This window comes from Halomonas sp. PR-M31 (assembly GCF_001039575.1).
Classification (GTDB): Bacteria; Pseudomonadota; Gammaproteobacteria; order Pseudomonadales; family Halomonadaceae; genus Modicisalibacter.
Genome location: NZ_JIBT01000053.1, coordinates 1 through 42,619, shown reverse-complemented (window position 1 = coordinate 42,619; position 42,619 = coordinate 1). Strand labels below are relative to the sequence as shown.

Genomic DNA, 42,619 nt, shown 5'->3' with positions numbered 1-42,619 from the left:
CGCTCACTCCTTTACCCAGCGGGAAGCAAGGCTCGCCCTGGCCAGCGGCGAGATGATCACCGTTGACTTCACGGCAACCTCCCTGACCGACAACGAGCTGCTGATCGAAATCGAACCTCGAGACCGGCTGTTGAGGATTTCCCGAGAAGAGACGCTGATTGCCCGGCAAAAAACCATCAAAGTGCTCTCCCGGGGGCTGGCCCACGAGATCAAGAATCCGCTGGGAGGCATCCGCGGCGCGGCACAGCTACTAGAACGCGACCTGCCGGACCCGGCCCTCGTTGAATACACCCAGGTGATCATTGAAGAGGTGGATCGGCTGCGGGATCTGGTCGATCGCATGCTGGGCCCTCACTATCCTTGTCGCTATGAGCCCGTGAATATCCACAGGGTGGTGGAGCGGGTGCGCACTCTGCTTCTGGTGGAACACCCGGGTATCGACTACCTGCGGGACTACGATCCTAGCCTGCCGGAACTGGTCGGTGACGAAGACCAGTTGATCCAGGCGCTGCTCAACGTGGCAGGCAACGCCGTACAGGCCATGGAGGCGAGCCCCAGCGAAACGTCGCGGCTGACGCTGCGTACTCGCGCAAAACGCCAGTTCACATTGGGCACCGAATGTCATCGGCTGGTCTGTGAAATTGCCGTGATCGATAACGGCCCGGGCGTTCCGGAACGCCTGCGGGATACGCTCTTTTATCCCATGATTTCGGGGCGTGCCGAGGGCAGCGGTCTGGGGTTGGCCATCGCTCAATCGATATTGCATAAGCATCACGGTTTGATCGAAAGCGAGTCCCGACCCGGGCATACCGAATTTCGCCTGCTTATCCCTCTGGAAGCAACCGCCAACTCACTCGTGGAGGCTCTATGACCGAGATGGCTCGTGTCGTCATCGTCGATGATGATCGCAGCATTCGCTGGGTGCTCGAACGTGCGCTCGCGCAGCCGGACATCAAGATTCAAAGTTTCGAGCGGGCGGACCATGCCCTCGAAACACTGCTAAGTGACCCGCCAGAGGTGCTGCTGACTGATATCCGCATGCCCGGGCTTGATGGCCTGGATCTACTGGCGCAGGTTCGTAACGCCCATCCAGATCTGCCGGTGATCGTCATGACGGCGCACTCGGATCTGGACAGCGCAGTGGCGTCCTATCAGGGCGGCGCCTTCGAGTATTTGCCCAAGCCCTTCGATGTTGACGAAGCCCTGGCGCTGGTGAGACGAGCAATCGCTCATGCTCGCGAACGCCGCACGCCGGCCAGCATTCCTGTCCGACTGGCGACGGAGATCATCGGCGAGGCGCCGGCCATGCAGGAGGTGTTTCGCGCCATTGGTCGCTTGGCGCAATCCCATATCACCGTGCTCATCAACGGGGAATCCGGCACCGGCAAGGAGCGGGTGGCCCAAGCCTTGCACCAGCACAGCCCGCGCAAGGCTCAGCCCTTCGTTGCCTTGAACATGGCCGCGATTCCCAAGGAGCTGATGGAGTCCGAGCTGTTCGGTCATGAAAAGGGCGCCTTCACCGGCGCCAGCACTCAGCGTCAGGGGCGCTTCGAGCAGGCGGATGGCGGCACGTTGTTTCTCGATGAGATCGGCGACATGCCGCCGGATACCCAGACTCGCTTGCTCCGGGTGCTGGCAGACGGTGAGTTCTATCGTGTCGGCGGCCATCGTCCCGCCAAGGTCGATGTGCGTATCATCGCGGCCACCCATCAGCATCTTGAACGGCTGGTCGCGGAAGGACGCTTTCGTGAAGACCTGTTTCATCGACTCAACGTGATTCGCATTCGACTGCCGCGTCTGGCGGAGCGTAGCGAAGACATTCCCCGTCTGGCTCAGCACTTTCTCGCCGAAGCCGCCCGAGAACTTTCAACGCAGACCAAGCTGTTGACCCCGGCTACCGAGCAGCATCTGACCCGCTTGCCTTGGCCTGGGAACGTGCGTCAGCTGGAGAATACCTGCCGCTGGCTGACGGTCATGGCGTCCGGGCGTGAAATTTTGATCGACGACTTGCCGGCGGAGCTTCGGGATGTCGAGAGTGCGGAGCACGAAATCGAGGACTGGCGCAGGGCTTTTCGCGTCTGGGCCGATCGCACCTTGAGCGCGGGGCACACGCATTTGTTTGGTCAGGCGGTATCGGAGTTCGAGCGTATTCTCATCGAATCCGCGCTCAAACATACCGGGGGGCGCAAGGGGGAAGCGGCGGAGCTGCTGGGCTGGGGGCGTAATACCCTAACCCGCAAGCTGAAAAACACGGTTTTCGAGTAAGGGGCTTGAAATTTTATCGTCAACATCCATCTTTGCCTGTAGCAAGCCATGGAATGCAATCGGCTTTGCTGAAAGGTACATCATCACTGACTTTTGTAAGGAGGTGTTTGGTCATGTTCGGAGATCTTTGGCGTTCCAACGGCTCCAGATCTGCGGATTTTGATTGGTTCCGGCAGGTCATGGACGAATTCTTTCCCCAGGCTACCTCGGATATCCGTTCGGTGCCCCGCGGCACCTTTCCCATGATCAATATGGGCCGTACGGAAGATGCCGTTCTGGTATACGTATTTGCACCGGGCTTGACGTCTGATGAGCTCGACGTGAGCGTGCAGGACAACGTGCTGACCTTGCATGGCCGTCGCTCATCCGTTGCGGATGAGGGCGAGCGCCAGCAGCGTGCCTACTATCGCCAGGAGCGTTTCAGCGGTGAATTCTCGCGCTCCGTCACGTTGCCCGATGGTGTCGACACCGAACGGGCCGAGGCAAAAGCTGCCAACGGATTGGTGGAAATTCATCTGCCCAAGCGCGAGGAAATGAAGCCTCGCCGCGTCGAAATAAAGACGGCTTGAGACCAAGGGAGGTGTGAGCCATGAATGATGTCACCAAACGTGAAACCAACCGCGATGTCACGACACAACAGGAACAGCGCCGTACGCTGTTGCCGGCAGTCGATATCTACGAGCAGGATGATGCTCTTCATGTGATTGCCGATATGCCGGGGGTCACCCAGGAGTCGCTGCATATCGAGGTGGATCACAACGTGCTGAGCATTGAAGGCGATATCAAGATCGATATGCCAAGCGGTGTTTCTGCTTCCTACGCGGAGATACGCGGCGATCAGTACGCGCGTCGCTTCACGCTGAGTCATGAGATCGATACCGAGTCGATCCAAGCTGAAGTTCGCGATGGGGTCTTGCGCCTGGTATTGCCCAAGCGCGAGACGCATCGTCGTCGGCGTATCGATGTCAAGGCGGCCTGATTTCGTCAGCGTAGGTAATGTGCCAAGCGCCTTTCTTTTTGGAAGGCGCTTTTTTGATCCATCAGGCTTAAAATGATCGTGTTTTTTGTGCAGCGCACCTAAGCTGGAAAAATGCGCCACTTAACGGCAAGATGATCGGCGTATTTTTTGAGTGTGCCTGCGGGACGCAAAGGCCGCCGCCATCTAAAGAGGAACTAGTCACAATGACCGATATTACCCAACTGTTGGGCGACGAAGCCGACAGCCTGCTCAATCATACCTGCAGCGGATTCAAGAAAGAGGATCTGTACCTGCCCGGCCCTGATTTCGTCGATCGGGTGATGATGGACAGCGACCGCAATCCTCTTGTGATGCGCAACATGCAGATGCTGTTCAACAGCGGCCGTTTGGCGGGCACCGGATACTTGAGCATGTTGCCGGTGGATCAGGGGATCGAACATTCTGCTGGCGCTTCTTTCGCCCCCAACCCTATGTACTTCGACCCCAAGAACATCGTCGAACTGGCCATCGAAGGGGGCTGCAACTGTGTCGCCTCGACCCTTGGCGTGCTCTCCTCCGTGGCGCGGCGCTATGCCCATAAGATCCCGATGATGCTCAAGCTCAATCACAACGAGACCTTGACCTACCCGGCGATCTACGACCAGACCCTGTTCGCCCAGGTCGAGCAGGCCCATAACATGGGTTGCATCGCGGTCGGCGCAACCATCTATTACGGCTCCCCGGAAAGCCGTCGTCAGATTATGGAAATCAGCGAAGCCTTCGAGCGCGCTCACGAGCTGGGCATGGTGACGGTGCTGTGGTCCTATCTGCGTAATCCCGACTTCAAGAAGGATGGCACCGACTACCACGTCTCTTCTGACCTCACCAGTCAGGCGGTTCACCTGGCGGCAACCATCAAGGCGGACATCGTTAAGCAGAAGCTGCCGGAGAACAACGGCGGGTACAAGGCGGTCGGTTTCGGTCATACCCATGACAAGGTCTATGATGAGCTGACCTCGGACAACCCCATCGATCTGGCTCGCTACCAGGTGGCCAACTGCTTCATGGGTCGTGCTGGATTGATCAACTCCGGTGGTGGCTCCAAGGGGCATTCCGACATGGGTGAGGCGGTGCGTACCGCGGTCATCAACAAGCGTGCCGGCGGTATGGGCTTGATTTCCGGGCGCAAGGCGTTCCAGAAGCCGATGAAGGAAGGCGCGGCGCTGCTTAATGCGATTCAGGATGTGTATCTGTCCAAAGATGTCACTATTGCTTAAGAACGGCTGATTTGCCGCATTACTGACGACATAAATCAGATCTTTCTTGCAGTATCGTGAATGGTCTAGCGAAAAAAGGGCCCGGTCACAATGACCGGGCCCTTCGCTTTGGTGCTTTCCGACAGCGTCGTTAAGCAGTTGTCGTTTCTTCCAGCAGTTGCTCGACCTGCTCCACGACGTTGTCCACGGTGAAGCCGTAGTACTTGAACAGCGCGTCTGCCGGGGCGGATTCGCCGAAGCTGTGCATGGCGATGATGCGGCCCTGAAGTCCGACGTATTTGTACCAGTAGGCGTAGTGGCTGGCTTCGATGGCCACACGCTTGGTCATGGTGGACGGCAGGACAGACTCACGATAGCTGACAGGCTGGGCATCAAAAATGTCCGTGGAAGGCAGCGACACGACGCGCACCGCCTTGCCCTTGGCTTCCAAGGCGTCGGCTGCTTCCATGGCCAGACCCACTTCGGAGCCGGTCGCGATCAGAATGGCCTCGAAAGGCTCATCGCTGTCCTTGAGCACGTAGCCGCCGCGACGAATCTCCGCCAGCTGCTGCTTGTCACGCTGCTGATGGGGCAGGTTCTGCCGGGACAGTACCAGGGCCGTCGGCGCGCCTTGGCGCTTGAGAGCGATGCGCCAGGCCACGGCGGTTTCGACCGCATCCGCCGGTCGCCAGGTCGAAAGGTTGGGCGTCGAGCGCAGGGCTCCCATCTGCTCGATGGGCTGATGGGTCGGGCCATCCTCGCCCAGACCAATGGAGTCGTGGGTGAACACGTAGATGGTCTGCAGGTTCATCAGCGCCGCCAGACGCACGGCGTTGTGCATGTACTCCATGAAGGTCAGGAAGGTGGCGCCGTAGGGAATGAAGCCACCGTGGGCGGCAATACCGTTCATGATCGCCCCCATGCCGAACTCCCGCACGCCGTAATGCAGATAGTTGCCGCCATGGTGGTCGCGGTTGATGGCCTTGGAATCCTTCCAGAAAGTCAGGTTGGATGGCGCCAGGTCGGCGCTGCCGCCGAACAGTTCCGGCAGCTGTGGGCCGAGTTCGTTGAGGCAGGCCAGTGACGCCTTGCGGCTGGCGATGCTTTCATCGCGTTCCTGGGTTTGCTCGATCAGCTTTTCGGTATTCAGTGTCATGGGCAGTTCGCCCTTGAGTCGTCGCTTGAACTCCTTGGCAAGCTCCGGGTGCGCCTCGGCGTAGCGTTCAAAGCGTACGTTCCACTCGTCTTCGACCTGCTGGCCTCGCTCGCTGGCGTCCCAGCCCTTGTAGAGCTCTTCCGGCACATGAAACGGTGCATGTGACCAGCCCAGCTGCTCCCGGGCGGCAGCAACTTCGTCTTCACCCAGCGGGGATCCGTGAGTGGCTTCGGTGCCTTGCTTGTTAGGCGCGCCAAACCCGATGATGGTCTTGCACATGATCAAGCTGGGGCGATCGTCATTTTGGCGAGCCAGTTCGACGGCAGCCTTGATTTCCTCGGGCTTGTGGCCATCGACGTTGGGCACTACGTGCCAGCCGTAGGCTTCGAAGCGCTTGGCGGTATCGTCGGTGAACCAGCCCACGGTTTCGCCGTCAATGGAAATACCGTTGTCATCATAAAAGACGGTCAGCTTGCCCAGACCCTGGGTGCCGGCCAGAGAGCAGACCTCGTGGGAAATACCTTCCATCAGGCAGCCATCTCCTACGAAGGCGTAGGTATGGTGATCGACGATGGCATGTCCCGGTTTATTGAACTGAGCGGCCAGGGTGCGTTCTGCAATGGCCATGCCGACGGCGTTGGCCAGACCCTGACCCAACGGGCCGGTGGTAGTCTCGACCCCGGGGGTATAACCCAGCTCAGGATGCCCTGGCGTCTTTGAGTGCAGCTGACGAAAGTTCTGTAGGTCCTCGAGGGTCAGCTCATAGCCGGTCAGGTGCAACAGCGAATAAAGAAGCATTGAGCCATGGCCATTGGACAGTACGAAACGGTCACGATCCGCCCAGTGCGGATTGGCCGGATTGTGCTTCAAATAGTCGTTCCACAGCACTTCGGCAATATCGGCCATGCCCATGGGGGCGCCGGGATGACCGGACTTGGCCCTCTGTACGGCATCCATGGACAGTGCACGAATGGCATTCGCCAACTCGAAACGGGACGGCATCGTAAAGCTCCTCGCCTAGGGCAAATGAACAGAGATAGTAGTACAGCGTAGTGAAATGACCACCACTATCCGTTCTATGATGTGATGCCGGCCAAGAGCCGGCATGAAAATCGGGGGATTATTGTCGCCGAGTTGTGGATATCCATCAAATACCGGTCACGAATTTCAATCGAGAAGAGGACCGCGGCAACCCTATTGAGGCATCGATGGCAGCCTGCTAGGCAGTCGCTGGGGGAGCGTGTAGACTTTTTGCCTTCAGGCCCCGGGTCTTGTATGAAAAGGCCCTGCAAGAAAGGTCTTGTCTGAAACTGTCTGCGCTTGCGGCTGGATTTTCACCGTCCGGTATTGCGTGATCGTTTGACTGCATTTTTCGTCACCCACGAAGGGGTGCCAAGGAGGGCCGAATAGGCCATGAGCGAATATTCTCTGTTTACGTCTGAATCCGTATCCGAAGGTCATCCTGACAAGATTGCCGATCAGATATCCGACGCGGTACTCGATGCCATCATCGCCCGGGACAAACAGGCGCGAGTCGCCTGTGAAACCCTGGTCAAGACCGGAGTGGCAATCGTTGCCGGCGAAATCAGTACTTCGGCCTGGGTCGATCTGGAAGAGCTGGTGCGCGAGGTGATTCTGGAGATCGGCTACAACTCTTCCGATGTCGGTTTCGATGGCGAAACCTGCGGCGTGCTCAATCTGATCGGCAAGCAGAGCGTGGATATTGCCCAGGGGGTCGATCGCAGCAAGCCGGAAGACCAGGCGCCGGTGACCAGGGGCTGATGTTCGGCTATGCGACCAACGAGACCGACACCTACATGCCCGCGCCGATTCATTACGCCCACCGCCTGGTTGAGCGTCAGTCGGAGCTGCGCAAGAACGGCATGCTGCCCTGGCTGCGCCCAGACGCCAAGAGTCAGGTGAGCTTTCGCTATGGCGACGATGGCAAGCCCCAGGCGGTAGAGGCGGTGGTGCTTTCCACCCAGCACGATCCGGATATCGCTCAGGAAGATCTGCGCAAGATGGTCAAGCGCGAGATCATCGAGCAGGTACTGCCGGCAGAATGGTTGACCGACAAGACCCAGTACCACATCAACCCCACCGGCAAGTTCGTCATTGGCGGGCCTGTGGGCGACTGCGGCCTGACCGGACGCAAGATCATCGTCGATACCTATGGCGGCATGGCGCGCCACGGTGGCGGGGCGTTTTCCGGCAAGGATCCGTCCAAGGTGGATCGTAGTGCCGCCTATGCCGGACGCTACGTGGCCAAGAACCTGGTCGCCGCCGGGCTTGCGGACAAGTGCGAGATTCAAGTGTCCTATGCCATCGGCGTTGCCGAGCCTACCTCCGTGTCGATCAATACCTTTGGCACAGCGCGTATCAGCGACGACAGAATCGTCGAGCTGGTGCGGGAGCATTTCGATCTGCGGCCCTTTGCCATTTCGCGCATGCTCGATCTGCAACACCCCATGTATCGACTCACCGCTGCCTATGGCCACTTCGGCCGCGAGCCTTTCGAGCATAGTTACACCTGGAAGGATGTGCACGGCGAGAAGCATACCGAGACCTTTACCGCGTTCCCTTGGGAAAAACTCGACAAGGTGGAGGCGCTGCGCGCCGCTGCGGAACTTTGATGGTCAATACATTCGTCGTCGAGACACGCACTGCCAGGATGGCATCTGTCGTTCTTCGGCAACAGCGAATGGATAAAACTGGCAACGATCTGTGCCATTAAAGACATAAACGTGCACTTTAAGGTGTGATCCTGGACACTTTTGTAGATGTAGGTCCATAGTCACTGGCGCAAGAGTCCGTTCGAATGGATATGAGGATGTGAATCATGGAAAACCGCAAGATTACGTTGTTTGCCGCCCTGATACTTTCCGGCGCATTGCTCGCTGGCTGCGGTGATGACGAGTCCGACACTGAAACCACGACGGAATCCGCTACCAACCAGTCCGAACCCGCTCCAGACAGCACGACGGCTGAGGATGACGCCATGGATCAGGGTGCTACGGACACCATGGCCGAGGACGCTCAAGAGGAAAGCCGTGCTGCTTCACCCTCAGGCGCGGATGCGTCCGGCAACATGGGCTCCGACACTTCAGGCAGCATGTCCGATAGCGAAAGATCACCTGACGCGACCAATGGCAGTGCCAGCGGCACGCAGACACCGCAGAACGATCAGTCTCAGTCCGGGCAAAGCGCGAACTAACGATGTCGAACGAAGCAAGGCTTCAGCCTTGCGCAGAAATGCCGATAGTCAAGAAGGGATGGCGATCAATTGTCATCCCTTCTTTCTATGTGAGTGAAAGTTGAAAAAAGAAAATATAGTATAGTGAACTTGCCCGGCGCCAATGCTCTATTGGCGCCTCGTTGCTGCTGTTCGAGGGGCGCTGCAGTGTATGGCTATCCATGCGCGAGGCTCGGACAGGATGTCGCAAATGCAACGGCGCCCATTCCCCGGAATGGAGTAAGACAATGACAGCAATGGCCAAACCCGACGCTGCCACCCAGGATTACAAGGTTGCCGATATTGCCCTAGCGGATTGGGGCCGGCGCGAGATTCGCATCGCCGAAACTGAAATGCCGGCATTGATGAAGATTCGTGCCAAGTATCGCGACCAGCAGCCCCTTGCCGGTGCTCGGATCGCCGGCTGTATTCACATGACCATCCAGACCGCGGTTCTGATCGAGACCCTGATCGAGCTGGGCGCTTCCGTGCGTTGGTCTTCCTGCAACATCTTCTCGACCCAGGATCAGGCTGCCGCCGCCATTGCCGCTGCGGGTATCCCGGTATTTGCCTGGAAAGGCGAGACCGAAGAGGAGTTCTGGTGGTGCATCGAGCAGACCGTGAAAAGCGCGGACGGCTGGACGCCGAATATGGTGCTGGACGACGGCGGTGATCTGACCGGGCTCTTGCATGACAAGTACCCGGAGCTTTTGAATGACATCCACGGTATCTCCGAAGAGACGACTACCGGCGTGCATCGTCTGCAGGAAATGCTGCGGGACAGCACCCTCAAGGTGCCGGCGATCAACGTCAATGACGCGGTCACCAAGTCCAAGAATGACAACAAGTACGGCTGCCGCCACAGCCTGAACGATGCCATCAAGCGCGGCCTCGATCACCTGCTCTCTGGCAAGCAGGCTCTGGTAGTGGGCTATGGTGACGTGGGCAAGGGCTCTGCGGCCTCCTTGCGCCAGGAAGGCATGATCGTCAAAGTCACCGAGATCGATCCGATCTGCGCCATGCAGGCCTGCATGGACGGCTTTGAAGTGGTGTCGCCTTACCGCGATGGCGTCAATCAGGGCGGCGACAGCGTCGATAATGCCTTGCTGGGCAAGATTGATCTGGTAGTGACCTGCACCGGTAACGTCAATGCCTGCGATGCGCCCATGCTCAAGGCGCTCAAGAAGGGCGCAGTGGTGTGCAATATTGGCCACTTCGACAGCGAGATCGACACCGGCTATATGCGCAAGCAGTGGCACTGGGAAGAGGTCAAGCCCCAGGTCCACAAGATCTATCGTGACAGCACGCCCGATGACTTCGACCCGGAAAGCAGCGATTATTTGATTCTGCTCTCGGAAGGTCGTCTGGTGAACCTGGGTAATGCCACGGGTCACCCATCGCGGATCATGGATGGCTCCTTTGCCAATCAGGTGCTGGCACAGATTCATCTTTATGAAGGGCGCTATGCCGAGCTATCGGACGACGACAAGGCCAGTGGTTTGACCTTGACCGTGCTGCCTAAGCATCTCGATGAAGAAGTCGCCCGCTACATGGTCGAAGGCTTTGGGGGTGTGATCACCAAGCTCAGCGACGAGCAGGCCAAGTACACTGGCATGGCGGTTGAGGGGCCGTTCAAGCCCGATGAATATCGCTATTAAACGCTGAATACCAAGCAAGTGGATTGATTAACGCCGCCTTCGGGCGGCGTTTTTTGTATTATTCTAATACTCCTACTGGCGTGGCCGGTTCAGAAAAACGAAGTAAAGGAAGGCGCATGCTGGATCTCATTGCAATCATCGTCTCGCTCACGGCACTTCTTGCCTGGCTCAATCATCAGTTCATTCGATTGCCCACCACCATTGGGGTCATGGCCATTGCCCTTGCGCTCTCGGCGGGGATGCATGGCTTGTCTTGGCTAGGCTATAGCGCGCTTGAGGATTACGCCGAAAGTCTGCTGTCCCAGATCGATTTCAATAAGCTTCTGATGGACGGCATGCTGTCGTTTCTGCTGTTTGCTGGCGCTTTGCACGTGGATCTGGACCGGCTCAAGCGCTATCGCTGGTCGATTGGCTTTCTGGCCACTTTTGGCGTGGTGATCTCGACTCTTGCTATTGGCGCCACCGCTTACTATCTGCTTGGTCTGTTCGGCTTTGCGGTGCCCTTCATGTACTGCCTGGTGTTCGGAGCGCTGATCTCCCCGACCGATCCCATTGCGGTACTGGGCATTCTACGCCAAGCCAATGCCCCGGCGGATCTGGAACTGCGTATCGTCGGTGAATCGCTGTTCAACGACGGTGTGGCGGTGGTGGTTTTCACCTTGCTGCTGGGCGCCGCCACGGGCAGCGAGGCGCTGACCTTTACTCACGCTGGCAAGCTGTTTTTGCTCGAGGCGGGGGGCGGTATCGCCCTGGGACTGGTAGTGGGGGGCGTGGCCTACTGGCTGATGCGCAGTATCGATGAATATCGCATCGAGGTGCTCATTTCTCTGGCCGTGGTGCTAGGAGGCTATGCGCTGGCGTTGGAGCTGCATGCCTCCGGGCCGATTGCCATGGTGGTGGCGGGCTTGCTGGTGGGCAACAAGGCACGCAAGAGCGCCATGTCGGATACGACTCGGCAGCAGCTTGATGCCTTCTGGGAACTGGTCGATGAAATCCTCAATACTCTGCTGTTCGTACTCATTGGGCTTGAGGTGTTGCTGATTCCTTTCGAATCCGAGCTTTTATGGGTCAGCGGCGGATTGATTGCCATCTTGCTGGTGGTGCGCTTCTCGACCATCGGCGTGCCGATCATGCTGTTGCGACGATATCTAGGCTTTCGTAAAGGCGCGGCTAGAATCCTGACTTGGGGTGGCTTGCGTGGGGGCATATCCGTAGCCCTAGCCCTGGCCATCCCCAGTGGTGACGAGAGAGACATACTGCTTACCGTCACTTATGTAATCGTGCTGTTCTCGATTCTGGTGCAAGGACTGACGATCGGCCGGGTCGTCAGTTCGCTGTTGGACAAGCCAAACAAATGATAGCGCGATAGAAGCGGCGCCTTCAGCCTCTGCATAGCGTTGACTATGTGCGAGATGCTCAATTTGCCAAGCATCGAACATCCACCGTAATAGGAGATTCAGCTTATTTTCAGGCAGTAACGGCACACTGGCGATCATTTCATCGTCAGGAACCTGTGCCATGTCCTTTTCTTCGGCCGATGCGTCATTGTCTCGGCGTCAGTTGCTCAAGGTGGCGACCGCGCTTGGGCTATCTACCGCCGCGTTGGGGCTGCGCCCAGCCTGGGCCAGCCCCAACGGCATCAGTAACGTCTATCCGCATGGCGCCGTACAGGGCCGCGATATCGCTCTTGCGGTACGCCGTGAAACGCTGAATATCGCCGGTCGGAAAGCGCTTCCCATTACCCTCAATGGCACCAGCCCCGGCCCCTTGATTCGCCTGCGTGAAGGCGATGATGCTTCCCTCAAGGTCGCCAATCTTCTCGACGAGGATACCTCGATACATTGGCACGGCCTGATTTTGCCGCCGGAAATGGATGGCGTGCCGGGAATCAGTTTCGCCGGCATCGAGCCGGGGCAGACCTTCACCGCGCGCTTTCCCGTCACTCAGAACGGCACCTACTGGTACCACAGTCATTCGGGGTTGCAGGAGCAGCTCGGTCACGCCGGGCCGCTGATCATCGACGCTGCGGAGCCCGAGCCGTTCTCCTACGACCGCGAGCATGTGCTACTGCTGACCGACTGGACCTTCGAGGAGCCCGAATCGGTCTTTCGCCACTTGAAGGTAGCGGAGGGCTACTACAACTACCAAGAGCGCACGATCGCCGATTTCTTCAATGACGTGGCGAAAAACGGCCTTGCCGATACAGTGGCGCAGCGCTCGATGTGGGAACAGATGCGCATGAGTTCCCGGGATATCGCTGACGTCACCGGGAGCACCTATACCTATCTGTTGAACGGCCATGCCTCCATCGACAACTGGACGGCGCTATTCAAATCGGGTGAAAAGCTGCGGCTGCGGGTGATCAATGGCTCGGCGATGAGCTATTTCGATGTGCGCATTCCGGGACTCAAGATGACCGTGATCGCCGCCGACGGCCAGCCGGTGCAGCCGGTGCCGGTCGATGAGTTCCGTATTGCCGTGGCGGAAACCTATGACGTGCTCGTGGAGCCCGAGACGGATCGCGCCTATACGATCTTCGCGGAATCCATGGATCGTAGCGGCTATGTGCGGGGCACCCTCGCGCCACGCCTGGGCATGGTGGCGCCCATTCCCGAGCGGCGTCGGATCGCCGATCGTGGCATGGAAGCCATGGCCGGGCATGGCGGCATGGATCACTCGGCCATGGCAGGTATGAACGACTCCGGCATGTCAGGCATGGATCATTCGGGCATGCAGGGCATGGACCACTCGAACATGCAGGGTATGGATCATTCGGCCATGGCAGGTATGGACCACTCGAACATGCAGGGCGCCATGCCGGCAGGCGGTCTGTTGCCTGTTGGTGCGGCGCAGCCTGGCTCCCGCTATGACCAGCCGGGGATTGGGATCGATCCTGGTAAACGCCGCGTCCTGACCTACCGCGACTTGAAAGCCTACTCCCCCTGGCCGGATCGGCGACCGCCGGGACGCGAGCTGGAATTGCAGTTGACTGGCAACATGGAACGCTACATGTGGTCGTTTGATGGCAAGAAGTTCAGCGAGGTCGATGGTCCCATTCTCTTCGAGCACGGCGAGCGGCTGCGGTTGATCTTCTTCAATACCACCATGATGGAGCATCCCATTCACCTGCATGGCATGTGGATGGAACTCGAGAACGGGGCTGGTGAGCTGATCCCACGTAAGCACACCCTGAACGCCAAGCCGGGTGAGCGCGTCTCTGCCCTGGTCAGCGCCGATGCACCGGGAAGCTGGGCGTTTCACTGCCATCTTCTCTATCACATGGATGCCGGCATGTTCCGGGTCGTCAAGGTCGCTTGAGGAGTTTTAGTCGATGCGGTTTATTGCAAAAGAATTAGCCGGTGCAAGCGCACTGGCGATAATGCTGGCAGTACCGGCCCAGGCCGATGACTATGACGCGCCTCCCGGCTGGGGAGCGCCGATGACGGAGCACAATTTCGGTACCTTCCTCGTCGATCGTCTTGAATATGACTGGACCGATGAGAATGAAGAGGCGGTGGTCTGGGATTTCCAGGGCTGGTACGGCGGCGACATCCAGCGTGTCTATATCAAAGGCGAAGGCGCAAATGTCCAGGGCGACGGTGAAGATGCCGAGTTCGAGTCTCTCGATCTGCTCTATAGTCACCTGATTTCCGATTTCTGGGAGCTGCAGGGCGGCGTCGGTTATCAAGGCGGCATTGCCTCGAACGATCATTCAGAGCGTGGCTTCGCCGTGCTAAGCCTGTTCGGTCAGATGCCCTATCGCTTCGAGGTCGATACGTCGCTCAGAGTCAGCGACGAAGGCGATGTGTCCGCAGATTTCGAGGCCGAATATGAGCTACGCCTGACTCAGCGCACGTATCTGCAGCCGCGCACCGAAATCGCTGTCGCCGCCCAGGAAGTGCCCGAATTCGGCGTGGGCGAGGGGCTCAACTCGGCACGCTTCGGCCTGCGGCTACGCTACGAAATTTCCCGCAAATTCGCGCCCTATGTTGGCGGCTATTGGCAGAAGCAATACGGCGACACTGCCGACATATCTCGAGAATTAGGTAACGCACCGGAAGGAACCGGTGTGGTGGCCGGCCTGCGAATGTGGTTCTAAACAAACCTATGTAAACCACCATCCAACCCATGAGTCTTTTGAGGTAATACCATGCGTCAACTGTTGTTAGCGATCACACTGGGATTGACTGCCACCGCCGCCTTGGCCGGCGCTGGTCATGATGGAAGTGAACAGAACATATCAGAAGCAGAAATCGACCGTACCATTGAAGTGACGGCTGGGGATCTATGGTTCAAGCCGAATGACCTTGTCATTGCGCCGGGTGAAACAGTGAAGTTCGTCATCGAGAACCTTGGCCAAATTGAGCACGAATTCGTCATCGGGGCTGCCGATGCGCAGAAAGAGCATCGCGAAATGATGCTGGATATGGCATCCGGCGACGGTAGACATCACGACATGTCAGCAGGCCATCACAGCGCGGGGAACAACGTCATGCCAGCCGTCACGGTGGCCAGTGGTGAAACCAGAACGCTCGTCTGGACAGCGCCTGATACGGCAAATAATGACCTTATCTATGCCTGCAATATTGCCGGCCATTTCGAAGGCGGTATGCACGGCGAACTGAAGGTGAAGGATTGAAATGAGGCTGCTGCTCGTCGAGGACGATGATCTGCTGGCCGAGAGCCTATCGGAAGCATTGGAAGACGAAGGCTATCGGGTGGACGTTGCCGGCCTGGTGCATGAGGCGGATGCCTTGATGAATAGTGAGGACTATAGCCTTGCGATACTCGACCTTGGATTGCCGGATGGCTCGGGTCTCGAGCTGTTGAAACGGTGGCGGCGCAGTGGCCGCCATCTGCCGATCCTCGCCTTAACCGCCCGGGATAGCTGGGAAGACAAGGTAGAAGGCCTGCACGGTGGCGCGGATGACTATTTGACCAAGCCCTATTACGAGGCCGAACTGCTGGCCCGGCTGCATGCTTTGCTGCGCCGGGGTAGCCGCGCTGTGGAAACCACCTTGAGTGTCAATGGCGTCGTCCTGGATGAAGCGACCAAACGTGTGTGCGATGCCGATGGCACCTGGCATGCCCTGACCGCGACGGAATACTGCTTGTTGCGTTACCTGATGCGCCATCCGGATCGCGTACTCTCCAAGGGCCAATTGCTGGAACAGCTTTATACCCTGGAGCAGGATGCCGCCGCCCCTAATCTGGTCGAGGTATATGTGGGCCGGTTACGAAGACTGCTGGGTAAGAACCGTATCCAGACGCGGCGTGGGCAGGGCTATGTCTTTCCTTCCCTTTGATCGCCGTAGCCTGCGCTTTAATCTACTGATCCGATTGGGGTTGGTGGCATTGGTCATCGTGGGGGTTACCTGGTTTCTGCATGGCATTCTGTTGCGGGATTTGGCCTGGGAATTTCTGGGCGACCGGCTGCGTCAGGAAGCCCGCTTTACCCTCGCCAGGGTAGAGCGCCTGGAAGGGGCGCCTGGACAATGGCTGGAATCGGACTCGCCGACCAGAGAGGTCTTTCATCATCTTTATGTATTGCGCGTCGGTGACCGGACCTACTCGTCGCACCCGGACTGGCTCGCGCCTCTGGAGCCGTATCTGGACGATGAAGGCGCACGACTTTTCGAGGTGCAATGGCAGGGGCGCCAACTGCTCGTCTACCGAGACAGCTTCGAATTGAATGGCAAGCCTGGGGTGTTGTTGGTAGGGGAGGACTTCGCTCAGGTAGAGGAGGGCCTGGGGGCGCTGCACTGGTGGGTGGGGGGGATTGCGGGCCTCGTTCTGTACTGCTGATCCTCATGAATCTGTTGGCGGTCAACCGCAGTCTTCGTCCCTTGGCGCGGTTGCAGCACCAGCTCGCCGAGTTTCAGACAGGCCAGCGTGAGCGGCTCGACCTCGATTGTCCCTCTGAGCTGGACGGTCTACTCATACAGCTGAACCACTTCATGGATGAGTTACAGCGCCGTTTGCAACGCTCCCGCGAGGCGGTCGCCAATCTCTCGCATACGCTGCAAACCCCCTTGGCGGCGGTGACCCAGGTGCTACGTGGTCGGCGATCGATCGATGATCAACGTCGCCGGCGCATGCTCGAGCGCCTGGAAGGCATGCAGGCGCAGTTGACCTCCGAGTTGCGGCGGGCACGCTTTGCTGGCCCGGGCAGTGCCCTGCACAGCGTGGTCGCCCAGGAGGCGGGCACCTTGGTCGACATGATGCGAACGCTCTACCCCGACAAGCGCTTCGAGCTCCATGTTGAGCTGCCATCGAAGCACAGCGTCGCGGTGGAACGCCAGGATCTCAACGAGATGCTGGGCATCGTGCTGGATAACGCGGGCAAATGGGCGCGTAAATATGTGGTATGCCGCATACGTCAAGACCAGGGGCTGGTCTTCGAGATCGAGGACGATGGACCAGGCGTGCCCGTGCCGGCGTTATCCCAACTCGGTGAGCGGGGTAAACGCCTGGATGAAAGCACACCCGGGCACGGGCTGGGGCTGGCGATTCTGAAGCAGATCGTCGCGCAGTATCGTGGCACGGTGACGTTCTCTGCTTCGAATGAAGGAGGGTTATATGTGCGTATCGAACTGCCCTGTTAAGGAAAATTCAAAATAAGTGTGGCTCATCGACATTTCATATGGGTTTGGCCTGATCCAGCATGCCCACGACAGGAGGTATAGCGTGCGCCACTTGAGCCCCCGTTGGCGGCGAATCTTGCTCGGGATGGCGATACTGGCCATTTTCTTCGTCACGTTGTTCGTGCTGTGGCGTGCCGGTGTGCTGGATCTCTTGCGCGATAGCCAAGGCCTCGAACAGGCGGTGACACGACTCGGGCCCTATGGTCCGATGTTGATCATCGGGCTGATGACACTCGCCATCGTCATGAGCCCGATCCCCAGCGCACCGATCGCTCTTGCTGCCGGGGCGGCCTACGGGCATCTTTGGGGCACCCTCTACATAGCCATCGGCTCTGAAGCCGGTGCGCTGATCGCCTTCACCATCGCTCGTCTCATCGGCCACGATGCGCTAAAGACATGGTTGGGAACGCGATTGTCAACTGGCTTTCTGCATCGTTTCGTGACGTCGCAAAACGCCTTGATGATGGTCGTCTTTGCCACGCGCCTGATGCCCTTTCTTTCCTTCGATCTCGTTAGCTACGCCGTCGGTCTTACACCGCTCAAGGTCTGGCGTTTTGCCTTGGCGACTCTGCTCGGTATTTTGCCGGCGAGCTTTCTGCTAGCCCACTTTGGCGGCGAACTCGCCTCCGGCGATTTACAACGCGCCGGGTGGACGGTGCTCGCCCTGGGCGGGATCACTCTGCTTCCCGTGGCATGGAAGATGGCGCCATACCGTTATCGAAGAGTGTTGAAGCAGTGGTTGAGGTTAGAATAACCGTTAGACAGTCGCCCCGATACGTTCGATCGTTCTTGCATCGGGGCGCCACGAGGATGGGTTGAAGGGGATTATTCGCTGTCATTCTGCATGGATTGTTGAGCCTGCATGTGCTCCATCATCTGCTGCTGCATGCCTTGCATCATGTCCATGCACTGCTGCATCATTTCCTGACGCTGCTCGGGGTCCATGTTCTGCATGTTCTGGCCCATGCTGTCATTCATCATGCTGCCCATGGACTGATGCATTTGCTTCATTTGTTCCATGTGCTCTTGCATCAGCTGCTGTCGTTGCTGCGGATCTTGAGTGTTGTGGAACTCTTGCATCGTGCCTTGCATCGACTGCATGCGCTGCTGCATGTCGCCTTGGTTCATCATTCCCATGCCTTGACTCATCTTTCCGCCAGCGTCTTGCTGGCTGGAAGAAGCCTCCTGCTGGGCATAGGCCAGGGGCAAGGTCAACAAGGCCGCCATGGCAACAGTAATTACGATCTTTCTCATGACATCCTCCTTTTCTTCGACTGATGTTATAAGCAGTTAAAATAAGGTTATACAATATATCTGAAAATAAACTGAATGCACTGCCATAGTCATGCTATTGCGGCTGGAGCATCAAGTGGATTGATATTTACGGCATCTATAAAGCTATCTATCAATGGCAGCCCTCTGTTGTTCGAACGCACTTCCCCATGCCTCCCCTCTGTTCATACCGTACTTCGCATTGCCGTTCAGCGTTAATTCAGCCTGGCTGCATAGGCTGAAGGCTAATGAATATTAAGACATACACGTTTGCTTTTTCGCTTGGCCATTGGGCTGCCCATAGGTTTTAGACTGGTATCAGGATCTGTCGACAGGGTTACCACGAATAGAAGGAGATCTGACTATGCCGGGAAACATGATGGCGCATATGAATGGGTACGGCTGGGGGCATATGTTGTTCGGTGGGTTCATGATGGTTCTTTTTTGGGGTGGACTCATCGCTCTGGTCATCTGGCTGTTACGGGGCTTGGGACGACGCGATGCTGGCGTGCAGCGGCAGCCAAGTGCGCTTGACCTTCTGCAAGAACGTTACGCCCGGGGCGAGATCGACGAGCAGGAGTACGAAGAGCGCAAGCGCGTCCTAACGCATTGATTGCTCCCTACCACTTCTCCGCTCATTCAGCTTATATTCAGGAAAGGAGACTAGCGTTTACGTGGCGTGCTTATTGGTCTAGTTTTATAGGCAACTGTCATGTAACGGTTTTCTGCCGTACCAAAAAGACAGGGACGTACTGGCTATTGTTATCGTGCCAGCAAGGCGAGGGATCCGCATGGAGCTGCTTACACTCTTTTTCATCGTGCTGATTGCTGCCGGTCTGGGACTGCTGATCCAGTGGCTGCCGATGCGCCATCAACCGATGCCGCCCTATCCCCAGCGCGCGCCCTTCCTGGGCGGTGGTCTGCCCGAGACCCACGCCTGGAGCCGTTACCACGTTCGCTACTATCCCATGACGCTGCTACTCATCGCCTTCGAGATGGAGATGATGTTCATGTACCCCTGGGCGGTGGTGTTCGTCGAACAGGGCATGAAGGCGGTGATGGAGATGGGTATGTTCCTGGCCATCCTGTCCGTGGGCATCGTCTACGCCTGGCGCGAGGGGGTGTTCAAGTGGCAGTGAGTTGGCTTTCTCGTCTGGCGGCGCAAGCCTCCGTGCCGGTATTTCCAGTTCGGGGACTGCACGGTGAGGAAGCGTTCTATCAGTTGGCTCTGACACCCGGGATCGAACTGGTCGATTCGCCGCGCCATGCCAGCATCCTGCTGGTGGCAGGCGGCGTGCCGCCGGATCAGCACGATGCCCTGCGTCGGGTGCACGACCAGTTGCCTGCCCCCTTTGCCACTTTGTGGTATTGCAGCGAGCCTTTGGCGGAGCTTGCCTCTGCCACGCGACTCGACGATCCCGGCGCCTTGCCTGGGGCGCTGATGACGATCCATCGCGAACTGATGAGTGGAAAGCGCGGTAGCTCGCCGCGCCTGCTGCCGGACGAGCCCCCCAACCCCTGGGAAGGGCTGGGCGACGATGGCCACGGCGGCGAGGGCATGATGGGCGGCGTACCCTACGGTCGGCCCATGGCCATGAACATGACCGATGACCTTCGCGACGGCCTGACCCTGGATTCGCTGACCGTCATTTTAGGGCCGTTTCTGCCCATGCTGCCGCCGGGGCTGAGTGCGAAGGTGACGCTACAGGGCGACCTTATCCAGTCCTGGACGACCCGAGGCGCGCCGTATCCTATTGCCCTGGAGAGCCTGTTCTTTCAGGCGCTGCAGGGCCCTGTGCCCATCGCCGCGCTTGAGCGGGCCCGGGCGCGTTATCACTTGAAGCGTCTACATTTCGCCCTGCGCCTGGCAGGGCTTGACCGATTGGCGCTTGAAGCGCTGCGCCTGGCGTTCGACTCTCACTTAAGTCTTAAGGGCGTGGCGATCCTGCGGCGTCGGTTGATGCGCAGCGGCTTCTTTCGACTGACGGCGACAGGGCAGGGCCGGCTCGATGAAGAAACGGCCCGGCGAGCCGGCGGGGTGGCGGCCCGGGCGGCGGGGCACGAGGAGGACTGGCGCAGTGAGGACGAGGGCTACCGGCAGCTGGGTTTTCTCCTGCTCACGCAGCGCCAAGGTGACACGGCGGCGCGCTGGCGCCAGACCCTGTCGGAAGTCGAGCAATCGCTGCAGCTCGCCGCCCAGGCCGAACATGAGGCTGTACATACCCAGCGCAGCGACGGCGTCGAGACGCCTCGCGGCACCTGGCACCGGCAGTGGCCCGAAGAGGCGAGCGATCTGCTTGATGACCTGCTGCCGGGCCTTGAGTGGGACGAGGCGATGAGTACCCTGGCAAGCCTCGACCTGGCGCCGCTGTCGCCCTGGTCGCTGGAGGAAACGGGCGGCGCGCCGATCACACAGGACATTGGCGAGGAGAGTCGGGCATGATTCTCGATGAGCTCATCTTGCCAGTACTGCTGGTAATAGTCGTCCTCGTGGTCGGCGCCTATCTGGTGGCGGTGCTCGACGAGGCGATCGCCGGTGCGCTGGGCATGCCGCGAGCCACAAGCGTTTGGACAGCGCCGCTGGCCCAGGGCGCTTGGCTACTCACTCAGCAGGCCAACGCCACCGAAGCGCCGGACTGGCGGGCCTGGCGTCTGGCCCCGGCACTCTACCTGGCGCTGGCCGCGATTGGCTTGGCGGTGGTGCCGTTCTCGCCGACGCTGATTCCCACGGATCTGGTCACCAGCGTGGTGCTGTGGGGCAGCGTCGAGGCCCTGGCCACGGTGGTGATCTTCCTGCACGGCTGGTCCGCCAATACGTTGCTGGCACTGATCGGCGCCTATCGCTATGTCGCTCTGGGGCTTTCCTACATCCTGATCAGCATGTTCGTGCTGATCGGCGTGGCGTTGCCCGCCGAGTCACTGCAATTTTCGCAGGTAGTGGCCTCTCAGGAGGGGCTTTGGAATGTGATTCGCCAGCCACTGGGGCTGCCGCTGTTCTTGATCGTCGGCCTGGGCATGACCTTCTGGGGGCCGCTGAATCTGGCGGATTCCCGAGACTTGGCCCGGGGTACGGCGTCGGCGGTGTCCGGCCCGCCGCGACTGGTGTGGAACCTGGCCCGGGCGGCGATGCTGGTGCCTTCAGCGGCGCGGCGGCGAGCGCCTTCCTGGGCGGCTGGCTAGGCCCCTGGCTACCCGGCCCGGTATGGGTGCTGCTCAAGATGCTGGCGGTACTTGCCCTTCTGCTGCTGATCGGTCGGCTGGTGCCGCGCCTACAGCCGGAGCGCTGCGTCACCCTGATGTGGGTGGTGTTTTTGCCGCTCTCCTTCGTTGATCTGATCTGGGCGGGCACCGTAGCGCTGTTATAAGAAATAACTGCAAGAACACGTGGAGGCATTTTGTAATGGATTACCCCATCGGTGTTGATATTGCCTTTCTGTTGCTGGCCACCCTGGCGGTGGTCTCCGGCTGGCGGGTGTTCGCAACCGATTCCATGGTGCGCGCCTCCTTCTTCCTGCTGGTGTCGTTCATCGCCGTGGGCGTGATCATGATCCTGCTGGCGGCGGAATACCTGGGCGTGGCGATGTTCTTCATGATGGCCGTGGAGATGATGGTCATGGCGATCTTCATGGTCATGTTCATGATGAACCCGGCGGGGCTCAATCCGATGATGATGGTCCATCAGCACAAGTTTTCCATCGCCGCCGGGATAGCGATCTTCGTGGTGCTCGCCGCCGTGGCGCTGCTGGCCGAGTTCCCCGATAGTCCCTTGCCGGCGGACATCGACCCGGTCAGGTCTCTAGGTAACGAACTGCTTGGCGACTCGATGCTGATCTTCGAATCCGCGGGCATCGTGCTGCTGACCACCATGATCGGCGTGGTGGTACTGTCGAGCCACCGTGGGCGCTATGGCGCCGCCGAGGAGGGCTCGATGCCGCCTGGGTTGGTGCCCGGGGGCGATCCGGCGGGCATGCCGGAAGAAGAGGATGAGGGCGGTGGTCATCATCATTGTCACTAGGCGCTTGTTACAAATTCTCGAAGGCGGATGGGGACAGGCTCGGGGTAGGCCAAAGCGAAGGTCTTTTGCCATGGATGGCAAAAGTAGCGCCCAGGGATGGGTTCACAGCGCCTTCGCAACGGCCTACCCGCGAGACCGCTCGGCCTAACGCAAGGAGGCAGAAATGACGCTGGTCACTCTCTTATTACTCGCCGCCGCGCTGATTGGTATCGGCTTCTACGGAGCGCTCTCTCAGCAGTCCTTCGTGATGCTGATGATGGGCCTCGAGCTGATCTTGAACGGCGTCATGCTGGCCGCCGTGGCTTTCTGGGCCCTGAGTGGCGCCGGTGCGCCGGAGGGCCAACTGCTGACCATCGTGGTCATGGCGGTGATGGCCATCGAGATGGCCATGGGCTTTGCCCTGGTGGTGGCGGTGTTCCGCACCAACCAGGCGGATGTCACCGAAGGAATCACGGAGTTGAAGCACTGATGTTGTGGACGCTTGCGCTATTTCCGTTGCTGGGCGCGATCCTGCTCTACCTGGCGGGCCGACGCCTGGGACGCTTCGGACTGACGCTTGCGGCGGCGCTTGTCCTGCTGATGACGCTTGTGCTGACCGGGCTGGCGATCACGAGTGGCTGGCAGGGCAGCGTTGCCTGGAGCGAGACGCTGACCTTGACCCTCAAGCTCTCCGCCGCCGGTAGCGTCTTTGCCTTGACGATACTGCTGGTGGCGCTGCCGATCGTCGTCTACGCCGGCTATCACGAGGTGGGGCTGCGCGACGATTACCGCACGGTCACCGCCCAGGGCATACGTTTGATCGCCTTGCTGGTGGCCTTCGTCGGCGCCATGCAATTGCTGGTGCTGGCCAATGATTTTCTGACGCTGCTGATCGCCTGGGAATTGGTCGGCGCCTGCTCCTGGTCGCTGATTTCTCACAAGTGGGGACAAAAGGAGGTGCCCCAGGCGGCGGCCCAGGCCTTTCTGGTCACCCGCTTTGGCGATCTGGGGCTGTATATCGCCGCGGCGGCGGTGTTTGCCGGCAGCGGCGGCTTCGGCTACGCCGATCTGGCGGCCCTGGATGGCGGCCTGTTGAGCGTGGCGGTGGCCGGTATTCTGCTGGCCGCGGCGGCCAAGTCGGCGCAACTGCCGTTCTCCTCCTGGCTGTTCGCCGCCATGGCCGGTCCGGTGCCAGTGTCGGCGCTGCTGCATTCGGCGACCATGGTGGCGGCAGGCATCTACCTGCTGGCGCGCCTGCAACCGACGCTCTCCGCTGTCGACTGGTTCGCGCCGCTGGTCATCGCCATTGGCCTGGCCACCGCCCTGGTCGGTGGGGTGGTCGGGATATTTCAGAATCACGCCAAGAAGCTGCTGGCGGCCTCTACCTCGGCCCAGTACGGCTTGATGTGGGTCGCGGTGGGGGCGGGTTTCCCCGGTGTGGCCCTGTTGCACTTCGTCGCCCATGCCTTCTTGAAGGCGGGCTTGTTCCTGTCGGCGGGGCTCGCCGAGCGCCAGACCGGCAGTTACCAACTGCAGGACATGCGTCAAGGGCGTCGCTTGCCGGGCATCGCTCTGGCCACTTTTTTGATGAGTCTAGCCCTGGCCGGCATGATCCCGCTGGGCGCCGCCTGGAGCAAGGAGCAGATCGCGGCGGCGGCGGGGCAGCAAGGCGCCTGGCTGGCGCTGCTCGTGGCCCTGGCCGGTGGCTTGAGCGCGCTGTATGCCTCGCGCTTTCAGCTATTGGCATATGGTCGCCGATCGCATCCGGCGCGCTCGATACTGTCTTATGCGCCGCCTCCTTTCCGTGCCGAAAGCGGGGCAGTGCTGCTGATGGCCGGGATGACGATGCTGCTATCTCTCGTTTGGTGGCCGGATGTTCAGGTTTGGCTCTCTGAAACGCTGTCTATCTCTTTGCCTGAAAACAGCGCCTGGGAGCTGATCGTTTCCCTAGTGCTGGTCCTGCTGGGCATCGCCGTGGGGTTCGTCATGACGCGGCGCCAGCACCGAGCAAGTGTTTGGCAGGAGCGCGTGGCTAACTGGTTCGGCCTGCTGACGGTGATCCAGACAATCGCCCGGGGAGCCGTGGTCCTCGGCCACCTCCTGGCCCGCTTCGATGACCGAGTCGTGGACGCCGGACTGCGAGGCACGGCGCGCTTAGCCCAATGGCTGGCGCGACGCGGCGCCCGGCAAGGCGAGGTCTTCGCCGAGGGCGTGCCCGGCGTGATGACCCGCTTGAGTGAATGGGGCGGTTACTGGGCGCGTCAGGCCCAGAGCGGCCAGACCCATCATTACTACGCCGGTATCAGCCTGGGCCTCGTCGTCATTTTCGCCATCCTGTTGATAGGAGCCTTGTTGTGATTCTCACCGTTGCCTGGGTCGTGCCGTTGCTGGGCGCTATCGCCCTTGCCGCTTTTTCACGCTGGAGCGAGACCCGAGCGCGGCAATGGGCGGCGGCCGTGGCCGTACTGTCGCTGCTGGCGTTGGTGGTTGCCTGGGTTGGCTTCGATCCGGCGGGGCCGCTGTTTCAGCATGTGGATGAGCTGCGTTGGGTGCCGAGCATCGGGGTGGCCTACCGGGTCGGTGTCGACGGCATCGCCCTGGCAGTGGCCACCATGAGCGCACTGGTGTTCGTTGCCGCCATCGTCTACCCGGTGGATACCCTTGGCCAGCCGCGCCAATATTACGCCTGGATGCTGTTCCTGCAGGCGATGTCGCTTGGGGTGTTCCTGGCCCTGGATATGCTGCTGTTCTATGTGTTCTTCGATCTGACCCTGGTGGGCATGTTCTTCCTCATCGGCCGCTGGGGCCACGGCACGCCCCAGGTCTCGGCGCTCAAGTTCTTCCTCTATACCTTCGCCGGCTCGCTGCTGCTGTTGCTGGCGATCATCGGCCTGTATCTGTCGATCAAGCCGCACAGTTTCGATATGCGCGTGCTGATCGAACGCCAACCCCTGGCCGGCACGGGGCTCTACGCCGGGTTGGTGTTCCTGGCGTTGATGCTGGGCTTTGCCATCAAGACGCCCCTGGTGCCGCTGCATACCTGGTTGCCCCAGGCCCACGTCGATGCGCCGGGGCCGGCCTCGGCGATCCTCGCCGGGGTGCTGCTCAAGATGGGCACCTACGGCATGATCCGCCTGCCCTTTGCGATGATGCAGGAGACCTTCGCCGAGTATTCGCTGGTCGTTGGTATCGCCGCGCTCATCGCCATCCTCTATGGCGCCCTGGTGGCGCTGGGGCAGAGCAATCTCAAGCGCCGCATCGCCTACACCTCGATCAATCACATGGGCTACACGGTGCTGGGCATTGCCGTGGCGGCGGCGCTGTTTTCCGACAACCTGGCCGCCCGCCAGATGGCGCTGACCGGGGCGACGGTGGAGATGGTGGCCCACGGCCTGATCACCGGGGCGCTGTTTTTGATCTGCGGCTCCTTCTGGCAGCGTACCGGCGAATACGAACTGGATCATTATGGCGGCCTGGCTCATCAGGCCCCGCTGCTGACCGGCTTCACGGTGCTGGCGGCCTTTGCGAGTCTCGGCATGCCGGGGCTGGCCGGCTTCGTCGCCGAGTTCCAGGTGTTTGCTGGCACCTTCGCCGTCTATCCTTGGCTGGCGGTGCTGGGGGTGCTGGGTATCCTGATCACCGCGGCGCTGTTCCTGGACATGCTGCGCCGGCTGTTCTTCGGTCGGCTGCCCTCGCACCTGGGCCAGTTCGCCGAGCTGAAACGGGCCGAGTGGGGCGTGCTTGGGGTGCTCTCCTTGGGCATCCTGGTGATCGGTGTCTATCCAAGGTTTCTGCTGACATTGATCGAGGCCTCGAACGCGCTGCTGCTGGGAGGCCGCTGATGCCCATCGGTGACCTGCTGCCCGAGATCGTCTTGTTGGTCGGCGCGGTGATCATCGTGCTGTTCGCCTCTTTTGCCTCTCAGGAACGCCAGGCCTGGGCCGCCGGATTGGCGCTGGTCGCCCTGGCATTCACGGCGGGGTTCAGCCTGCTGCAGTGGCGCGAGCCGCCGGCGCTGACCTTTTCCGGGGTCTGGGCGCTGGATACGGCGGCCGTCGCTACCAAATTGCTGGTGCTGTTGAGCGGTGCGGTCGCCGTCGCGCTGTCGCCGGACTGGATGCGCAGCGACCGACGGCATGGCGAGTACTACGCCCTGTGTCTGTTCACGCTGCTCGGCGTGATCATGATGGCCTCGGCCAACGACAGCATGGAACTGGTGGTGGGCATTCTGCTCTCCTCCACCGCTAGCTACCCCTTGGTGGCCTACCATCGCGGTTTCAAGCCGGCGCTGGAAGCGGGCATGAAGTACTTCCTGATCGGCGCCTTGACCAACTCCCTGTTGGTGGTCGGCGTGGTACTCCTGTTCGGGCTGGTGGGCGATACCGACTATACGAGCACGGCTCAGGTGCTGGCGGCGGGCGGCGACCCTTTGGCGCTGAGCGTGGCGGTGGCCTGTATCGTGCTGGGGCTGACCTTCAAGCTGGCGGCCTTTCCCGGCCATGCCTGGATGCCGGATGTTGCCCAGGGCGCCCCGGCGCCGGTCGCCGCGCTGCTCACCGTGGCGCCCAAGATCGGTGCCGCCATGGCCCTGGCGCGCTTCGTATCGCTATTGCCGGAATCACAAGTCTGGCCGGTCATCGTCGCCCTGATCGCCGTGGTGACCATGACCCTGGGCAACCTGGCAGCTTTGCAGCAGACCGATGTGCGACGCCTGCTCGGCTGGTCCTCGGTTTCGCAATCCGGCTATGCGCTGATGGCGGTGGTGGTGATCGGCCGCGAGCCCCAGGCGTTACCGGCGCTGCTGGCGTTTCTTGCTGCCTATGCGCTGGCCAATCTCGCTGCTTTTGCGGTGGTGACCCATCTGCGTGGCCGCACGGCGCTGGCGGACTACCATGGCCTGGGTCGCACTCAGCCCGTCGTCACGGCGATACTCATCCTGGCGCTGCTGTCCCTGGTGGGTATCCCGCCGCTGGTAGGCTTCTTCGGCAAGTTCCTGCTGTTCAAGGTGACCATCGCCGGAGGTTTCGGCTGGCTGGCGGTGGTCGCCGCCATCAATACCGTATTGTCCCTGTTCTACTACCTGCGGGTGATCGCGGTGACCATGTTCAAGCCCTTGAAGGGCGAGGTGCATGTGCTCGGTAGCTGGTCCTGGCTGGCCCTGCTGGCAAGCGCGGTATTGCTACTCGCGGCGAGCCTGGGGGTGGAAGGCGGGCTGTCGCTGATGGGGGCCATTCGCTTTGCGGGCTAGGAAGCACCTGTTGACAGAAAAGCGGCAACGCTTCTGAAGCTTCCCTTTGAGCAGGATTAGACTACAAGTGTGGACTATACTCGCCTGACGGACATGATGTCGTCCCCCAGGTTGGCTTAAGCCAACCTGGCTAAATCAATTAGCTTGATCAGCATAAGGAGCTTGCCGTGACAGCCGCTGTCAATCGCACTTATCGCCCCGGGTTGCATCCGCTTCATGCGGTACTGCTTGCAGGCACTATCTCCCTTTTCCTGGGCGCTGCATTGAGCGATTACGCCTACTCGTCGAGCTTCCATGTGCAGTGGAGCCACTTCGCCTCCTGGCTTATTGCGGGCGGTCTTGTCTTCAACGGCTTCGCGCTGCTGGCCGCCATTATCGGCCTGTTCCGGGCTGACCGTCGTCGCGGACTCTCGCTCGTTTATGTTGCTCTACTGTTAGCCACCTGGGTCGTTGGCTTCGTCAATGCGCTGGTCCATGCCCGGGATGCCTGGGCCATGATGCCCACCGGCTTTATTCTCTCGATCGTCGTCGCCGTACTGGCATGCGCGGCCACTTGGATCGGTTTCTCAAGTCTCAGCGCCGGAGATAAGCAATGAAGGTGTCCAGTGTCTTTTACGTCAGCACCCTCTCGGTTTTACTGGGTGTCAGTGGGAATACAGCCGCCCAATCGGAACAGCTGTATGGTGCTGATCCGACCCTTCCAGAACCGCAGCGCGGACTCTTGCCCAACATGACGGTTCCAGAGCCCGCCGAGTGGGGCGATCAGCAGCCCACCGTGCCGGAAGGCTATACGATCACGGCGATCGCCACCGACTTGAAAGTGCCGCGTCAGACCCTGGTGCTGCCCAATGGCGATATCCTGGTGGCCGAGGGCAAAGGGGGCGGCAATGCCCCTAAATCGCGGCCGAAGGATTTCATTGCCGGTTTGATTCAGGCACGGGGCACCACCTCGGTCGAGAGCGGTAATCGATTGACGCTACTGCGTGACAGCGACGGTGACGGCACCTACGAAGAGCAGACGGTTTTCGCCGAAGGTCTTAATGCGCCTTACGGTCTCGCCCTGGTGGATGACGATCTCTACGTCGCCAACCAGGATGCGCTGGTACGTTTCGATTACGAAGAAGGCCAGACTCGGGCCAGCGGCCCGCCAGATCTGGTGACACCGCTCCCGTCCGAAATCAATCACCACTGGACAAAATCACTGACCGCGAGCGCCGACGGGGACTTTCTCTACGTGGGCATCGGCTCGAATAGCAACATCACCGAGCGTGGCATGGCAGCGGAAGTCGACCGCGCCGAAATCTGGGAGATCAATGCGGAAACCGGCGCACGTCGTGCCTACGCCACCGGCGTGCGTAACCCCACGGCGCTGACCATTCAGCCCGAGACCGATCAGCTATGGGCCGTGGCGAACGAGCGCGACGAACTCGGGCCAAACCTGGTGCCCGACTATCTTACTTCCATCCAGGACGGCGGCTTCTATGGCTGGCCCTACAGTTATTGGGGGCAGAACGTGGATACACGTGTCCGCCCGCAGAACCCCGCAAAGGTGGAGTCGGCGATTGCGCCGGATTACAGCCTCGGTTCCCATAGGGCGCCGCTTGGCCTCGCCTTCTCCACGCCCGAAATGGGCGACGACTTCGCGGAGGGTGTTTTCGTCGGCGAACACGGCAGTTGGAACCGCGCCGACCCCGTTGGTTACAAGGTAGTGTTTGTGCCTTTCAGTAACGGCCTGCCTGACGGCGACCCGGTTGACTTCGTCTCGGGATTTCTCACTGATGATGGTCGAACCCGCGGCAGGCCGGTGGGCGTCACCATTGACCCGGACGGCGCTCTCATCATCGCCGACGATCTGACCAACGCCATTTGGCGCGTGACCTATGAGGATGATGAATAAGACGATGATCTAGCAGGGTGAAGGCTACCTCAGCGCGTTGCTTCCCCCGTGCTTGCCACGCTGATGGCAGAGTCGATGATCGCTGAGCACCTCGATGATGCGACAGCTCTCGACCCTGCCGCCAGCACATTGGGTCACCATGCGCTTGAGTTCATCGCGCAGTGCTTCGAGTCGCTGCAGGCGGGACTCCACCTCCGCCAGATGGTGCTTGGCGAAGGCGTCGACTTCGTCGCAGGGCATCTCCGGGTGATCCGCCATCTTCAGTAGCTCGCGCACGGCCTCTATGGAGAAGCCGAAATCCCGGGCGTGGCGAATGAACGTCAGTCGTCGGACAGTCCGCTGGTCATAGCGTCGCTGTCCTCCCTCGCTGCGCGCCGCATCGGGTAACAGCCCGATGCGCTCGTAATAGCGTACCGTCTCGGGCTTGCAGCCGGAGTGTCGCGCCAAGTCACCGATACCGATCGCAGAGTTAGTCGTGGCCTGTTGTGTCGCATCGTCGGGCATGGCTTGAACCTCTAGTTGCTACAGGGATTAGGATTGACGCCAAGATAGTTCAATCCCGGGAGCGACGCCATGAGCGACTCAATGCATCACAACGCCTCCTCCGTTCTGACCCTGCGCATCGAAGGCATGGACTGCGGCGGCTGCGAGCGCAAGGTCGAAGCCGCGCTGGGCCGCCTGCAGGGCATCGAGGAGGTATCGGCCAGCTCGGTCACCGGGTCAGTGAAGATCCACCCTCAACAGAGCACGACGCCTTCTCATGAGGTGATCGAACGGACCTTAACGAGCTTGGCTACCAGATTGCCGCCGATGATGCGGGAGGTAAGTCGGATGCCTCTCCGGCACCCTGGTGGCGGTCCGCCAAGGGACGCCTGATGCTCGTCACTGAGGGACTGCTGGCTCTGGCCTTCGTTCTTCACCTTGCCTGGCCGACCTTGGGTGACTGGCCCTTCGTGGCGGCTACTCTGGTGGGCCTCGTGCCCATTCTGCAAGGGGCCTGGCGGGCGTTGAGGGTATACAACCCGTTCACCATCGAGATGCTGATGAGCATCGCGGCTCTGGGGGCCCTAGCCATCGGTGCCGCCGCCGAGGCGGCGGTGGTGGTGTTTCTGTTCGCTGTGGGGGAATTGCTGGAAGGCGTGGCCGCGTCGCGAGCGCGGCGCAGCATCTCGGCCCTGTCAGAGTTGACCCCGTCGACCGCAAGATTGATGGAGAACGGTGAAGTGCGTGAGGTGTCGGCGGCCTCGCTGCAGCCCGGGCAACGAGTGCTGATACGCCCTGGGGACCGCGTGCCCTGCGATGGCCGCATCCTGGCCGGACAGTCCGAGCTGGATGAGTCACCGGTGAACGGCGAGTCCGTGCCGCGATCGCGCTTTCCTGGCGATGACGTCTTCGCCGGCACGGTGAACCTCGATGCCGCCCTGGAGGTAGAAGTCACTCGGGGCGCCGAGGACAATACCATCGCCCGGGTCATCCGCCTGGTGGAGGAAGCCCAGGCCGCCAAGGCACCGGTGGCTCGCTTCATCGACCGCTTCGCTTATTACTATATGCCAGCGGTCGTAGGCCTGGCTTTGTTGATGGCGGTGGTGCCGCCGCTGGTTTCGGCGATGTCCTGGTCGGAATCGGTTTACCGTGCCCTAGCCCTGCTGCTGATCGCCTGCCCCTGTGCCCTGGTGATCTCGACACCCGCGGCAATCGCTGCGGGCCTCTCGACCGGCGCACGGCATGGGTTGCTGATCAAGGGCGGAGCGGTGCTCGAGCAGCTGGGCAAGCTGCGTCTGATCGCCCTGGACAAAACCGGCACGCTCACCGCGGGTACCCCCAAGGTCACCGACGTGGAAGCCTGGACGAGTGGACAGGATGAGAACGACATCCTGAGGCTCGCGGCGAGTCTGGAGCGTGGCTCCAGCCATCCCATCGCCACGGCGATCCTGGCGCGCGCCGAACAGCTTGGGCTTTCGCCTGCCGAGGTGGGTGAAGGGCGCGTCCTGGCCGGACGCGGGGTCACCGGGCGAGTCGTGGGGCGCGACCTGAGCTTGATCACGCCTCGCCATCTGCAGGAACTGTCGACGTTGTCCGATGATCGATCGCAGCGCATCGCGGCGCTGGAGCAGGCGGGCAAGACCCTCGCCGTCCTGGTCGAGGGCGAGTGTGCGTTGGGCCTGATCGCCGTGCGCGACGAGCCTCGCGAAGATGCCCATGAGGGGCTCTTAGCCCTGTCGCGCCTCGGTGTGCAGGCGGTGATGCTCAGCGGCGACAATGCGCGCACCGTCGCGGCCACCGGTGGCATTCTGGGAATCGAGGCTCACGGTGAGCTAATGCCCGAGGACAAGGCACAGCGAATTCGTAGGTGGCAAGCGGAGGGGCGCGGGCCGGTCGGCAAAGTCGGCGATGGCATCAACGACGCCCCGGCACTGGCCGCGGCGGAGGTGGGTATCGCCATGGGCGGTGGTACCGATGTGGCGCTTGAAACCGCGGATGCGGCCCTGCTCAAGAACCGCGTCAGCGGCATTGCCGAGTTGATCGACCTGTCCCGAGCGACCCTACGTAACGTCAAGACTAACGTCGCTCTGGCATTGGGCCTGAAGGCCATCTTCCTGGTATCTACGGCGCTAGGCATTACCGGCATGTGGATCGCTGTAATGGCGGATACCGGGGCGACAGTACTGGTGACCCTAAACGCCATGCGTCTGCTGAGCTATTGCCCTGGGCCTAAGAAGAGCCAAAGGGCAGCCTCGGCCGGACCTGGGCTCAGAAGGCTTCCAACATGAAGGGGGTGACAAGCATGGCCAATACGAATAAAGGCACCGGACTTCGACGCGGTCGATAGGTAAGCACAAGCGCGCAGGCTTCGTAAGTCAGCAGTAAAGCCCTGAGTGATATGACAGAACGCGTGCGGAGCATGGTTGTTCGCCTTATTTGTAAAGTAGAAACAGGTTTCAGTATCACCCTGATAGCGCGATGTTTCCTTATCGTCCCGTCTTTTTCGAACGTTTTCTTGGACGTTGCGCAATTTTTCCTTTGTTACGTTCCCCGTTGTAAGTGCGGTAAATGACGGCGCCACGTTCTCTTCGCCCCCCCGCTTGTCGCGGTGCTGTCCAAAGTCGATCACTTTTCATCACCGTATCAATCGCCTTTACCTCAGCAAATATTTTGCTTGCGCTATCTAATGTACGCCATATACCATCCGTATAGATGGTATAAGGCGTCTTTTAAAGTTTATCAAGAGGAACAATCGATGAGCGTGCATGAGTTGCGTCGCAAGGCGAGTGATACCACCGAGAAGCTCACCATCAATCTGGGCGTGGTCGACCTAGGGCAGATCGATCTGCTGGTGCAGGAGGGGTTTTATTCCAATCGAAGCGATCTGATTCGCACCGCCATACGCAATCAGCTGGCCACTCATGCGGAGGTGGTCAAGGAGACCGTTGCCCGCAAGACCTATGTACTGGGCCTGCAGCATTACAGTCGCAGCGATCTCGAAGCACTGCAGGCGAAAGGCGAAGTGCTGCAAATCCAGGTGCTGGGGCTTGCCAGTATCGCCGAGGACGTTTCCCCGGAGCTGGCCCTTGCCACCATCGATTCCATCGTCGTGCTGGGTGCTCTGCATGCCAGCAAGGCGGTCAAGGCCGCACTCGCGGACAGAACCTATTAAGGGCGCATAGCTGCGCCGAGGATCAAACGAATGAATCTTTCAATGAACGAAGCAACCCTGGCGAGTCTTAAAGAAGCGACCCGCTTGACTCAGTCGGGCCAACTGCATGAAGCCACTGCCATGATACAGCGGGCGCTTGGCGGCGTTTCGAGCCCGGATAATAGCGGGGCCGAATTTCGTCAGGCGGCGTCGGATGAGACAACCAGAGGCGAAACCATCGAAGGCAGTTGCCGGGTCGTCGAGGAATCGGATACGCGCGCCGCGTCCGAGCCCAGCGAGAAAAACCGCGATGAGACCAAGGCCCAGCGGGAGTCTTCGCGGTTCGAGCAGACGCAGTCTGGATCACGACGCGCATTCGGCTCAGGCCAGGGGTTTGGTGGTCTAGGAGAGCTCTTGCGAGAGACGCTATCAAGCGTTGGCGGGAACGCTGCCTGGTCACCTGCTCCAGCGGACACGCTGCCTGATGGAGCATCCTTCAAAAATGCCACCTTCTCCAATCATGCCGGTAGCCGGGACTACAAGCTGTATGTTCCCAGCGGCTATCAGGGTCAATCCTTGCCGCTGGTCGTCATGCTGCATGGCTGCACGCAAAACCCGGACGACTTTGCCGCCGGCACCGGCATGAACGCCCTGGCAGAAGCCCAGCCTTGTCTGGTGCTTTATCCGGCCCAGCCGAATTCCGCCAACCATTCCAAATGCTGGAACTGGTTCAAAGCCAGCGATCAACAGCGCGAGCAAGGCGAGCCCGCCATCATTGCCGGCATGACTCGCAAGGTGCTTGAGGAGTATCACGTAGATAAGCGTCGAGTCTATGTGGCGGGGCTGTCCGCGGGCGGCGCCATGGCTACGACACTGGCCATGACCTACCCGGATCTTTATGCGGCAGTGGGGGTGCATTCCGGGCTGCCTCACGGCGCTGCTCAGGATTTACCCTCGGCGCTTGCGGCCATGCAGGGCGGCAGTCAGCCCCTCGCAGGGCTCAATAGGCAAGCGCACTCTCAAGGCTCTTCTCAAGCTCGGGCAGGCTCGTCCAAGACGTCAGGCATTCCCGCGATCATATTTCACGGCGACCGGGATACGACGGTGCATCCCAGCAACGGTGATCGCATCGCGGCACAGTGCCTGGCCTCTGTCGGTGTCAAAAAATCATCCGGTGCAGCGGCGGATGTTGCCATCAAGCAAGATCGGGTGCCTGACGGTCATGGCTATACCTGCACCGTTCATCAGAACGCCAAAGGTCAGGCCCAGCTGGAGCAGTGGTCGATTCACGGTGCGGGCCATGCCTGGTCCGGTGGCACGTCTCGGGGTTCTTACACCGATCCCAAGGGCCCGAATGCCAGCCAGGAAATGCTGCGCTTTTTTCTGAGCCATTCGAAACCCGTGGCTTGAATAGGTAACCGACACTACTGATCAGCTACCGGCTAACATGGTAAGCAAGGATTCAGAGCATTTTTACGGAAAAACAAGAGGGGCATGGCCAGCAAGAACAGGGCGCCATGCCCTTTTTGCGTGCGTTATGTTTTACAACAGTTTCACCACTGACGTCCCTGGGCAAAGTTACCATTTTCTAATGCGCATTCTAGCGAAATACTATGAGCCCAAGTAGGATGAGTGGGTGTATGTTAAGGGAAGAAACGTATTGCCTGTTTGGCACTTTATTCACATAGACATGGCGCCATGGTGTCTTCAAAAGCGTCGCTAGGCGGCGAACAGGATTATGGTTTCTCAACTCTCCACCGCGGTGGGCCACATCGTGGCCATCGGCGGCGCCGAGGACAAGACATCTGATTTGGAAATCCTGAAACGGGTTTTCTCACTGGCGCCGGAAGGCAACGGTGAAGTTTCCATCATTGCCACCGCAAGTGGCATTCCCGACCAGGTGCTTCCTGCCTATCAGGCTGCTTTCGAGCGGCTTGGCGCAAACCGTATTCACGCGCTGGACATACAGGATCGCAAGCAGGCATCGGATCCCGATAATGTCCAGCTGATCCGCCAAAGCGGGGTGATATTCTTCACCGGCGGTGACCAGCTGCGTTTGACCAATGTGTTCGGCGGTTCGGCGACGCTGACTGCCATTCGCGAACGCCTGATGGACGGTGCCGTGGTGGCAGGCACCAGCGCGGGGGCGGCAGCCTTGCCAAGCACCATGATCTATAACGGTGCTTCGGCGGATGCTCTGCGCAAGGGCGGTGTCAACATGACCTCGGGCCTTGGTTTTATCGACTACCTTATCATCGATAGTCACTTTCTCGAGCGCGGTCGCTTCTCGCGCCTGATGCAGGTCGGCGCCAGTAATCCAGAGTATTTAGGCGTAGGGTTGGGCGAGGACGCCGGCGTGATCGTTCACCCGAATCGCATTCTCGAGGCCATTGGCCCTGGTCACGTCATCCTCATCGACAGCCGGGGTCTGGCAAGCTCAAACATTACTGATCTGTCGATGGGGGAGCCGATAGCCGTCGAGAACATGATTCTTCATGCTATGGTCAGCGGTCACGGGTTCGATATCGAGGCGCGGCACTATCTCGACGCCGACGAACTCACCGCACTGCTGAGGAATCGCTGATGAACATTCTGGCACACCGGGCGCTGAGAGGGCCGAACTACTATAGCCGCTACCGGGCTATTTACATGCGCCTGGACATTGGCGAGCTCGAGGAGCGACCAAGCGATACCGTGCCGGGCATCGTCGAACGCATGAGTGGGCTTCTTCCCACGTTACAGGAGCATCGCTGCTCCGTTGGTCGTCCCGGCGGCTTTCTGGAGCGGCTGGCGCGCGGAACCTGGGCGGGACATATCGTCGAGCATGTGGCGATCGAGCTGCAGAATCTGATCGGTTTTTCCGTGGGTTACGGTAAGACGGTGGATTCTTACGAAAGCGGCATCTACAACGTCGTCTATCGCTACCGGGATGAAGCCTGTGGCTGGCCGCCGGGGTCGAGGCCGTGGCTGTCGTTGAAGCCCTGTTCAGCGGTGACGACATCGACCTGACGGCGATCATCGACCGTCTGAAAACGGTGCGCGACGATCACATGTTGGGGCCGTCCACTGCCTCGATCATTGACGCCGCGGAGCGTCGCGGCATCTCTTGGGCCCGTCTGAACGAGAACAGCAGTTACATCCAGCTGGGCCAGGGGCATCGCCAGCAGCGTATTCAGGCAACGGTGACCGGACGCACCGATCTGATCAGCCATAGTATTGCCGCGGACAAGGACTGGACCAAGCAGGTGCTGGGCGATGCCGGTGTCCCGGTACCTCATGGATTCGTCTGCAGTTCAATCGAAGAGGCCCTTGAAAGCGCGGAATCCATCGGCTATCCCCTGGCGGTGAAACCGCTTGAAGGCAATCACGGCCGCGGGGTGAGTACGGATATTCAAAACGACAGCGAGCTGCGTGAGGCCTTCGCCATCGCCTCCCGGCGTAATCCGGAGGTGATCGTCGAGCAGTTCATCAAGGGTGAGGACCATCGCCTGTTGGTGATCGATGGCAAGCTGGTGGCGGCGGCGCGACGCCGTCCGGCTCATGTGGTGGGCGATGGCAGCGCCACGCTGCAGGCGCTGGTGGAGCGAGAGAATCAAGATCCGCGACGGGGCGTCGGCCACGAGAACCTGCTCACCCAGATCGAGGTGGATGAGCAGTCCCTGCGCCTGCTTGGGCAACAGAATCTGACTCTGGAAAGCGTCATTCCCAAAGATGAGATCGTATTCTTGAAGCCCACCGCAAATCTGAGCACCGGCGGCACCGCAACGGATGTGACCGATGACGTGCACCCGGAAGTGCGCTATGTCGCGGAGCGTATTTCGCGTCTGGTCGGGCTTGATATCATCGGCATCGATCTTCTCGCGGAGAGTCTTGCTCGGCCCTTGGAAGATCAGTCCGCGGCGGTGGTCGAGGTCAACGCCGGTCCCGGGTTTCGCATGCATCTGTCGCCGACCCACGGCAAAGAGCGCGATGTGGGTCAGCCGGTGATCGACATGCTGTTCCCGGTCAGCGACGACACGGGGCGCATTCCCATCGTCGCGGTTACCGGCACCAACGGCAAGACCACCACGGTGCGCCTGCTCTCGCATTTGCTGCGCCAAGCCGGGCGCAACGTCGGCATGGCCTGTACCGGCACCATCGAGATCGACAACCATGTCGTTCTGCGTGGCGACTACAGCGGCCCTCAGGCGGCGACCATCGTACTGCGCGAGCCCACGGTGGAGTATGCGGTGCTCGAGGTGGCGCGAGGCGGCATCATGCGCCGCGGGCTCGGCTTCGATGAATGCGACGTGGGCGTGCTGCTCAATATCGCAAGCGATCATCTTGGCGAGCACGATATTCATACCCTGGATGAACTGGCCCGCTGCAAGCGGGTGGTGATCGATGCGGTTCGCCCGGGAGGAACGGCGGTGCTCAACGCAGACGATCCTCGAGTGTTTGACAGCCAGGCATGGGCGCGTGGTGACGTCGTGTTCTTCACGCTTGATCCGGAGTCGCCCCCGGTTCGCCAGCACGTCGAGGGGCATGGCGTGGCTTTTACCGTGCATAACGACCGTATCGTCTTGCGCCAGGGTCAGGTCGAGGCCGAGGTGATTTCGGTGGTGGATGTGCCCATCACCTTTGAAGGTCTCGCCCGCTTCAACGTTGCCAATGCTCTGGCCGCCAGCGCCGCCGCCTATGCCTTGGGGCTTTCCATCGGCGATATTCAGATGGGACTGCGCACTTTTCATCCAACACCGGGACAGAATCCTGGGCGCACCAATCTTATTGAAGTGGGCGGCATGAAGGTGCTGATCGACTATGGGCACAACGTGCCTGCCCTCGAAGCGTTGGGCGAGCTCGTCGGCGGTATTCCGGCGCATCGACGTATCGGTGTGGCAAGCGCGCCGGGCAATCGTCGGGACGAGGATTTGTTCGATCTCGGGGCTCATCTCGCCAGAATGCACGACGTGGTGTTTATCTGCGAGACGGACCCGCGCGGACGAACCATTGGAGAAGCCGCTGGCTTGATGCGCGATGGCGCCGAGTCCGTATCTGGCGCCTGTCGTGCCGAGATCGTCATGCAGGAAGAGCAGGCCGTCATCAGAGCGCTCGACGAAGCCGATGAGGGCGATCTGTTGGTGCTGCTGATCGACGGCGTCGATGATGCCATTGAGCGCCTCAAGGGACGCCGGTTTGCAGCTTCGACGAGTGAGGCCGGCTAGCAAAAACACCCCCGTCAACTCCATACGACAAGCGGCTCGCACCATGACTTCCAATAAATCAATGCCACTACTGACTCTGCTGCGGGTTGGCCGACTTTATACACCGGCCCCCGTCGACGAGACGGATATCCTGATCGCAGATGGGCGCATTGCGGCGCTTGGGCGCGATCTTGCTGTTCCTGAGAAGTGGCCGGTGACCCTGATAGAAGCGCCTGAACTGACCGCCGTGCCGGCCTTCATCGATCAGCACGTGCATGTCACCGGCGGCGGTGGTGAAGGAGGCTGTGGCACCCGCTGCCCGGAGATCACCGCTCACGAGATCGTGAGCATGGGGATTGCAACGGTGGTGGGGGTGCTGGGCACCGACAGCATCAGCCGCACCCCGGCGGATCTTCTGGCCAAGGTGCGCGGACTGCGGGCGGAAGGCGTTTGCGCCTATATGTATACCGGGGCCTATCGCGTGCCGCCACCGACGTTGACCGGTGATCTGCAGCGTGATCTGGCCTGGATTCCCGAGGTCATCGGCCTGGGCGAACTGGCGATCTCGGATCACCGCTCTAGCCAGCCTCGTCAGGACGAGATCGAGCGTCTGGTCAGCGATGTGAGGGTCGGGGCCATGCTGGCGGGCAAGCGCGGCATCTGCCACTTTCATCTTGGTGATGGCAAACGCGGACTGGAGCCGCTGCGCCGGCTCTTGACCGAGACCGAAATCCCCGCGGATCAGGTCATTCCCACCCATGTGAATCGTCTTCGCTCACTGCTCGAAGATGCTGCGAACTATGCCTTGACCCTTGATGCCTGCGTGGATGTGACCGCCTTCGAAGACGCCGGCGAAGGGCTTTCAGCCTTTGACGCGGTGGCTTTTCTGCTCGAGCGCGGCGTCCCTGTAGAACGCATCACCCTGAGCTCCGACTGCAACGGCAGCCTGCCGGAGTTCGATGCCAAGGGTGAATACCTGGGGATGGGCGTGGCGCGCAACACCGCCTTGATCGCGGATTGGCAGCGCCTGGTGCGTGAACAGGTACTGCCGCTGGAACAGGCCCTGGGCTTGATCTCGGGCAACGTGGCCCGGGTGCTGGGGCTGCAGGCCCGCAAGGGACGTTTGGCTGCAGGTTTCGATGCAGACATAACTCTGTTGGACGGCGAGCTTCGCCCGCAAATGACCTTTGTGGCGGGCCGCTGTCTTTACGGTGCAAGATAGCGCGACGAGCCCAGGGTAGTCGGTGCCACGAACAACGGCGCGGCGTTCGCGTCGCCCTTACAGGTGGCGACGGCGTTGCCGGGTATCAGCCACCAGTCGTCGCTGTTCTGATGGCCCATGTCATGGGCCTGATCAAGATCGATACAGGGATAGTCGTCCATGCGATGTTGTTCCGTGATCATCCAGCGCTGCCCGGGGGTCTCCTGCAGCCAGGCAAAAACCCGTTTGAACTGATCATGGAGCGGGGTCTGATCCCCGAAATGTACGCTGGGCTGCCGGGATTGCAGAAGAAACTCTTCGTCGAAGCTTGGCAGCGCCAGCCAGGCATCGTCTCCGGTGATCGAGACAACCAGCTGCATCATGCGTCGCGGCGAGCGGGCTTCATCCTGAAGTACATAGCCCCAGGTCGACCAGCTCAACCAAAACAGGGCCAGCCATAGAGGCAGCGCCAGCATGCCCCGGCGGGATCGCAGCCAGAAGAGAAGCCCTGCCGCTGCAACGCCGAGCAGAATCCACCAGGCCCAGGGCACGATGTCGTAGCGCTCGGCAAGCGTTGCCAGCGCCGGCAGTCCGAAAACGCCAAGCAGACCGGCGATCAGCAATAGCCCCCCCAGTAGAACCAGTATCCCGGTTCCCAGCCAGTTGAAAATGCGCTTGTTCAGAATGCCTGGCAACAGCGGTGCCAGAGCCAGCACCAGCAGCGGAATTGTCGGCAGGGTGTAGACACCGCGCTTGCCCGGCGAAAATGAAAAAAACACGATGATCAGAATGACACCGCTCAGCGGCAGCAGCAGGCGGGCATCGCCGCGCCGGGCGCGATGCCACCAGGCGGGTATCGCCCAGGGCAGCGCCAGAACCAGGGGCATCCAGGCCCAGGGCAGCACCTTGACCAGGTAGTAATACCAGGGCTCGAGGTGATGCCAGGAGTCCGCATAGCGCTCACCGGTCTGCTTGAACAGGATATTGTCACGATAGGCGGTCAAGGCGGGGTCATCACCAAAGGTCGCAATCAGAATCATCGGCACGCCCCACAGGGCGATGGCTCCTATCAGCACCGCCATGCCCAGGCCCAGATCCTTCCAGGCGATTCGGGTGGCCTGCCCGCGCCAGGCAAACCACAGCCAGGCGGGCAACAGCAGCAAGGGCAGAAAGCCCACGCCCTTGGTAATGATGCCAAGCCCCATCGCGGCAAAACCGATCAACCACCAGCGCCTGGCGGGACCGAGCAGTGCATGGCGCAGCAGTCCGTAGGCTCCCAGGGTCGTGAAGAAGGTCAGCAGCATGTCGATCTGGGCGGCTTTGGCCTGAACCACGAACTGCAGGGTCGTCAGCAGCGCGAGGCCGCTGAGTAGGGCAATACGTTGGCCGTAAAGATGTCGCGTCAGATCCACCACTAGAGCCAAGGTGCCCAGCGCTGCAAACAGTGAAGGCAGCAAAAACCCCAGTCGCACGGAACCGGTGATCGCAATGGACAGCGCCGAGGCCCACATGAATAGCGGCGGTTTGTCTGGATAAGGCTCGCCGCCCCGATGAGGGAACCAGAACTGGCCGGTCTTGAGCATTTCCAGGGCATTCAAGGCAAAGCGCGGCTCATCCGCGGGCCAGGGGTCGCGCAGGCCAATACCCAGACCGAGCAGCACCAGCGCGAACAGCATGAGGGCAAGCCATGCCCAGCGATAGGAGTGATTCAAATAATGCAGGTAGGCAGGGCGATGCATGACGGGATGAATTCCATTCAGGCGGAGGGGGCTGAGGCTTTTTTCTTCTGGCGGACTTCACGACTCTCACGACGGATCAGCACCAGATTGCGCGCATAGATGAATAGCCCCGCCCCTTGGCCGGCAATGAATACGGGATCGCGGCGATAAATGGCATAGGCAAGCAAAGTGGCGCCTCCCGCGATGCTGAGAAACCAGAACGCCTTGGGCACGATGCTGCGCTTCGCGCGTTCGCTTGCCAGCCACTGCACAATGAAGCGTGCCGAGAAGAGTGCCTGACCCAGAAAGCCGATACCCAGCCAGAGCCATCCGCTGTTCATGGGGTCTCCTCGGACGTCGATACACTCGGCACATCTTGCTCGGTTGCAGTGGAGACGCCGACATCGAAGGGCGCGGGCAAGCGGGTGCGCCGCTGCAGCCACATGACCCCGACGATATCCACGAGTCCCACCCAGAGGCGATTGTTCAGGCCATAGTGGGAGGCCCCGGTACCTCGAGGGCGATGGTTGACCGGTACCGAGACGCACTGGCCACCCTGAGCCAGAATCAGCGCTGGGATGAAGCGATGCATGTGGTCGAAATAAGGCAGTTTCAAAAAGACGTCCCGGCGCATGATCTTGAGTCCGCAGCCGGTATCCGGCGTGTCGTCCTTGAGCAGGGTCGAACGCACGCGGTTGGCAACCCGGGAAGATAGCAGAGTGAGCCGGTTGTCCCGGCGCTGCACCCGATGGCCATTGACCAGGGCGATGCCCTCTTGGCGTGCCTTGTCATAAAGACGTGGAAGATCCGCTGGATCGTTCTGTCCGTCGCCGTCCAGCGTTGCAAGCCAGGTGCCATGCGCTGCCCAGGCGGCCTGCCAGATCGAGGTGCTTTGACCGGCACTGCGCTCATGGCGCATCGGCCGCAGGCGCGCATCCTTGGCGGCACGCCGATTCAGGAGCGTCCAGGTTTCATCCGTTGAGCCGTCATCGACCACCAGAATTTCGTATTCTTCGTCAGGGAGTGCGGTCGCTATTTCATCCAGTAGCTGAGGAAGATTCCCCGCCTCGTCCTTGGCGGGAATGATGATCGAGAGTAACGGCTGAGGCATGGGGGAACGTTCCATGGTGTAGTAGAGCAAAAGCGTGTTTAGCCCAGTTTTGAGGAAAACGATTTGATGCTGGGAGAATTGCTGACCTCATCGTAATAATACCGGTACCAGTCAACGAAGCGTTGCACGCCCAGAGCCAAGTCGGTGTTTGGCCGAAAACCCGTGACGGCGAACAAAGGTTCGGCATCCGCC

The 42,619-nt window shown here is 60.3% G+C and carries 41 protein-coding genes, 1 pseudogene and 1 riboswitch; of the genes and pseudogenes, 36 read left to right on the top strand and 6 right to left on the bottom strand.

All coding sequences use genetic code 11. The features are described from left to right. The 5 genes from glnL to CH74_RS14295 all read left to right on the top strand — a co-directional run. Window positions 1–871, top strand: an 871-nt coding sequence (gene glnL, locus CH74_RS14315; RefSeq protein WP_048308212.1) for a nitrogen regulation protein NR(II), incomplete at its 5' end; no start/stop codon positions are given. Further along, window positions 868–2,265: a nitrogen regulation protein NR(I) gene (gene glnG / locus CH74_RS14310; protein ID WP_048308211.1), complete on the top strand. Its 1,398-nt coding sequence runs from the start codon at window positions 868–870 to the stop codon at window positions 2,263–2,265. The genes glnL and glnG, both read left to right, overlap by 4 nt. Window positions 2,266–2,378: 113 nt before the next feature. Then, the gene (locus tag CH74_RS14305; protein WP_048308210.1) at window positions 2,379–2,834 is read left to right on the top strand and encodes an Hsp20/alpha crystallin family protein; all 456 of its coding nucleotides are present in this window, start codon (window positions 2,379–2,381) and stop codon (window positions 2,832–2,834) included. A 20-nt stretch (window positions 2,835–2,854) separates the two neighbouring features. Continuing rightward, window positions 2,855–3,244 carry an Hsp20/alpha crystallin family protein gene (locus CH74_RS14300; RefSeq protein ID WP_048308209.1) on the top strand — a complete coding sequence of 130 codons (390 nt, stop codon included), beginning with the start codon at window positions 2,855–2,857 and terminating at the stop codon, window positions 3,242–3,244. A 203-nt stretch (window positions 3,245–3,447) separates the two neighbouring features. Next, entirely contained in the window at window positions 3,448–4,500 is a 1,053-nt protein-coding gene (locus tag CH74_RS14295; protein ID WP_048308208.1) for a class I fructose-bisphosphate aldolase, read from the top strand. Window positions 4,501–4,630: 130 nt separating this feature from the next. On the opposite strand, the gene tkt is transcribed toward CH74_RS14295, so the two are convergent. After that, window positions 4,631–6,637, bottom strand: coding sequence for a transketolase (gene tkt / locus CH74_RS14290; protein WP_048308207.1), 2,007 nt, complete (start codon window positions 6,635–6,637; stop codon window positions 4,631–4,633). Window positions 6,638–7,048: 411 nt separating this feature from the next. Between tkt and metK the strand changes: the two are divergent. The 11 genes and pseudogenes from metK to CH74_RS14240 all read left to right on the top strand — a co-directional run bounded on the left by metK (window position 7,049) and on the right by CH74_RS14240 (window position 17,923). Beyond that, window positions 7,049–8,268, top strand: a pseudogene (gene metK / locus CH74_RS14285) (methionine adenosyltransferase). A 206-nt stretch (window positions 8,269–8,474) separates the two neighbouring features. Beyond that, entirely contained in the window at window positions 8,475–8,849 is a 375-nt protein-coding gene (locus CH74_RS14280) for a hypothetical protein (RefSeq protein WP_048308206.1), read from the top strand. A 167-nt stretch (window positions 8,850–9,016) separates the two neighbouring features. Beyond that, window positions 9,017–9,099: riboswitch (S-adenosyl-L-homocysteine riboswitch) on the top strand. A 16-nt stretch (window positions 9,100–9,115) separates the two neighbouring features. Then, window positions 9,116–10,525, top strand: a complete 1,410-nt coding sequence (gene ahcY / locus CH74_RS14275; RefSeq protein ID WP_048308205.1) for an adenosylhomocysteinase — start codon at window positions 9,116–9,118, stop codon at window positions 10,523–10,525. A gap of 116 nt (window positions 10,526–10,641) precedes the next feature. Further along, complete coding sequence (locus CH74_RS14270) at window positions 10,642–11,883, top strand: sodium:proton antiporter (protein WP_048308204.1); 1,242 nt, start codon at window positions 10,642–10,644, stop codon at window positions 11,881–11,883. A gap of 160 nt (window positions 11,884–12,043) precedes the next feature. Further along, window positions 12,044–13,843: a copper resistance system multicopper oxidase gene (locus CH74_RS14265; RefSeq protein ID WP_048308203.1), complete on the top strand. Its 1,800-nt coding sequence runs from the start codon at window positions 12,044–12,046 to the stop codon at window positions 13,841–13,843. A gap of 13 nt (window positions 13,844–13,856) precedes the next feature. Continuing rightward, a complete protein-coding gene (locus CH74_RS14260; protein ID WP_048308202.1) occupies window positions 13,857–14,624 on the top strand; it encodes a copper resistance protein B in 768 nt (255 codons plus the stop codon). A gap of 51 nt (window positions 14,625–14,675) precedes the next feature. Then, window positions 14,676–15,164, top strand: coding sequence for a plastocyanin/azurin family copper-binding protein (locus CH74_RS14255; RefSeq protein WP_048308201.1), 489 nt, complete (start codon window positions 14,676–14,678; stop codon window positions 15,162–15,164). A 1-nt stretch (window position 15,165) separates the two neighbouring features. Next, on the top strand, window positions 15,166–15,831 hold the full coding sequence (locus tag CH74_RS14250) for a response regulator transcription factor (protein WP_048308200.1): 666 nt from the start codon (window positions 15,166–15,168) through the stop codon (window positions 15,829–15,831). Continuing rightward, a complete protein-coding gene (locus tag CH74_RS19675; protein WP_253273083.1) occupies window positions 15,812–16,330 on the top strand; it encodes a hypothetical protein in 519 nt (172 codons plus the stop codon). Before CH74_RS14250 ends, CH74_RS19675 begins: the two co-directional genes overlap by 20 nt. Window positions 16,331–16,335: 5 nt before the next feature. Next, window positions 16,336–17,130, top strand: a complete 795-nt coding sequence (locus CH74_RS19670) for a sensor histidine kinase (protein ID WP_253273082.1) — start codon at window positions 16,336–16,338, stop codon at window positions 17,128–17,130. Between the two features lie 82 nt (window positions 17,131–17,212). Next, window positions 17,213–17,923, top strand: a complete 711-nt coding sequence (locus CH74_RS14240; protein WP_216594780.1) for a TVP38/TMEM64 family protein — start codon at window positions 17,213–17,215, stop codon at window positions 17,921–17,923. A 71-nt stretch (window positions 17,924–17,994) separates the two neighbouring features. Here CH74_RS14240 and CH74_RS14235 read toward each other — a convergent pair whose 3' ends face one another. Then, on the bottom strand, window positions 17,995–18,423 hold the full coding sequence (locus CH74_RS14235; protein ID WP_053070784.1) for a hypothetical protein: 429 nt from the start codon (window positions 18,421–18,423) through the stop codon (window positions 17,995–17,997). Window positions 18,424–18,805: 382 nt separating this feature from the next. Here CH74_RS14235 and CH74_RS14230 point away from each other — a divergent pair, with 382 nt between their 5' ends. The 12 genes from CH74_RS14230 (at window position 18,806) to CH74_RS14180 (ending at window position 29,580) form a co-directional block, all read left to right on the top strand. Then, window positions 18,806–19,054 (top strand): SHOCT domain-containing protein, encoded by a 249-nt coding sequence (locus tag CH74_RS14230; RefSeq protein ID WP_082140441.1) that lies wholly within the window; start codon window positions 18,806–18,808, stop codon window positions 19,052–19,054. 178 nt (window positions 19,055–19,232) lie between these two features. After that, a complete protein-coding gene (locus CH74_RS14225) occupies window positions 19,233–19,580 on the top strand; it encodes an NADH-quinone oxidoreductase subunit A (protein ID WP_048308199.1) in 348 nt (115 codons plus the stop codon). Then, window positions 19,577–20,884 carry a hypothetical protein gene (locus tag CH74_RS14220; protein WP_048308198.1) on the top strand — a complete coding sequence of 436 codons (1,308 nt, stop codon included), beginning with the start codon at window positions 19,577–19,579 and terminating at the stop codon, window positions 20,882–20,884. Before CH74_RS14225 ends, CH74_RS14220 begins: the two co-directional genes overlap by 4 nt. Continuing rightward, on the top strand, window positions 20,881–21,621 hold the full coding sequence (locus CH74_RS14215) for an NADH-quinone oxidoreductase subunit H (RefSeq protein WP_216594779.1): 741 nt from the start codon (window positions 20,881–20,883) through the stop codon (window positions 21,619–21,621). Before CH74_RS14220 ends, CH74_RS14215 begins: the two co-directional genes overlap by 4 nt. Next, window positions 21,546–21,806, top strand: a complete 261-nt coding sequence (locus CH74_RS19040; RefSeq protein WP_216594778.1) for an NADH-quinone oxidoreductase subunit H — start codon at window positions 21,546–21,548, stop codon at window positions 21,804–21,806. Before CH74_RS14215 ends, CH74_RS19040 begins: the two co-directional genes overlap by 76 nt. Window positions 21,807–21,841: 35 nt before the next feature. After that, the gene (locus tag CH74_RS14210; protein WP_048308197.1) at window positions 21,842–22,456 is read left to right on the top strand and encodes an NADH-quinone oxidoreductase subunit J; all 615 of its coding nucleotides are present in this window, start codon (window positions 21,842–21,844) and stop codon (window positions 22,454–22,456) included. Between the two features lie 163 nt (window positions 22,457–22,619). After that, the gene (nuoK, locus tag CH74_RS14205; protein WP_048308196.1) at window positions 22,620–22,925 is read left to right on the top strand and encodes an NADH-quinone oxidoreductase subunit NuoK; all 306 of its coding nucleotides are present in this window, start codon (window positions 22,620–22,622) and stop codon (window positions 22,923–22,925) included. Beyond that, a complete protein-coding gene (locus tag CH74_RS14200; protein WP_048308195.1) occupies window positions 22,925–24,793 on the top strand; it encodes an NADH-quinone oxidoreductase subunit L in 1,869 nt (622 codons plus the stop codon). Before nuoK ends, CH74_RS14200 begins: the two co-directional genes overlap by 1 nt. Next, complete coding sequence (locus CH74_RS14195; RefSeq protein WP_082140440.1) at window positions 24,790–26,277, top strand: NuoM family protein; 1,488 nt, start codon at window positions 24,790–24,792, stop codon at window positions 26,275–26,277. The genes CH74_RS14200 and CH74_RS14195 overlap by 4 nt, the downstream gene beginning before the upstream one ends. Continuing rightward, a complete protein-coding gene (locus CH74_RS14190; RefSeq protein ID WP_048308194.1) occupies window positions 26,277–27,683 on the top strand; it encodes an NADH-quinone oxidoreductase subunit N in 1,407 nt (468 codons plus the stop codon). Before CH74_RS14195 ends, CH74_RS14190 begins: the two co-directional genes overlap by 1 nt. 167 nt (window positions 27,684–27,850) lie before the next feature. Then, entirely contained in the window at window positions 27,851–28,279 is a 429-nt protein-coding gene (locus CH74_RS14185; RefSeq protein WP_048308193.1) for a DUF2231 domain-containing protein, read from the top strand. Next, window positions 28,276–29,580: a sorbosone dehydrogenase family protein gene (locus CH74_RS14180; protein WP_048308192.1), complete on the top strand. Its 1,305-nt coding sequence runs from the start codon at window positions 28,276–28,278 to the stop codon at window positions 29,578–29,580. The genes CH74_RS14185 and CH74_RS14180 overlap by 4 nt, the downstream gene beginning before the upstream one ends. A gap of 24 nt (window positions 29,581–29,604) precedes the next feature. Here the strand turns inward: CH74_RS14180 and CH74_RS14175 are convergent, their stop codons facing one another. Continuing rightward, window positions 29,605–30,084: a helix-turn-helix domain-containing protein gene (locus CH74_RS14175; RefSeq protein ID WP_048308191.1), complete on the bottom strand. Its 480-nt coding sequence runs from the start codon at window positions 30,082–30,084 to the stop codon at window positions 29,605–29,607. 69 nt (window positions 30,085–30,153) lie between these two features. Between CH74_RS14175 and CH74_RS20090 the strand changes: the two genes are divergently transcribed. The 8 genes from CH74_RS20090 to iadA all read left to right on the top strand — a co-directional run bounded on the left by CH74_RS20090 (window position 30,154) and on the right by iadA (window position 39,619). Then, entirely contained in the window at window positions 30,154–30,456 is a 303-nt protein-coding gene (locus tag CH74_RS20090) for a cation transporter (protein ID WP_048308190.1), read from the top strand. Then, a complete protein-coding gene (locus CH74_RS14165; RefSeq protein ID WP_367379127.1) occupies window positions 30,456–32,351 on the top strand; it encodes a heavy metal translocating P-type ATPase in 1,896 nt (631 codons plus the stop codon). Before CH74_RS20090 ends, CH74_RS14165 begins: the two co-directional genes overlap by 1 nt. 467 nt (window positions 32,352–32,818) lie before the next feature. Beyond that, window positions 32,819–33,235 carry a CopG family transcriptional regulator gene (locus tag CH74_RS14160; RefSeq protein WP_048308189.1) on the top strand — a complete coding sequence of 139 codons (417 nt, stop codon included), beginning with the start codon at window positions 32,819–32,821 and terminating at the stop codon, window positions 33,233–33,235. A 30-nt stretch (window positions 33,236–33,265) separates the two neighbouring features. After that, the gene (locus CH74_RS14155) at window positions 33,266–34,624 is read left to right on the top strand and encodes a PHB depolymerase family esterase (protein ID WP_253273081.1); all 1,359 of its coding nucleotides are present in this window, start codon (window positions 33,266–33,268) and stop codon (window positions 34,622–34,624) included. A 328-nt stretch (window positions 34,625–34,952) separates the two neighbouring features. Beyond that, entirely contained in the window at window positions 34,953–35,798 is an 846-nt protein-coding gene (locus tag CH74_RS14150) for a cyanophycinase (RefSeq protein WP_048308187.1), read from the top strand. Further along, window positions 35,798–36,223 carry a hypothetical protein gene (locus CH74_RS19665; protein WP_253273080.1) on the top strand — a complete coding sequence of 142 codons (426 nt, stop codon included), beginning with the start codon at window positions 35,798–35,800 and terminating at the stop codon, window positions 36,221–36,223. Before CH74_RS14150 ends, CH74_RS19665 begins: the two co-directional genes overlap by 1 nt. Then, the gene (cphA, locus tag CH74_RS14145) at window positions 36,178–38,418 is read left to right on the top strand and encodes a cyanophycin synthetase (RefSeq protein ID WP_253273079.1); all 2,241 of its coding nucleotides are present in this window, start codon (window positions 36,178–36,180) and stop codon (window positions 38,416–38,418) included. Before CH74_RS19665 ends, cphA begins: the two co-directional genes overlap by 46 nt. 61 nt (window positions 38,419–38,479) lie before the next feature. Further along, the gene (gene iadA / locus CH74_RS14140) at window positions 38,480–39,619 is read left to right on the top strand and encodes a beta-aspartyl-peptidase (protein WP_253273078.1); all 1,140 of its coding nucleotides are present in this window, start codon (window positions 38,480–38,482) and stop codon (window positions 39,617–39,619) included. Here iadA and CH74_RS14135 read toward each other — a convergent pair. From CH74_RS14135 to CH74_RS14125, 3 genes are read right to left on the bottom strand one after another with little or no spacing between them, the layout of a single operon-like run. After that, window positions 39,604–41,337 carry a glycosyltransferase family 39 protein gene (locus CH74_RS14135; protein WP_048308185.1) on the bottom strand — a complete coding sequence of 578 codons (1,734 nt, stop codon included), beginning with the start codon at window positions 41,335–41,337 and terminating at the stop codon, window positions 39,604–39,606. The genes iadA and CH74_RS14135 overlap by 16 nt on opposite strands. Before the next feature lie 17 nt (window positions 41,338–41,354). After that, the gene (locus CH74_RS14130) at window positions 41,355–41,657 is read right to left on the bottom strand and encodes a lipid-A-disaccharide synthase N-terminal domain-containing protein (protein ID WP_048308184.1); all 303 of its coding nucleotides are present in this window, start codon (window positions 41,655–41,657) and stop codon (window positions 41,355–41,357) included. Then, a complete protein-coding gene (locus tag CH74_RS14125) occupies window positions 41,654–42,427 on the bottom strand; it encodes a glycosyltransferase family 2 protein (RefSeq protein WP_082140439.1) in 774 nt (257 codons plus the stop codon). The genes CH74_RS14130 and CH74_RS14125 overlap by 4 nt, the downstream gene beginning before the upstream one ends. Between the last annotated feature and the right edge of the window lie 192 nt (window positions 42,428–42,619).

Excerpts from the sequence above, each read along its gene's own strand:
- glnG (WP_048308211.1), top strand. The coding sequence starts at position 868 with ATGACCGAGATGGCTCGTGTCGTCATCGTCGATGATGATCGCAGCATT.
- CH74_RS14305 (WP_048308210.1), top strand. The coding sequence starts at position 2,379 with ATGTTCGGAGATCTTTGGCGTTCCAACGGCTCCAGATCTGCGGATTTT.
- CH74_RS14300 (WP_048308209.1), top strand. The coding sequence starts at position 2,855 with ATGAATGATGTCACCAAACGTGAAACCAACCGCGATGTCACGACACAA.
- CH74_RS14295 (WP_048308208.1), top strand. The coding sequence starts at position 3,448 with ATGACCGATATTACCCAACTGTTGGGCGACGAAGCCGACAGCCTGCTC.
- tkt (WP_048308207.1), bottom strand. The coding sequence starts at position 6,637 with ATGCCGTCCCGTTTCGAGTTGGCGAATGCCATTCGTGCACTGTCCATG.
- CH74_RS14280 (WP_048308206.1), top strand. The coding sequence starts at position 8,475 with ATGGAAAACCGCAAGATTACGTTGTTTGCCGCCCTGATACTTTCCGGC.
- ahcY (WP_048308205.1), top strand. The coding sequence starts at position 9,116 with ATGACAGCAATGGCCAAACCCGACGCTGCCACCCAGGATTACAAGGTT.
- CH74_RS14270 (WP_048308204.1), top strand. The coding sequence starts at position 10,642 with ATGCTGGATCTCATTGCAATCATCGTCTCGCTCACGGCACTTCTTGCC.
- CH74_RS14265 (WP_048308203.1), top strand. The coding sequence starts at position 12,044 with ATGTCCTTTTCTTCGGCCGATGCGTCATTGTCTCGGCGTCAGTTGCTC.
- CH74_RS14260 (WP_048308202.1), top strand. The coding sequence starts at position 13,857 with ATGCGGTTTATTGCAAAAGAATTAGCCGGTGCAAGCGCACTGGCGATA.
- CH74_RS14255 (WP_048308201.1), top strand. The coding sequence starts at position 14,676 with ATGCGTCAACTGTTGTTAGCGATCACACTGGGATTGACTGCCACCGCC.
- CH74_RS14250 (WP_048308200.1), top strand. The coding sequence starts at position 15,166 with ATGAGGCTGCTGCTCGTCGAGGACGATGATCTGCTGGCCGAGAGCCTA.
- CH74_RS19675 (WP_253273083.1), top strand. The coding sequence starts at position 15,812 with ATGTCTTTCCTTCCCTTTGATCGCCGTAGCCTGCGCTTTAATCTACTG.
- CH74_RS19670 (WP_253273082.1), top strand. The coding sequence starts at position 16,336 with ATGAATCTGTTGGCGGTCAACCGCAGTCTTCGTCCCTTGGCGCGGTTG.
- CH74_RS14235 (WP_053070784.1), bottom strand. The coding sequence starts at position 18,423 with ATGAGAAAGATCGTAATTACTGTTGCCATGGCGGCCTTGTTGACCTTG.
- CH74_RS14230 (WP_082140441.1), top strand. The coding sequence starts at position 18,806 with ATGCCGGGAAACATGATGGCGCATATGAATGGGTACGGCTGGGGGCAT.
- CH74_RS14225 (WP_048308199.1), top strand. The coding sequence starts at position 19,233 with ATGGAGCTGCTTACACTCTTTTTCATCGTGCTGATTGCTGCCGGTCTG.
- CH74_RS14215 (WP_216594779.1), top strand. The coding sequence starts at position 20,881 with ATGATTCTCGATGAGCTCATCTTGCCAGTACTGCTGGTAATAGTCGTC.
- CH74_RS14210 (WP_048308197.1), top strand. The coding sequence starts at position 21,842 with ATGGATTACCCCATCGGTGTTGATATTGCCTTTCTGTTGCTGGCCACC.
- nuoK (WP_048308196.1), top strand. The coding sequence starts at position 22,620 with ATGACGCTGGTCACTCTCTTATTACTCGCCGCCGCGCTGATTGGTATC.
- CH74_RS14200 (WP_048308195.1), top strand. The coding sequence starts at position 22,925 with ATGTTGTGGACGCTTGCGCTATTTCCGTTGCTGGGCGCGATCCTGCTC.
- CH74_RS14190 (WP_048308194.1), top strand. The coding sequence starts at position 26,277 with ATGCCCATCGGTGACCTGCTGCCCGAGATCGTCTTGTTGGTCGGCGCG.
- CH74_RS14180 (WP_048308192.1), top strand. The coding sequence starts at position 28,276 with ATGAAGGTGTCCAGTGTCTTTTACGTCAGCACCCTCTCGGTTTTACTG.
- CH74_RS14175 (WP_048308191.1), bottom strand. The coding sequence starts at position 30,084 with ATGCCCGACGATGCGACACAACAGGCCACGACTAACTCTGCGATCGGT.
- CH74_RS20090 (WP_048308190.1), top strand. The coding sequence starts at position 30,154 with ATGAGCGACTCAATGCATCACAACGCCTCCTCCGTTCTGACCCTGCGC.
- CH74_RS14165 (WP_367379127.1), top strand. The coding sequence starts at position 30,456 with ATGCTCGTCACTGAGGGACTGCTGGCTCTGGCCTTCGTTCTTCACCTT.
- CH74_RS14160 (WP_048308189.1), top strand. The coding sequence starts at position 32,819 with ATGAGCGTGCATGAGTTGCGTCGCAAGGCGAGTGATACCACCGAGAAG.
- CH74_RS14155 (WP_253273081.1), top strand. The coding sequence starts at position 33,266 with ATGAATCTTTCAATGAACGAAGCAACCCTGGCGAGTCTTAAAGAAGCG.
- CH74_RS14150 (WP_048308187.1), top strand. The coding sequence starts at position 34,953 with ATGGTTTCTCAACTCTCCACCGCGGTGGGCCACATCGTGGCCATCGGC.
- CH74_RS19665 (WP_253273080.1), top strand. The coding sequence starts at position 35,798 with ATGAACATTCTGGCACACCGGGCGCTGAGAGGGCCGAACTACTATAGC.
- iadA (WP_253273078.1), top strand. The coding sequence starts at position 38,480 with ATGCCACTACTGACTCTGCTGCGGGTTGGCCGACTTTATACACCGGCC.
- CH74_RS14135 (WP_048308185.1), bottom strand. The coding sequence starts at position 41,337 with ATGCATCGCCCTGCCTACCTGCATTATTTGAATCACTCCTATCGCTGG.
- CH74_RS14130 (WP_048308184.1), bottom strand. The coding sequence starts at position 41,657 with ATGAACAGCGGATGGCTCTGGCTGGGTATCGGCTTTCTGGGTCAGGCA.
- CH74_RS14125 (WP_082140439.1), bottom strand. The coding sequence starts at position 42,427 with ATGCCTCAGCCGTTACTCTCGATCATCATTCCCGCCAAGGACGAGGCG.